Origin of the sequence: Candidatus Hepatobacter penaei (genome assembly GCF_000742475.1) — a bacterium.
Taxonomy (GTDB): Bacteria; Pseudomonadota; Alphaproteobacteria; order Holosporales; family Hepatobacteraceae; genus Hepatobacter; species Hepatobacter penaei.
Window position 1 is genome coordinate 307,622 of the sequence record NZ_JQAJ01000002.1, and the last position, 57,671, is coordinate 365,292.

General features: G+C 46.5%; 49 protein-coding genes, 3 tRNA genes, 2 rRNA genes and 2 pseudogenes (2 of these 56 running past the window's edge). 35 read left to right on the plus strand and 21 right to left on the minus strand.

Translation table 11 applies throughout. The annotated features are described in order from the left end of the window. Positions 1 to 475, plus strand: partial view of a DedA family protein gene (locus tag IG82_RS0103710; RefSeq protein ID WP_052545676.1) — the 3' portion only. Its footprint begins 80 nt before the window's first position; only the last 475 of its 555 coding nucleotides appear in the window; the start codon falls outside the window, past its left edge; the stop codon is at positions 473 to 475. Next, positions 475 to 789 carry a HesB/IscA family protein gene (locus IG82_RS0103715; RefSeq protein WP_031934256.1) on the plus strand — a complete coding sequence of 105 codons (315 nt, stop codon included), beginning with the start codon at positions 475 to 477 and terminating at the stop codon, positions 787 to 789. The genes IG82_RS0103710 and IG82_RS0103715 overlap by 1 nt, the downstream gene beginning before the upstream one ends. Here the strand turns inward: IG82_RS0103715 and IG82_RS0103720 are convergent. Genes IG82_RS0103720 through hemE form a run of 3 tightly spaced genes read right to left on the minus strand, consistent with a single transcriptional unit; the run spans position 786 to position 3,236 of the window. Further along, complete coding sequence (locus IG82_RS0103720; RefSeq protein WP_031934257.1) at positions 786 to 1,232, minus strand: CopD family protein; 447 nt, start codon at positions 1,230 to 1,232, stop codon at positions 786 to 788. The genes IG82_RS0103715 and IG82_RS0103720 overlap by 4 nt on opposite strands. Next, on the minus strand, positions 1,229 to 2,233 hold the full coding sequence (gene hemH / locus IG82_RS0103725) for a ferrochelatase (protein WP_156095353.1): 1,005 nt from the start codon (positions 2,231 to 2,233) through the stop codon (positions 1,229 to 1,231). Before hemH ends, IG82_RS0103720 begins: the two co-directional genes overlap by 4 nt. A 7-nt stretch (positions 2,234 to 2,240) precedes the next feature. Beyond that, complete coding sequence (hemE, locus tag IG82_RS0103730) at positions 2,241 to 3,236, minus strand: uroporphyrinogen decarboxylase (protein WP_031934259.1); 996 nt, start codon at positions 3,234 to 3,236, stop codon at positions 2,241 to 2,243. Between the two features lie 197 nt (positions 3,237 to 3,433). Between hemE and IG82_RS06945 the strand changes: the two genes are divergently transcribed. The 10 genes from IG82_RS06945 (at position 3,434) to IG82_RS0103780 (ending at position 12,669) form a co-directional block, all read left to right on the plus strand. Continuing rightward, positions 3,434 to 4,132 (plus strand): sugar transferase, encoded by a 699-nt coding sequence (locus IG82_RS06945; RefSeq protein ID WP_052545678.1) that lies wholly within the window; start codon positions 3,434 to 3,436, stop codon positions 4,130 to 4,132. Between the two features lies 1 nt (position 4,133). Further along, the gene (locus IG82_RS0103740; RefSeq protein WP_052545679.1) at positions 4,134 to 4,943 is read left to right on the plus strand and encodes an ABC transporter permease; all 810 of its coding nucleotides are present in this window, start codon (positions 4,134 to 4,136) and stop codon (positions 4,941 to 4,943) included. A gap of 45 nt (positions 4,944 to 4,988) precedes the next feature. Then, positions 4,989 to 5,822, plus strand: coding sequence for a division plane positioning ATPase MipZ (locus tag IG82_RS0103745; RefSeq protein WP_031934262.1), 834 nt, complete (start codon positions 4,989 to 4,991; stop codon positions 5,820 to 5,822). 49 nt (positions 5,823 to 5,871) lie between these two features. Continuing rightward, positions 5,872 to 5,947: transfer RNA gene (locus IG82_RS0103750), tRNA-Phe, on the plus strand. Between the two features lie 16 nt (positions 5,948 to 5,963). After that, positions 5,964 to 6,845 (plus strand): OmpA family protein, encoded by an 882-nt coding sequence (locus IG82_RS0103755; protein ID WP_052545680.1) that lies wholly within the window; start codon positions 5,964 to 5,966, stop codon positions 6,843 to 6,845. A gap of 29 nt (positions 6,846 to 6,874) precedes the next feature. After that, positions 6,875 to 7,375: a DUF3576 domain-containing protein gene (locus IG82_RS0103760; RefSeq protein ID WP_031934264.1), complete on the plus strand. Its 501-nt coding sequence runs from the start codon at positions 6,875 to 6,877 to the stop codon at positions 7,373 to 7,375. After that, on the plus strand, positions 7,366 to 9,948 hold the full coding sequence (gene leuS, locus IG82_RS0103765; protein ID WP_408605316.1) for a leucine--tRNA ligase: 2,583 nt from the start codon (positions 7,366 to 7,368) through the stop codon (positions 9,946 to 9,948). Before IG82_RS0103760 ends, leuS begins: the two co-directional genes overlap by 10 nt. 67 nt (positions 9,949 to 10,015) lie before the next feature. Continuing rightward, entirely contained in the window at positions 10,016 to 10,423 is a 408-nt protein-coding gene (gene lptE, locus IG82_RS0103770; protein ID WP_172642880.1) for an LPS assembly lipoprotein LptE, read from the plus strand. Beyond that, complete coding sequence (locus IG82_RS0103775) at positions 10,420 to 11,379, plus strand: DNA polymerase III subunit delta (protein ID WP_031934267.1); 960 nt, start codon at positions 10,420 to 10,422, stop codon at positions 11,377 to 11,379. Before lptE ends, IG82_RS0103775 begins: the two co-directional genes overlap by 4 nt. A gap of 72 nt (positions 11,380 to 11,451) precedes the next feature. Then, complete coding sequence (locus IG82_RS0103780; RefSeq protein ID WP_031934268.1) at positions 11,452 to 12,669, plus strand: hypothetical protein; 1,218 nt, start codon at positions 11,452 to 11,454, stop codon at positions 12,667 to 12,669. A 97-nt stretch (positions 12,670 to 12,766) separates the two neighbouring features. Here IG82_RS0103780 and IG82_RS0103785 read toward each other — a convergent pair whose 3' ends face one another. Together IG82_RS0103785 and IG82_RS0103790 are read right to left on the minus strand one after the other, a co-directional pair. Next, positions 12,767 to 14,176, minus strand: a complete 1,410-nt coding sequence (locus tag IG82_RS0103785; RefSeq protein WP_052545681.1) for a TldD/PmbA family protein — start codon at positions 14,174 to 14,176, stop codon at positions 12,767 to 12,769. Beyond that, a complete protein-coding gene (locus tag IG82_RS0103790; RefSeq protein ID WP_172642881.1) occupies positions 14,173 to 16,809 on the minus strand; it encodes a valine--tRNA ligase in 2,637 nt (878 codons plus the stop codon). Before IG82_RS0103790 ends, IG82_RS0103785 begins: the two co-directional genes overlap by 4 nt. Before the next feature lie 162 nt (positions 16,810 to 16,971). On the opposite strand from IG82_RS0103790, the gene IG82_RS0103795 reads away from it, so the two are divergent. The 6 genes from IG82_RS0103795 to IG82_RS0103815 all read left to right on the plus strand — a co-directional run bounded on the left by IG82_RS0103795 (position 16,972) and on the right by IG82_RS0103815 (position 23,729). Then, entirely contained in the window at positions 16,972 to 17,157 is a 186-nt protein-coding gene (locus IG82_RS0103795) for a hypothetical protein (protein WP_031934271.1), read from the plus strand. Between the two features lie 65 nt (positions 17,158 to 17,222). Then, on the plus strand, positions 17,223 to 18,734 hold the full coding sequence (gene fliD / locus IG82_RS0103800) for a flagellar filament capping protein FliD (protein WP_156095354.1): 1,512 nt from the start codon (positions 17,223 to 17,225) through the stop codon (positions 18,732 to 18,734). 161 nt (positions 18,735 to 18,895) lie between these two features. Next, positions 18,896 to 20,511, plus strand: a 16S ribosomal RNA gene (locus IG82_RS07245). 127 nt (positions 20,512 to 20,638) lie between these two features. After that, positions 20,639 to 20,715: transfer RNA gene (locus tag IG82_RS0103805), tRNA-Ile, on the plus strand. Positions 20,716 to 20,747: 32 nt separating this feature from the next. Next, positions 20,748 to 20,823 (plus strand) — tRNA-Ala (locus IG82_RS0103810). Positions 20,824 to 20,977: 154 nt separating this feature from the next. Further along, a 23S ribosomal RNA gene (locus IG82_RS0103815) occupies positions 20,978 to 23,729 on the plus strand. The 16S and 23S rRNA genes sit together here with 2 tRNA genes alongside, the layout of an rRNA operon. Positions 23,730 to 24,295: 566 nt before the next feature. Here IG82_RS0103815 and IG82_RS0103830 read toward each other — a convergent pair. Together IG82_RS0103830 and IG82_RS0103835 are read right to left on the minus strand one after the other, a co-directional pair. Beyond that, entirely contained in the window at positions 24,296 to 24,523 is a 228-nt protein-coding gene (locus tag IG82_RS0103830; protein WP_135958139.1) for a hypothetical protein, read from the minus strand. Between the two features lie 155 nt (positions 24,524 to 24,678). Continuing rightward, on the minus strand, positions 24,679 to 26,268 hold the full coding sequence (locus IG82_RS0103835) for a hypothetical protein (protein ID WP_135958138.1): 1,590 nt from the start codon (positions 26,266 to 26,268) through the stop codon (positions 24,679 to 24,681). Between the two features lie 134 nt (positions 26,269 to 26,402). Between IG82_RS0103835 and IG82_RS0103840 the strand changes: the two genes are divergently transcribed. Next, a complete protein-coding gene (locus IG82_RS0103840) occupies positions 26,403 to 26,552 on the plus strand; it encodes a hypothetical protein (RefSeq protein ID WP_156095355.1) in 150 nt (49 codons plus the stop codon). 23 nt (positions 26,553 to 26,575) lie between these two features. On the opposite strand, the pseudogene IG82_RS06645 reads toward IG82_RS0103840, so the two are convergent. Together IG82_RS06645 and IG82_RS0103850 are read right to left on the minus strand one after the other, a co-directional pair. Next, a pseudogene (locus IG82_RS06645) lies at positions 26,576 to 27,043 on the minus strand (DNA-3-methyladenine glycosylase I); the annotation flags it as partial. An 80-nt stretch (positions 27,044 to 27,123) separates the two neighbouring features. Continuing rightward, a complete protein-coding gene (locus IG82_RS0103850) occupies positions 27,124 to 28,479 on the minus strand; it encodes an MATE family efflux transporter (RefSeq protein WP_031934277.1) in 1,356 nt (451 codons plus the stop codon). A gap of 251 nt (positions 28,480 to 28,730) precedes the next feature. Between IG82_RS0103850 and IG82_RS0103860 the strand changes: the two genes are divergently transcribed. The 12 genes from IG82_RS0103860 to IG82_RS0103915 all read left to right on the plus strand — a co-directional run bounded on the left by IG82_RS0103860 (position 28,731) and on the right by IG82_RS0103915 (position 44,700). After that, positions 28,731 to 28,916, plus strand: coding sequence for a hypothetical protein (locus IG82_RS0103860; protein ID WP_031934278.1), 186 nt, complete (start codon positions 28,731 to 28,733; stop codon positions 28,914 to 28,916). Next, positions 28,913 to 30,271 carry a class I SAM-dependent methyltransferase gene (locus IG82_RS0103865; protein WP_031934279.1) on the plus strand — a complete coding sequence of 453 codons (1,359 nt, stop codon included), beginning with the start codon at positions 28,913 to 28,915 and terminating at the stop codon, positions 30,269 to 30,271. Before IG82_RS0103860 ends, IG82_RS0103865 begins: the two co-directional genes overlap by 4 nt. Further along, positions 30,268 to 31,857, plus strand: a complete 1,590-nt coding sequence (locus tag IG82_RS0103870) for a sulfatase-like hydrolase/transferase (protein ID WP_031934280.1) — start codon at positions 30,268 to 30,270, stop codon at positions 31,855 to 31,857. The genes IG82_RS0103865 and IG82_RS0103870 overlap by 4 nt, the downstream gene beginning before the upstream one ends. Positions 31,858 to 31,868: 11 nt before the next feature. Further along, complete coding sequence (locus IG82_RS06950) at positions 31,869 to 32,834, plus strand: glycosyltransferase family 2 protein (protein ID WP_156095356.1); 966 nt, start codon at positions 31,869 to 31,871, stop codon at positions 32,832 to 32,834. A gap of 28 nt (positions 32,835 to 32,862) precedes the next feature. After that, the gene (locus tag IG82_RS0103880) at positions 32,863 to 34,044 is read left to right on the plus strand and encodes a class I SAM-dependent methyltransferase (RefSeq protein ID WP_052545685.1); all 1,182 of its coding nucleotides are present in this window, start codon (positions 32,863 to 32,865) and stop codon (positions 34,042 to 34,044) included. Between the two features lie 136 nt (positions 34,045 to 34,180). Continuing rightward, entirely contained in the window at positions 34,181 to 35,143 is a 963-nt protein-coding gene (locus IG82_RS06650) for a DegT/DnrJ/EryC1/StrS family aminotransferase (RefSeq protein WP_082192053.1), read from the plus strand. A gap of 49 nt (positions 35,144 to 35,192) precedes the next feature. Beyond that, positions 35,193 to 35,984, plus strand: a complete 792-nt coding sequence (locus IG82_RS0103890; protein WP_031934283.1) for a methyltransferase, TIGR04325 family — start codon at positions 35,193 to 35,195, stop codon at positions 35,982 to 35,984. Positions 35,985 to 36,063: 79 nt separating this feature from the next. After that, a complete protein-coding gene (locus IG82_RS0103895) occupies positions 36,064 to 36,471 on the plus strand; it encodes a sugar 3,4-ketoisomerase (RefSeq protein ID WP_172642882.1) in 408 nt (135 codons plus the stop codon). 54 nt (positions 36,472 to 36,525) lie between these two features. Then, entirely contained in the window at positions 36,526 to 37,497 is a 972-nt protein-coding gene (locus tag IG82_RS0103900) for an NAD-dependent epimerase/dehydratase family protein (protein ID WP_216476141.1), read from the plus strand. A gap of 84 nt (positions 37,498 to 37,581) precedes the next feature. Then, complete coding sequence (locus IG82_RS07200) at positions 37,582 to 38,775, plus strand: hypothetical protein (RefSeq protein WP_031934286.1); 1,194 nt, start codon at positions 37,582 to 37,584, stop codon at positions 38,773 to 38,775. A gap of 76 nt (positions 38,776 to 38,851) precedes the next feature. Continuing rightward, on the plus strand, positions 38,852 to 40,126 hold the full coding sequence (locus tag IG82_RS0103910; protein ID WP_172642883.1) for a PD-(D/E)XK nuclease domain-containing protein: 1,275 nt from the start codon (positions 38,852 to 38,854) through the stop codon (positions 40,124 to 40,126). A gap of 32 nt (positions 40,127 to 40,158) precedes the next feature. Beyond that, complete coding sequence (locus IG82_RS0103915) at positions 40,159 to 44,700, plus strand: hypothetical protein (RefSeq protein WP_156095357.1); 4,542 nt, start codon at positions 40,159 to 40,161, stop codon at positions 44,698 to 44,700. Positions 44,701 to 44,726: 26 nt separating this feature from the next. Here IG82_RS0103915 and IG82_RS0103920 read toward each other — a convergent pair whose 3' ends face one another. The 3 genes from IG82_RS0103920 to IG82_RS0103930 form a co-directional block, all read right to left on the minus strand. Beyond that, positions 44,727 to 45,113 (minus strand): ASCH domain-containing protein, encoded by a 387-nt coding sequence (locus tag IG82_RS0103920; protein ID WP_052545687.1) that lies wholly within the window; start codon positions 45,111 to 45,113, stop codon positions 44,727 to 44,729. Continuing rightward, the gene (locus IG82_RS07205; RefSeq protein WP_172642884.1) at positions 45,113 to 45,475 is read right to left on the minus strand and encodes an ASCH domain-containing protein; all 363 of its coding nucleotides are present in this window, start codon (positions 45,473 to 45,475) and stop codon (positions 45,113 to 45,115) included. The genes IG82_RS0103920 and IG82_RS07205 overlap by 1 nt, the downstream gene beginning before the upstream one ends. Before the next feature lie 207 nt (positions 45,476 to 45,682). Next, positions 45,683 to 46,159: a GNAT family N-acetyltransferase gene (locus IG82_RS0103930; protein WP_172642885.1), complete on the minus strand. Its 477-nt coding sequence runs from the start codon at positions 46,157 to 46,159 to the stop codon at positions 45,683 to 45,685. Positions 46,160 to 46,538: 379 nt separating this feature from the next. Between IG82_RS0103930 and IG82_RS0103935 the strand changes: the two genes are divergently transcribed. Beyond that, on the plus strand, positions 46,539 to 47,456 hold the full coding sequence (locus IG82_RS0103935) for a TIGR01777 family oxidoreductase (RefSeq protein WP_082192056.1): 918 nt from the start codon (positions 46,539 to 46,541) through the stop codon (positions 47,454 to 47,456). A gap of 21 nt (positions 47,457 to 47,477) precedes the next feature. Here IG82_RS0103935 and IG82_RS0103940 read toward each other — a convergent pair whose 3' ends face one another. Then, positions 47,478 to 48,347 carry a hypothetical protein gene (locus IG82_RS0103940; RefSeq protein WP_156095361.1) on the minus strand — a complete coding sequence of 290 codons (870 nt, stop codon included), beginning with the start codon at positions 48,345 to 48,347 and terminating at the stop codon, positions 47,478 to 47,480. Positions 48,348 to 49,072: 725 nt separating this feature from the next. Beyond that, on the minus strand, positions 49,073 to 49,639 hold the full coding sequence (locus IG82_RS0103965; protein WP_172642886.1) for an EF-hand domain-containing protein: 567 nt from the start codon (positions 49,637 to 49,639) through the stop codon (positions 49,073 to 49,075). A 451-nt stretch (positions 49,640 to 50,090) separates the two neighbouring features. Here IG82_RS0103965 and IG82_RS07405 point away from each other — a divergent pair. Further along, positions 50,091 to 50,183, plus strand: a pseudogene (locus IG82_RS07405) (transposase); the annotation flags it as partial. On the opposite strand, the gene IG82_RS07175 reads toward IG82_RS07405, so the two are convergent. Continuing rightward, a complete protein-coding gene (locus tag IG82_RS07175; RefSeq protein WP_156095364.1) occupies positions 50,162 to 50,308 on the minus strand; it encodes a hypothetical protein in 147 nt (48 codons plus the stop codon). The pseudogene IG82_RS07405 and the gene IG82_RS07175 overlap by 22 nt on opposite strands. Positions 50,309 to 50,490: 182 nt before the next feature. On the opposite strand from IG82_RS07175, the gene IG82_RS0103980 reads away from it, so the two are divergent. Further along, positions 50,491 to 51,540, plus strand: coding sequence for a phosphotransferase enzyme family protein (locus IG82_RS0103980; RefSeq protein WP_168338467.1), 1,050 nt, complete (start codon positions 50,491 to 50,493; stop codon positions 51,538 to 51,540). On the opposite strand, the gene IG82_RS06955 is transcribed toward IG82_RS0103980, so the two are convergent. The 5 genes from IG82_RS06955 to IG82_RS0104005 are packed head-to-tail and all read right to left on the minus strand — an operon-like array spanning position 51,527 to position 56,103. Beyond that, positions 51,527 to 52,135, minus strand: coding sequence for a histidine phosphatase family protein (locus tag IG82_RS06955; protein ID WP_052545688.1), 609 nt, complete (start codon positions 52,133 to 52,135; stop codon positions 51,527 to 51,529). The two genes, IG82_RS0103980 and IG82_RS06955, sit on opposite strands and share 14 nt — an antisense overlap. Next, positions 52,123 to 53,130, minus strand: a complete 1,008-nt coding sequence (locus IG82_RS0103990; protein ID WP_031934297.1) for a hypothetical protein — start codon at positions 53,128 to 53,130, stop codon at positions 52,123 to 52,125. The genes IG82_RS06955 and IG82_RS0103990 overlap by 13 nt, the downstream gene beginning before the upstream one ends. Before the next feature lie 48 nt (positions 53,131 to 53,178). Further along, positions 53,179 to 53,805 carry an NUDIX domain-containing protein gene (locus IG82_RS0103995; protein WP_156095365.1) on the minus strand — a complete coding sequence of 209 codons (627 nt, stop codon included), beginning with the start codon at positions 53,803 to 53,805 and terminating at the stop codon, positions 53,179 to 53,181. Further along, entirely contained in the window at positions 53,799 to 55,067 is a 1,269-nt protein-coding gene (locus tag IG82_RS0104000; RefSeq protein WP_216476142.1) for a methionine adenosyltransferase, read from the minus strand. Before IG82_RS0104000 ends, IG82_RS0103995 begins: the two co-directional genes overlap by 7 nt. Further along, entirely contained in the window at positions 55,027 to 56,103 is a 1,077-nt protein-coding gene (locus IG82_RS0104005; RefSeq protein ID WP_082192059.1) for an inositol-3-phosphate synthase, read from the minus strand. The genes IG82_RS0104000 and IG82_RS0104005 overlap by 41 nt, the downstream gene beginning before the upstream one ends. Positions 56,104 to 56,276: 173 nt before the next feature. Here IG82_RS0104005 and IG82_RS0104010 point away from each other — a divergent pair, with 173 nt between their 5' ends. Continuing rightward, complete coding sequence (locus tag IG82_RS0104010) at positions 56,277 to 57,392, plus strand: hypothetical protein (protein ID WP_135957835.1); 1,116 nt, start codon at positions 56,277 to 56,279, stop codon at positions 57,390 to 57,392. Positions 57,393 to 57,407: 15 nt separating this feature from the next. Here the strand turns inward: IG82_RS0104010 and IG82_RS0104015 are convergent, their stop codons facing one another. Continuing rightward, positions 57,408 to 57,671, minus strand: the 3' portion of a protein-coding gene (locus IG82_RS0104015) for an SDR family NAD(P)-dependent oxidoreductase (protein ID WP_031934302.1). Its footprint extends 504 nt past the window's final position; 264 of the gene's 768 nt are visible here — the last part of the coding sequence; its start codon lies off the right edge, out of view; its stop codon occupies positions 57,408 to 57,410.

The window sequence follows — 57,671 nt, forward strand, 5'->3', positions numbered from 1 at the left end:
TGCCGGCTATTTTGCGTCTCAAGGTGTGCTTGATCTTTCCAAAGTCATGATCATTGCTTTTTTTGGCACACTCATCGCCGATCAAGGGTTATTCCTGATTGGCCATGTGTGGGGGAAACGCGTCCTCTCTTTTTTTCCCAAACTTGATCCGCCGGCCCAAAAGGCTTTTCTCTTTTTAAAGCAATATGGCATATTTTATATCCTCACCTTCCGATTTATTTATGGCGTGCGCATCATCAGCCCCCTTATTATCGGCACAGCCGGCTTTCCCTTTGGTCAGTTTGTTTTTCTCAACTTTGTGGCAGCGGCCTTGTGGTCGGTTTTAAGCTGTGGAGCAGGCTATGTGTTTGGTAGTTTCATCATGTATCATCTCTCTCCTTTACAAAGATTCTTTTTTCTAGGTGGTCTTGGTATTGCCTGCTTATGTTGGTTGCTGTGGAAAGCTTATTTGTTTTATAAAAAAGAGTTTGCCTAATGCGTTTTTCAATCAGCGATGCCGCGCAGAAAAAGCTTAAGGACTTGGGGCCTGAAAAGGGCCTGTTTCGTGTGCGCGTGGACCCAGGCGGCTGCTTTGGCTTTCAGTATGCCTTCTCTTTCGATCAGCCCCACGAAGACGATCTTGTGGTTGAAGGGCAAGGGGGCATTAAAGTGCTTGTGGATAAACTTTCTGCCTCTTTCCTTGATGAGGCTGAGCTGGATCACAAAGAAGAGATGATCGGAAGCACGTTTGTCATTAATAACCCCCATGCAAAAAATGCCTGCGGCTGTAAAAATTCATTCTCTTTCTAAAAGGGCTTCAACACCACAAGCAACACAATAACGATGGCCAACAAGAAAGGCACTTCATTGCTCGCTCTGAAAAAAACTTCACTTCGTTTGTTTTGATGGTGTCGAAAATCTTGCCAGCAGCGAAGAAAAAACAGTTGTGCCGCCAATAATAGCCCCACAAAAAAAAGTTTGACATAAGGGGTCCACACTGAAAAATTCACGGCTTGCGGAATCAAAAACAGCAATCCCCCTGTGATAAGGGTGCCAACCATGGAAGGAATAATGATGATGGCAATAAGGCGACGCTCCATCGTGAGAAACATGGCATAGATGTCTCGATTATCCTCATGCTTTTTATGATAGGCAAACAACCGAGGCAAATACATGATGCCAGCCATCCAAGCAATCACAAAAAGAATATGTATGGCCTTGATGATGAGATAATGTTCAGACAAAAATGTCATGCACGATAGCGCCAGCATTGGTTATTTTCCACAGGACAAGATCGAGGTAAATGATCGTGATGGCGCACAAGCTGAGCCAGGCCTTCGATAAAAGAAGGATGACTTTCAAGCGCCGGGGCACGAAAAAAGGCCAGGCCCAACGCCTCTGCCTTTTCCTTATATTCCACATCAAGCTCCACCAACGTCTCAAGATGCTCGCCCACAAATGAAATGGGCACCACAAAGACATCCTTCTTGTCTTTGGCGGCTCTGTCCAGCTCATCATCTAGGTAAGGCTCTGTCCACGCCAGGGGCCCTACACGGCTTTGATAACAGAGTTGCCAATCAGAAAAAGCCAGCCCTTTTTTGTTTATGTAAGCTAAAATAGCACGACAAGACTCTTTGATATGCGTGCAATAGGGATCACCTCGCGACACAAACTTCATGGGAATGCCGTGCGCCGAAAAAAGCAAACGCACCGGACGCTCAGGTTTCACTTTTTTCCATGCCCCAAGAATAATTTCCCCATGAGCTTTGATAAAATAATCATTTTTAGGATAGCAACAAATGCGTTTTGTCGGATAAGAGAAAGCCTGTCGCTTGACTTCCCGCTCCCATTCCTTAAAACACGAAAGCGTGGTGGTAAGAGAAAAATGAGGATACATAGGGAGCAACAGCACTTCTTGAGGTTTATAGTCCTTTAACTGACTTATCACGTCCTTGATGGAGGGAGAGCCATAGCGCATAGCACAAAACACATCATACGCATGGTTGAGTTTTTCACTCAAAGCTTGTGACTGCTTTTCTGTGCTCTCAAAAACAAGAGACCGGCCCCCCATCAGCGCATAGCTTTTGGCCACAGACTTGGCTCTTTTTTTAGCAATATAGTGAGCCAAAAGCCGACGAATCCAGGACGGATATTCAAAAACGCACGGATCTGAGAAGAGATCTTTTAAAAATGACGCCACATCCTCTAAAGAACGTGGGCCCCCAAAGTTCATCAGCACAAGAGCTTTTTTCACGATATTCTCACCCTTTCACCAAGCTCACCAGTTGCTCGACATGGGCCACCGGCGTTTGCGGCAAAATGCCATGACCTAAATTAAAGATAAAAGGCCTTTGATGCGCATGTTTTTTGATTTTTTCCACAGCTTCTTTAAGCACATCACCTCCCTCCACAAGAATCTCCGGATCCAGGTTCCCCTGAAGCACACAAGAAAAAGAGCTTGTGTCTTCAAGGCTATAGGTTGTATCAAGGGACAGGGCCGTGGTGTGCGATGTTTGAGCATAGGACGGTAAAAGCTGGCCCACCCCCTTAAGATATGAAATTACAGGCAAATCAGGCCATTGTGCGCGCAGGGCCGAAATGATTTTTGTGAGAGGCTTTACAATCCATTCGTGCTGATAAGGCCAAGGCACAAGACTGGCCCACGTTTCAAAAAGCTGAACAGCATTCACACCTGCCTCTATTTGTTTTTCAAGATAGAAAATAGTGGCCTCTGTCACGATGTCTAGCCACTGCTCAAAACGTTTTTTTTGAGAAAACGCAAAGGATCGCGCCTTGGGAAATCCGTGGTTGCTTCCCCCTTCTAGCATATAGCATAAAACTGTGAAGGGACCGCCGGAAAACCCAATAAGCGCTTTATCTTGAGAAAGATCTTGACGCGTGAGGCGAATGGTTTCCATCACAGGAGCCACTTTTTGATAAAAAGACTCTTTGTCGAATGGAATAGTGATATTATCAACACTATCCATATGAATGCCGTTAGAAAACACCACCTGTTGCCCCAGCCCATAGGGAACCACCAGAATATCTGCAAACAAAATAGCAGCGTCAAAATCAAACCGTTGAATGGGTTGCAGGGTTACATCTCTCGCCGCCTTAGGACAAAGAACAAGATCGAGAAAGTGTGGGAAGGCTTCCCTTCGCTTTCTGTATTCTGGTAGATACCGCCCGGCTTGTCTCATAAGCCAGATAGGGGGGGGAGATGTGGTTTTTCCTAAAAGCGTATCTATAAGAATCATAGAAGAGTAAGAGGATGTTGTTTTGTTTGTTGAGGTAACAAAAATGTGAAAAGATGGTGACAAATGAGGGTGTGTATCATGTGGACATCACGGTTAACTTGTGTATAACGTGGTTATTTATGTGTGCATAGAGTATAAGAAAACGTTTTCTAAAAAATGATTGATATCTTTTTGTGGAAAAGTGCCCTATTACGCCGATGTTTTCAACAGGAGATTGCGTGATGATGGATGTGATCTCGCGCCTGGTGGCTTTTTTATTGTTTGTAAGCCTCTCTCCCGTTTGGTTGCTCGCCCTCTTTTGGGTTTTTGTGTGGGATAGAAAAAATCCTATCTATACCAGCAAACGGGTGGGAAAACATAAAAAGATCTTTCTCATGGTCAAAATACGCACCATGTCTTTGTCAGTGCATGAAGATGCTTATACTCTTGATCATCACCCCCGAGTGACAATGCCAGGAAGGGTGCTGCGTTTGTTAAAGGTGGATGAGCTTTTACAATTGTGGAACATTGTGTGTGGCGATATGCACTTTTTTGGCCCACGTCCCGATATTGTCTCAGCGCTACCCCGTTATGAGGGAGGAGAAAAAATTTTTGACGTCCTGCCTGGCATGATGGACATCTCATCCCTGGTTTTTGCACGAGAAGGTAAGCTTTTATCCTTATCCAAGACGCCTGGTGACGCCTTTTCTTATGAAGCCATTTTTGCCGTTAAAAAAAAATTGATGTGCTTTTATGTGGACTATGCCTCGTGGAGGATGAATACGTTTCTCCTTTATTTGTTAGGCTTGCGTTTTCTTTCTTCGCGGTTGTTTGTGTGTGGCCTTGAAACCTTTTTTTCTGTGTTTTGTGTACCGGCCCCCCTGGCAAAAGCCAGTCTTGGTTATGTGAGGGTGTGATATGTCACAAAAGCGCATTTCTTTGAGTATCTCTTGGGTGATGGCTGTCGTGTATGCCTTTTTGTATGCCCCCATTGCGTTTGTGGTGTTGTTTTCCTTTAACGCCTCGGCTTCTTTGGGTCAGTGGTCTGGATTCTCTCTTGTTTGGTATAGAAAATTGTTGATGAACACCGAACTGTGGCAGTCTGTGGCGCGTTCGTTTCAGGTGGCTTTTTTTTCAGCCACATGCGCAGTGTTGATTGGCCTTTTGTGTGCGCTGCTTTTTGTGCGCTTCAGGCGGGCTCGCTTTCGTGGGTTGATAGAAAGTTTGTCCGTCACGCCGCTTGTGGTGCCTGAGGTGGCGATTGGCCTAGCGTTATTGGTTTTTTTTGTGGCCTCAGAGCGTTTGCTGGGGTGGCCTCATGGGCGCGGCTTGCTAACAGTGATTGTGGCGCATACCACTATTTTTTCAGCCTACACAACCCTGATGCTTCGGGTCAGGCTGCTTGACCTTGACCCTGTGCTTGAAGAAGCTGCATTAGATTTGGGTGCTCAGCCTTCCAAAGTCTTTTTTTCTATCACGCTGCCTCTTATTGTTCCTTCCCTTGTATCTGCGTGGATTTTAATCTTTGTTCTTTCTATGGATGATTTGGTGATTGCCAGCTTTACATCGGGACCTTCCTCGTCAACGTTGCCTATGGTGGTGTTTTCTCAACTCAAAACAGGGATCACGCCCGAGATGAATGCGCTTTCTTCATTGATTATTCTTTTTGTTTTAGCTATATCTCCGCTGATAGGCTTTTTTATGTATGTTTCTCTCAAGAAAAAGTAATGGCCCACTGTGTGTTGCTTAAAATAAACAAGAAAAGGGTTTTTTATGTCTGAAAAAAATGAAAATGGTCTTCCCTTTATCATTGTTTTGGGCAATGAAAAGGGGGGCACGGGCAAATCAACATTGGCTATGCACGTGATTGTGAGCCTTTTGTATGATGGGTACCGCGTGGGAAGTGTGGATTTAGATGGTCGTCAAGGGACGCTGTCGCGCTATATAGACAATAGAAAACGCTATAACGAAAAAAACCACCACAAAACGGTTCCGTGTTCTGAGCACGTGCGCATAGAAGAAAGCCACACGCATGATTCGCAAAAAATGCTATCCATCATGAATGATGTGGCCCTTAAGACCTGCGATGTGGTGGTCATCGACACACCAGGAAGCCATACAGAGCTGTCTAGCCAAGCACATGGCCTTGCTGACACACTTATCACACCCATCAACGACAGTTTTATTGATCTTGATCTTTTGGCCCATGTTGAAGACAAAGAGGGGACACCCAACCTTTCTCCCAGCATTTATGCGCAGACCGTATGGGAAGAAAGAAAAAGGAAAATCATGCAATCTCACAGTCCGATGGCGTGGATTGTGGTGCGCAATCGCTTAGGGCATTTGTTCACAAAAAACAAAGAGAAGGTAGATAGTGTGCTTGAGCCTTTATCTAAGCGCATTGGCTTTAAGTTGGCCTCTGGGTTTGGTGAGCGCGTTATTTTTCGAGAACTGTTTCTCAGTGGCCTTACGCTTCTTGATCTCGGTGCTTCTGAAGAAGCTCTCACATTTTCTCATGTGTCGGCCAGACAAGAGCTTAGGGCGCTCATGAATCTTTTGCCGCTAGACAAGCTTTCTCTCAAAAAAGCATCTCGAGTGAATAAGTGAAATTTCTTGCTAGACACTGGTTCACTTTTCCATTTAACCTTAGAACAAAGCCCGGGTAGCTCAGTTGGTAGAGCAGCGGACTGAAAATCCGCGTGTCGCTGGTTCGATTCCGGCCTCGGGCACCATGGTGTTTTTACTCTTATGATGCGTCAACGTTTTTCTCCCTCTCGTCCCTTATCGCTTTGGCCTGGTTTTGTGGATGCCCTTTCTGCGCTGCTGCTGGTTTTCTTGCTGTTCATCTTTTTTCTAATGATGGCAGGACTTGAAGTGAAGGGATCTCTTTATACAAAACAGACATTAATTGACCACCTTCAAAAGAAGTCAACGCGTCTTGATCAAGACCTCAAAACACATAAGGTGAAAACAAAAAACCTAGAGCACATCAGAAATGAAAAAGAAGCTTCCATACGCTCTTTGCAACAAGATGTTGAAGTGCTTAACGAACATGTGAGCGCTTTGGATGAAGAGATCGTCACCTCAAAAGCGATGTTGTCAGAAAAAGAAGCCACCATTGAGGCGCTTGAGAAGAAAAATCGAGTGTTGCTGGAAGCCTCTCAAAAAAGAGTGGATGCGCACCGATCGCAATTTATGGCAAAACTTAAGGGTTTGCTCGAAAAGGAAAAGGGCGTGCGCATTGTGGACGATCGTTTTGTGATTCAGTCTGAGGTGCTTTACCCGTCAGGATCAGAGGTACTCAGCCCTCTGGGTAAAGAAAATTTAGATATGCTGGCCCAGAGCTTGAGAGAGCTTTCTCAAAAAATTTCTCCAGCCATTCCGTGGGTGCTACGTATCGATGGTCATACAGATTGTGTGCCTATGCGTGTGGGCGCACGGTTTTCGTCGAACCTTGGTTTGTCTTTGGCACGCGCCAGAGCGGTGGCTGACTATTTAAAAAGCCAGGGTATTCCTGAAAAGCACCTTGTCCCTTCTGGGTTTGCAGAACATTATCCGCTTGATAAGGGTCACACCCAAGAAAGCTATGCGAAAAACAGGCGCATTGAGTTTAAGCTTGATCAACGATAGTGAGTATGGTGTGACATAGAGGGGGGTGCATGAAAAAGGCAACCTATTTTGTTGTGTTGGGTGTGTTGTGCGGGTGTTCGGGCATGGCTTATGAGAAACCGCTCTCTCGAGAGGACAAGCGCACCGCGGCCATGGGTAAACTTTTTCAAAAAGATATTGTCCTCGTTTCTGGTGGCAAGCGGTCGCCGTCTGCTTCCCCTGAACCTCAGGTATCTTCGCAACACACCTCTTTCTCATCTGTGGTGAACACCCTGGCGTTTATGGGGCTTCACAGGGTTGACTGGGATAAAGAATATGTGGAGACAGATTGGTATACAGAAGCAGCGCTGCCTCATACGAGGGTCAAAATGATTGTCACTAACCTTAATCCCGGCCAGGCGGTCAACCTTTCAGAAGGTGGCAATCTCCATTGTGTGGTGCTGACCCAAGAACGTTACCAAGGGGCATGGCGATTATCGGCCACGTCGGCGAAAACACGGGAGAAATGGGTTCACTACCTTCGCGATAACAATGGAAAAAGATCATTATGACCTCTAAATATAACTTTCATGACGTTGAAGCCCACTGGCAGAAAACATGGGCCGACAGGCATGCTTTTGCTGTGGCGGATGTGCCGGACTCAAAGGCCATGTATGTGCTCGAGATGTTCCCCTATCCATCGGGGAAAATTCATGTAGGTCATGCCAGAAATTATGTGCTCGGGGATGTTATGGCTCGTCATCAACGGGCGTTGGGGAAAAAAGTATTGCACCCCATTGGTTGGGATGCCTTTGGGTTGCCGGCTGAGAATGCAGCGTTCAAGCATGGGGTTCACCCGCAAGAATGGACCTATAAAAACGCAGCGGATATGGCTGAGAATTTAAAGAAACTGGGCCTGTCTTATGATTGGTCACGAGAAATTTTCTCATGTGACCCCTCTTATTATGTGCATGAACAAAAGATGTTTTTGCGCTTTTTGTCGGTGGGGCTTGTGGAGCGAAAAACATCCTACGTCAATTGGGACCCTGTGGAAAAAACGGTTCTGGCCAATGAACAAGTCATTGATGGTCGTGGGTGGCGGTCAGGCGCCTTGGTGGAAAAAAAGCCCCTTAAGCAGTGGTTTTTGAAGATTACGTCTTTTAAGGAAGACCTTCTTCAAGGATTGGACACGCTCACGCAATGGCCTGAAAAGGTCAAGACCATGCAAAGAAACTGGATCGGACGTTCTGAAGGGGCTAAAATCTTCTTTCCCTTCAAGAATATGCAAAAAAAGATTGAGGTGTTCACAACCCGTCCTGACACCCTTTTTGGGGCCAGTTTTCTGGGGTTGTCTCCCGATCATCCTCTGGCCAAAAAACTGGGGGAAGAACATGAGGATATTGCTTCCTTTTTAAGGTGGTGTCAGCAACATAATACCGCCGCCATGAGTCAAGAGATTGTGGAAAAGCGTGCCATCAAAACGCCGCTTGAGGTGCATCACCCATTGCTTCCTGACCAAACCTTGCCGGTGTATATTGTGAGTTATGTCATGATGGATTATGGCACAGGCGCTGTGTTTGGATGTCCGGCGCATGATGCGCGAGATTTTGATATTGCCAAACAAAAAGGGCTTCCCATTTTGCCTGTCATCAAGCCAAAGGCTCAGCCCCATGATTTTGAGACCTCTGCCTATGAGGGGGATGGTGAGTTGATGGCCTCTTCTTTCTTAGATGGCCTTGATGTGGCTTCTGCCAAAAAAGCGATGATTCAACAGTTGGAAGAGCGGGGCTGTGGACGTAAAGATGTATCGTGGCGCCTCAGAGATTGGGGGGTGTCGCGTCAACGCTATTGGGGGTGTCCTATTCCCATGATCCACTGTCAGTCGTGTGGCGCTGTGCCTGTGCCTGAAGAAGATTTACCTGTGAAGCTCCCAGAAGATGTTTCCTTTGATGTGCCCGGCAATCCCCTTGATCACCATCCCACGTGGAAGCATGTGGCGTGTCCGCAATGTGGCAAACACGCCGTGCGTGAGACAGACACCTTAGACACCTTTTTTGATTCGTCTTGGTATTTTTTGCGTTTTTGCTCCCCCTCTTTTCCTGAGGCGTTTAACCCTGACGCTGTGAAACAGTGGATGCCTGTGGCGCACTATATTGGCGGTGTGGAGCATGCCATTTTGCACCTTCTTTATGCGCGCTTTTTCATGCATGCGCTCAAAAAGGCGGGGTATCCTCTTTCTTTCACCGAGCCCTTTACCGGGCTATTCAATCAGGGCATGGTGGTGCACCGCACCTTTCAAGATGACCAAGGTGAATGGCACTATCCCACAGAAGCGCATCGTAACAGTGATGGCACATGGGTTCACAGCCAAAAGGGCGTGCCACTGACTGTGGGGCGTCTTGAGAAAATGAGTAAATCAAAATGTAATGTTGTAAGCATTGACGATATCGTGAAAGAAGTGGGCGCTGATGCCACACGCTTTTTCTTGCTCTCAGACACCCCTCCAGAAAAAGACATGGAGTGGACCAAAGAAGGTATTGAGGGAAGCTGGCGTCACATCGCGCGTGTGTGGCGTCTTTTTACACAACACGCTCCTGACATCCATAAGGGAAAAAACGCGCTTAAGGCGTCACCACAAGCTGTTTATGGCGAGTCTGCCAAACATCTTTTACGCACCTATCATCAAGGGATTGGCGCTATTGATGACACATTGACGCATCTCCATTTTAACAAATATGTGGCGAACCTTTACAAAATTGTGGGTGCGATGGCCTCCTTTTCCTGTGAAGAGGCTCAAGATGAACGGGTTTTATATAACGTGTGGGTGGGGTTTGTTAAGTTGATGGCGCCTGTGACGCCTCATTTGGCAGAAGCGCTTTGGACAAAGATGGGCGAACAAGGTTTTGTGCATGAATCACCCTGGCCTGAAGCAGAAGAAAAATGGTTGTCGCAAGAGACGTTATCCATGCCTGTTCAAATGAATGGGAAGACGAAAGGACAGATCGATGTGCCAATGGATGCTGAGCGTGAAGTTGTGGAAAAAATACTGACCCAGACACCATGGGTGGACAAAGCGCTTCATGAGCGTGAGGTGCGCAAGATCATTTTTGTGAAAAACCGGATCATCAATGTGGTTCTTGCATAGAGCCTGTGGCCTTCTCCTTCTATTTCTCCAGGGCTGTGCCCCGCTTCTGACCTCCTTTCCTGAGGGTGTGCAATCTAAGTTGCATCAACTGTATGTGCACTCTATTGATGACAGGCGAGGGCAGTATATGCGTCTTCAGTTGATGGAAAAAATACAGTCGCACAAAGCCACGTCTTATAACTATTTTCTAGACATCTCTCTTTCCACAGAAAAAAGTATTCTGGCTTTTTCTGAAGAAGGCGTGGCGATTCGTGATCGCATCACCACAAAAGTCACGTATAAACTTTTGGATAAAGACCACCAGGTGCTTACCACAGGAACCCTTAAGGCGCATGGGTCTTTCAATTTGATTGAAGATGAATTTTTTGCTGTGAGCTCAGCGCAAAAAACGGCTGAAGAGGCCAACATAGATCGCTTGATCAACAGCCTTGTCTTAGCCCTGGCCAACTATTTTAAGGAGTATCCCGTGTCGTGATCGTTTATGCCAACCATCTTCTCTCTTCTCTAGAAAAGCTCCAGGGGTTGTTTCTCTATGGCGCCTCTGAAGAGGTGCAGCATTTTCTTGTGTGGGCCTTGGAGAGCGGTATGCGATTGAAACACGGATCTGTGGCGTGTTCTTTTGTGGATGCAGCTTCTTTTGTTAACGATCCAGACACCTATCTCCAGCCTGATCTTTTTTCTCATGAGTCATCTTATCGTTTGTTTGTGATTGAGGGGCTGGAGAATGCTTATCATGCAAAAATGGCTGACATGCTGACGCTGGCGCACGATGCGTTTCTTGTGTTCACAGGCCTTAAGCTTAAAAAAACATCATCGGTGATCAAAAAGGCGATAGAAAGCCAAACCTATGGTGTCTTTGCTTGTTATGAAAACGTCGCGCCTGCGTTAAAAAAAGTGTTTTTCCCGCACAGCCTGGCATGGTTGGGCGTGCAGGTAGAAAAAAATCTGTTGTCCTATGTGTGTGAAGAAATCGCACTAGCAGATTGGCCATGTGTGCGAGAAAAGCTCTATCTTCTTTACCATGAAGCCCCACTTTCCTTTGAAGATATCAAGCTATTAGATCACGGGAATGCCCAAACGGTTTCGCTGAAAAAGGCTGTGCTTGGGCGTGAGAAAAAAGCGGCTATCCACGAACTATCCAGGCTTTCGGATATCCAAGAGATCCTCACCTCTTTGCGGTCTTTGGCCTCTTTTTTTACAAAAATGCTTTTTGTAAAAGCGGGTGTAGAAGCGCACCTTTCTTTTGAGAAAGCTGTGCAAGGGCTTGCTGCGCCCTTCTTTTTTGAGGATAAACAGCTCTGTCAAAACAAGATGTCTTCTTGGTCAATTGCGCAAATAGAAAAAACACTTATCACCCTGGCATCGATAGAGGTTCAGGCAAAAAAGAAGTCACCTTTTTGGTTTGCTGATTTGTCTAAAATTTTTGTGTAACATTGTCTATTTTTTAGCGTATCTTCATATTAGTATGAGACGACTGCTTTTTGTGAACGTGAGCCCGTGCAGATGTTTCGTCTTAACAAATTCATAGCTTGTTTGTTGGTGTGGGGATCGTTTTGGGGGCCATGCTTGGCCGTGGGTGGTGAGCGTACAGTCTCTTTAAGCTCAGGCTATTTTATCAACGCGCCTTTGGTGTGGTCTAACAGCAATATGGCCTTTTCTCACTTTTTTCAAGAGATCAACATGGCCCACGGCGCTTTGCTGGATACCTTGTCTGATACATGGATGATGGAAAGAAACCCTTTGTTGTTAACTTTGGGTGATTTGCCGCTAAATTTCTGGATCAGTTTGACAGAGTTGGTGTCTTACCATGAATATGGACGCTATTCGCGGCTTCGGGCTTTTGGTTATGACGTAGATTTTGAAATTGGCGTCAATGAAGGGAGAAAAATCTGCCACAATCCTTTTTCGTTTACAGGCAATTTGTTTTTGAATCCCTTTCGTATGGGGCGGGCCTTTCCGAAAGAAAGGTTGTGGCATCCTGAAGGAACACATGACCTTGAAAATCCAGAAGAAGATGAAGCGTTCATGGTCGCCGTGTCAGGCCTTAACAACATCATGCGATTTGCTGGTGATTTAGGGGACGGTGTGTATGCAGGGCGTGCCCATTCAAGCGAGTTTATTCCCTATCTTATGGGTAAACTGGGAGGGCTTTTCTATCCCCAAAAATTGATGAGCGGTCTTTATCATACAGATCACATGCCCATCAGCACAAGCACGCGACACAAGGCCAGCTTGATGTCATTCCTGTTAAGTGCCTCCACCTATAGCTATATTTTGTCTTTCACCCATGGAGATTTGCCCATTGAACAGCATGTGACGCCCCTGGAGTTTTATGGTATCAGAGCGCCTGATCTTGAGGTTTATTTTTTGACCCAAGGCACATCTTATCGCATCAAGAGTGGCTATAGGGCGTCGCACAGCTTGTCTTTTCCAGTGAGTGTGGAGTTTGTGCCTTCAGGTCATAAAGGATGTGAGCTAACCTTCGGTGTGCATAAACATTTTGAAACGCTGGCTGATTTGGGTGTGGGTGTCAATGTCATGGTGGGCCGGGGCCTCGATTGGGATCTTCATGTGCACATGCCCCTTGGTGATTTGATGTTTGTGGAGGGCAGCGTAGAAAAAATGGGTCTTAAAAGTTATTATGGGCAGCGTAATATTCCCACCCTCAAGCACAGCCACCATTCTTATGCCTTTTTGCTAAGAGCTGGGTTTCGTTACTGAGGCCTTTCTTATCTTGAGGTCTCTTCTTCTCAAAGGTTGAGATGCGTCTGCCTGTTCTGAAGGGGCATCGACGTGGGTCAAGGTTTTGGCTAAAGGCTTATGTTTGTGCGCCACCCACGGTCATTTCTGACACAAGGCAAGAAGGTTGGCCTAATCCCACCAAAACACTTTGCCCAGCCTTGCCGCAATAGCCCACACCGGGGTCAAGGGTGAGATCATTCCCTACCATGGTGATTTTTTGCATCACGTCAGGCCCGTTGCCAATAAGGGTGGCATTTTTAATGGGTGGCCCCTTTTTCCCTTTTTCGATAAGATAGGCTTCGCTGGTGGCGAACACAAAGTTACCTGACACAATATCCACCTGCCCCCCACCAAAGCCTACGGCATAAATACCTTTGTCGATAGAGGCGATCATGTCTTCTGGTGCAGAAGTTCCTGGCGCCATATAGGTGTTGGTCATGCGGGGCATAGGCATGTGGGCATAGCTCTGCCGGCGCCCATTGCCCGAAGACGATTGACCCATTAGATGAGCATTTAACACATCCGACATATACCCAGACACAACGCCCTGATCAATGAGGGTGTTTTTTTGTGTGGGTGTGCCCTCATCATCAATCGTAAGCGAGCCGTGGTGATGCGGCATGCCGATGTCAGGGCGGCCATCATCAATAATAGTGACAAGGGGACTGGCTGCCACCTGCCCCATTTTTTGAGAAAACACAGAATGACCCTTGCGATTGAAATCTGCTTCCAATCCGTGACCCACCGCCTCGTGAAGTAAAATGCCTGTAATGCCGTTGCCCAATACAACAGGCATGGCGCCTGCGGGAGCTGGGATTGATTCAAGAGAAACAAGGGCCTTACGCAAGGCCTCTTTGATCTGGCGTTGCCAGACAGCTTCGTCCGTAAAGTCTGTGTCCTTTTTGCGACCCAGACTGACATAGCCGTATTCACGGCGGCCTTTATCTTCTACGGTAATCATGCTGGTTAAGGTGGCATAAATGCGCTTATCCCCCACATCCGGATGATCGGGCCTTTGCACCAAGATATCTTGATCTCTTAGCCCCCAAGACAAAGACACTTGCACAACGCGAGAGTCTAAGGCCCGGGCAAAAGCATTCATGCGTTCCAGCTGGCTGACCTTATCTTTAAAGGTGACATTAGGCAATGGGGCATGAGCAGGACGTGGTGCGTGCGTGTGTTTAATTTCAATCACAGAACCCGCGGTGGGTGACAAGGTGCGCAATGCTGAGGTCGCCTCTTGAAGGGCATGGTGTGTGAGGTGAGGGCTGTGGGCATACAGACTGCAAGATCCTGAGAGCAGGCGCAGGCCAAAGCCCTGGGTTTGGTTATAGGTAGCACCTTTCAGCACATTGTCCTCAAAACGCAGGCTTTCCGCGATTTGAGATTCAAGAAAAAACTCGCCCCCGTCTCTCCCTACAAAAGCTTCTTTGAGCAGGTGATGGGTGTGAGGTGATAAAAAATCGTGAAATATAGGATGACTCACGTGGTAACCCTCATGTGTGAAAGGAGATGAGAAATCAGATCCTCTTCACGAGACAACGCTTCCAGTTTGTCTTGGGTTTCTGCCACAAGATGCGCGGGGGCTTTTTCTGTGAAGTGGGGTTGTTTCATTTTGTTGTGGAGTCTAAGACATTCAGATGAAATTTTTTCTTTCTTTTTGGCCAGATGTTGCCGAGCCTGGTGCATATCCACCACCCCAGCCAGTTTCATAAAGAAAGAGAGCCCATTGACCACACCATGCATGCCGCCCGTTTGGTGCTTGTGAGGATCATCGCTTTCAAAGGTAACATTCAAAAAACGTTCTACAAAAAAGCGATGCTTGCTGATAAACGTAGGCACTAAAGCCACCACAGGGAGTGATGTTTTGGGGGGAATCTGCAAAAGGGCCCGTATGCGACGAATTTCCTCCGCCCATAATAACACATCATGAATAGGAGAGGGCGTTTGTCCCGTGTTTTTATCAGGTCGAGGCCACAAACCATCTTTTGGCCAGCACGTGGCATAAAGAGGCGAGGCATGGGGCGCCAGATGAGACCACAGTTCTGTGGTCATAAAAGGGGAAAAGGGATAAAGCATGTGCAAACAACAGCCCAAAGCCCATCCCCCCATGTGTTGCACTTCTTCTGTAAGGGCAGGCATGTCTTCTTGCAACAGGGCTTTGCTCATTTCAATATATTGATCGCAATAGGTGCGCCAAACCAGATGGTAAATGGTGTGGGCGGCCTCGTAAAAACGCCCCTCTTTCATAGCCTGAAGATAAGTGGTGTGGGCTGCCGTTATTTCTTGCACCAACCATGCGTGCAAAGGGTGGATGTTTCCTAGCACAAGAGAAGACGGCCACGTCATGCCCTTACTAAGAGCAAACCGCGCCGCGTTCCACAGTTTGGTCAAGAAATTACGTGATAATTCCACATGGTGGGTGCCAAACGCAATATCATGACCGGGCGTAGAAAGTGTGGCCAAGGAAAGGCGCAAGGCATCAGCGCCATATTCATCCATGACGTCCAAGGGATTCACAACATTTCCCTTAGTTTTTGACATTTTTTGCCGTGATAAATCACGTACCAAACCATGAATATACACTTCACGAAACGGCGGCTTGCCTGTGAAATGGGTGCCCATCATGACCATGCGCGCCACCCAGAAAAAGATGATATCAAACCCCGTGATCAGCGTTTGGGTAGGGTAATAATCTGACAGAAGCGTTGTTTTTTCAGGCCAGCCCAGGGTGACAAAAGGCCACAGGGCTGAAGAGAACCATGTATCTAACACATCCTCATCAGGTGTGAGTGTGACGGGCTTGCCATAGTGTGCCTGCGCGTGGGCTTCGGCGTCGGCAGCAGAGGTCGCCACAAACACATGTCCGTCAGGTCCATACCATGCAGGGATCGCATGACCCCACCACAGCTGCCGGGAAAGACACCAAGGTTCAATATGGGTAAGCCAATGACGATACACGCCGGCATAATGTTCAGGTAAAAAGGCAAACGCTTGTGTGTCCAAAGCGTTGAGAGCTTTCTCAGCCAGTGGCTTGACGTTGAGAAACCATTGTTTGGTGATGCGTGGTTCAAGCACGGTGTCTGAGCGGTCACCATAGGGCACAGCATGGGTCACGGGGGTTTGTGCAATCAGACGCTCTTCTTGTTTGAGAGCTTCTAAAACGGCCTGCCGCGCTTGGGAGACAGTCAGACCTTGAAACGCTTCAGGCACCTGTGCATTCAGGTGCCCCCCTTCATCAAGAATGGAAAGAGCCGTAAGATTGTGCGTCTGGCCGATGTCAAAGTCCAAAAAATCGTGAGCAGGTGTGATTTTGAGAGCGCCTGTGCCTTTGTTTTGTTCCACACGGTCATCGGCAATAATGGGAATGGTGCGTGTGGTGAGCGGCACATAAACATGCTTGCCAACCCATCCTTGATAGCGGGCATCGTTTGGGTGCACTGCCACCGCTTGGTCACCAAACAAGGTCTCAGGTCTTGTGGTGGCAATGTCAATAAACTGCTGAGGATCATCAGCTCTTGTGTAGCGCAGGGTCCACAGATTCCCCGCGACGTCTTTGTTTTTTACCTCAAGGTTAGATAGTGCTGTTTGAAAATGGGTGTCCCAATAGACCAGCCGCTCACTTTGATAAATAAGACCCTCGTTAAACAGAGAAACAAAAACCTCTCGCACCGCGTCTTGCACCGGTTGATCCAAGGTGAACATCAGCCTGTCCCAATTGGCGGAGACGCCCAGGCGTTTAAGTTGGTTAATGATCACATCACCTGTGGCTTCTTTGAAGGTCATGGCCTCTTCAAAAAATTTTTGACGGCCTAAAGATTGGCGATACAGGTTTTTTTTGGCTAGGTGGCGCTCCACCATCATTTGTGTCGCAATGCCGGCATGGTCAAGGCCGGGTTGGGCTAACACCTCAAAACCTTGCATGCGCCAAAAGCGAATCCACACGTCTTGCAGGGTGTAGGTCAAGGCATGACCAATATGGAGCGTGCCCGTCACATTCGGTGGCGGAAGCGTCATGGCCAGCTTCCCTTTTACATGTGAAGGCGCTGGTGGAGGACAGCTCAGCACATCGCCCCACTTTTTTTCAAGCTCGGCGGGCTGGCTTAATTTCTCAAGCATGGTGTCGGTCATTTCTTCCCTATCGAGCCCATGGTGCCATAAGGTTTCTTGCGTGAAAAGGAAAGATCTTGCATGAAGAGTGCTTTTTAAAAAGGTTTCTTTACTTTTTGCGTATAAATGCCTATAAGGGAAGAGGTATGAAGCCTTCTGAGATAAGTGTTTATGGACCTTGAGCGCCTTGCCTCTTTGAGGACACGTTATGATCACCTGGTGCGTGAAATGGAAGCGCTGGATGCGGACAGTCGCCCTCCCAGCTTTGAGTATGCCCGCCTTAAGCTACAAAAGAAAAAGCTTGGGCTGCTCATTGCCCAGTTAGAGGATGTCTTGTTACCTGACGGGGTGGCTTAGGTCGTCTTGTTAATTGGCCCTCTTTTTGCACGTTTTTTTTCAATACTTTGAGTGGGTTAGCCACCTTGTTTTCGTCGAGTGCAGCCTCTTTTCACAGTGCGCAGGGCAGGTTCTCTTCAGGTGAGGGGATACGCGGGTCTTCCGCCTCTACGTTTGATCCTGAAAAAACACCGAAAGAATTGGAAGAACCCACGTGGTTGGTGCCAGCAGACATAGGTCTGAGTAAAGATTTTTTTCAACATCAGTCTGTCAAGCCAGAGCACATGTGCAAAAGGCTGAATCTTGGTTATGAAGCGCGCTTTGAAAAACTGAAGAAAGAGCATGCAAAAACCTATGAAACAGCAGCGGCTCTCCATGAGGTGAAGCAGGCGTTTACAGGGTTTCAGGTGTGCTTGGAAAAGTTGGTGTCACCAGATCTTTGGCAGCAATATAAAGTGGCCATGCCCGCAGAGGCGCAAGCGTTTATGGATGTGCGCAGCAACCAAGGCCCTCATGGCACGTTTGATCTTTTTGTGCACAAACTGGCCAGTGCAAACCAAGCTTTTATCCAGACGCAGCCTTTTGAGGCAACATCACTTACAGAACCTCTGGCGCTTCCCCAGGGTCACCTCATTCTTAATGGATCGCCACGTGTGAGCATCACAGAAAAAACATCCCTTCAGAACATCGTACGCGGCATAAATGACATGATGTCTGATACCTTGACGGCAAAATGTATTTGTGTTTCGCCAGGGCGCTATCAGCTGTCTTTCAAAAAACATGTGGAGGAACAACCATACCTTCGGGATGATCAAGGCAATGCTCTATTAACGCGTCTTGGGCTGAGCAACCGCCCATCATCGTCATCTCCAGATAGATATGCATCTGTCAGCATTGATGGCGTGCGACTCTCACGGGATAGCAATATTATTGATGATGCGTTGGAGGGGGTGACGATTACCCTCAAAAAACCCATGCCAGAGAGCATGTCTCCTGTGACGGTGTCAGTCACCTGTGATGATCAACCGATTGCCGGGCTTTTGTCTTTGCTTGCGCAAAATATAAACCAGTATCAATCATTGCTCGACAAGCATGTGCCTCTTAACATGTCAGCGCCAGGGCCGCTCAACAAATATGTGTATTTAAGGGAGGCACTCCATCAGTTTCGGTCCACCGTGATGCCTTATAAAGATGCTGAAAGCCAGTCTATTTTTGGTATGAAAGAGGTGGCAAAGGTGTGGACTTTCGATCAAGAGGCTTTTTTGATAACAGTGCAGCACCTAGAGGGCATGAAAAAAGCCTTTATTGGAAAAAAGAATGCTGAAGGGCCAGCATCTTTAGCTGATTTATATAAAAAAATATCTAAAACAGATAAAAAGTTTGATCAAGACCTTAAGAGCCTTGGGCAACGTTTGGGGCAGCATCAGAGTCAGGCTTCCGATATTCAGAAAAATGTAGAAAAAGCAAAAACCAGCACACAAAAACAAGGCGCGCAGCTGCAAAGACGCCATGATCAAAAACAGCTGCTGGAGACCTATACTCAAGACATGCAGCAACTTCTTTTGAATCCAAATGGCAGCCAGGGGAAAAAACGTTAATTGTTTGTTGACATAAGAAGAAGGTGTGTTAGGATTTGTCTTATGTGGCATCAGGTCCTTTGAGAAGTTTGAAAATAGAGAAGGGTAAAAGGGTAAGCGATTTTTCGCTGACCTTTTATCAAGGTCAGTCAATTTTCTTATGAGCAGATCATGTATCTGTTTTTCATGAGAGTTTGATCCTGGCTCAGAATGAACGCTGGCGGCATGCCTAACACATGCAAGTCGAACGCAATAGGTTCGCCTATTGAGTGGCAGACGGGTGAGTAATACACGGGAATCTACCTCTAGGTAAGGAATAGCTACGGGAAACTGTAGGTAATACCTTATAATATGTGCAAACATCAAAGATTTATCGCCTAGAGAGGAGCCCGTGCCAGATTAGGTCGTTGGTGGGGTAACAGCCTACCAAGCCTATGATCTGTAGTTGGTCTGAGAGGATGATCAGCCACACTGGGACTGAGAACGGCCCAGACTCCTACGGGGGGCAGCAGTGGGGAATATTGGACAATGGGCGAAAGCCTGATCCAGCCATGCCGCGTGTGTGAAGAAGGTCTTCGGATTGTAAAGCACTTTAAGTTGGGAGGAAGGGCAGTAAGTTAATACCTTGCTGTTTTGACGTTACCAACAGAATAAGCACCGGCTAACTTCGTGCCAGCAGCCGCGGTAATACGAAGGGTGCAAGCGTTAATCGGAATTACTGGGCGTAAAGCGCGCGTAGGTGGTTCAGCAAGTTGGATGTGAAATCCCCGGGCTCAACCTGGGAACTGCATCCAAAACTACTGAGCTAGAGTACGGTAGAGGGTGGTGGAATTTCCTGTGTAGCGGTGAAATGCGTAGATATAGGAAGGAACACCAGTGGCGAAGGCGACCACCTGGACTGATACTGACACTGAGGTGCGAAAGCGTGGGGAGCAAACAGGATTAGATACCCTGGTAGTCCACGCCGTAAACGATGTCGACTAGCCGTTGGGATCCTTGAGATCTTAGTGGCGCAGCTAACGCGATAAGTCGACCGCCTGGGGAGTACGGCCGCAAGGTTAAAACTCAAATGAATTGACGGGGGCCCGCACAAGCGGTGGAGCATGTGGTTTAATTCGAAGCAACGCGAAGAACCTTACCTGGCCTTGACATGCTGAGAACTTTCCAGAGATGGATTGGTGCCTTCGGGAACTCAGACACAGGTGCTGCATGGCTGTCGNNCGCGCAAAACCTTACCAGCTTTTGACATAGGGACAGAAGGCATCAGAGATGAAGCCTGCGGTTCGGCCGGGTCCCGTACAGGTGCTGCATGGCTGTCGTCAGCTCGTGTCGTGAGATGTTGGGTTAAGTCCCGCAACGAGCGCAACCCTCGTTCTTAGTTGCCAGCAGTTCGGCTGGGGACTCTAAGAAAACTGCCGGTGACAAGCCGGAGGAAGGTGGGGATGATGTCAGGTCCTCATGGCCCTTATGGGCTGGGCTACACACGTGCTACAATGGCGATCACAATGAGAAGCAAGGGGGTGACCCGGAGCCAATCTCTAAAAATCGTCTCAGTTCGGATTGTTCTCTGCAACTCGAGAGCATGAAGTTGGAATCGCTAGTAATCGCAGATCAGCATGCTGCGGTGAATACGTTCACGGGCCTTGTACACACCGCCCGTCAAGCCATGGAAGTTATCTTTTCTTTAAGGCGATGAGCTAACCAGCAATGGAGGCAGTCGACCACAGAAAAGGTGATGACTGGGGTTAAGTCGTAACAAGGTAGCCGTAGGGGAACCTGTGGCTGGATTACCTCCTTTCTAAGGAATATGAAGGCGTTTCGTCTTCGTGTTAACTTATGACAAATGTAAGAAAAACGCTTATCCCTTTACCTTTCTCTATTAGTCGTTTGGTGAGCTGTTGCCTTTTGGTTTTTTAACCTTCTGAGGGCTAGTAGCTCAGTTGGTTAGAGCGCGCGCTTGATAAGCGTGAGGTCGGAGGTTCGAGTCCTCCCTGGCCCACCAGTGAGCGCCTTTCCTGAGTCAAAAATCCCTATGGGGGTGTAGCTCAGTTGGGAGAGCGCATGCTTTGCAAGCATGAGGTCATCGGTTCGATCCCGTTCACCTCCACCAGTTCAGCACGACGTCATTCTTTCTTTTCTATGATTTCAGTAAAAAAATGTGTTTTAACATCAAAACAAATTTCTTAACAGAGTTTGTTTTGACTAGGAAACTCGATGTCACTTTTTAAGTGACGTTTTGTGAAAGCAAAACTTTATTGAGTGTAAATCAAGCGTAAAAGAGCATTTGATGGATGCCTTGGCATTGGAAGGCGACGAAGGACGTGGTAGGCTGCGATAAGCTGTGGGGAAGAGTCAACATCTTTTGATCCACAGATTTCCGAATGGGGAAACCCATCACTTTAGTGATATCTTTATCTGAATTCATAGGATAAAGAGGCAAACCTGGGGAACTGAACCATCTCATTACCCAGAGGAAAGGACATCAACCGAGACTCCGTTAGTAGTGGCGAGCGAACGCGGACCAGGCCAGTAATTTAGGAGAAACAACAAGAATGATTTGGAAAAATCAGCCAAAGAAGGTGATAGCCCTGTAATGGTAATGTTGTCTTAAATTCTTGAGTAGGACGGGACACGTGAAATCCTGTTTGAACGTGGGGGGACCACCCTCCAAGCCTAAGTACTCTCCAGTGACCGATAGTGAACAAGTACCGTGAGGGAAAGGTGAAAAGAACCCCAATGAGGGGAGTGAAATAGTATCTGAAATTGAATGCTTACAAGCAGTCGGAGCAGCCTTGAGCTGTGACGGCGTACCTCTTGTATAATGAGTCAGCGACTTTGTCTATAAAGCAAGCTTAAGCCGTTAGGTGTAGGCGCAGCGAAAGCGAGTCTGAATAGGGCGACTAAGTTTTATGGATAAGACCCGAAACCGAGTGATCTAGCCATGAGCAGGCTGAAGGTGCAGTAATATGTACTGGAGGGCCGAACCATATACTGTTGCAAAAGTTGTGGATGACTTGTGGCTAGGGGTGAAAGGCCAATCAAACTCGGAAATAGCTGGTTCTCCGCGAAAACTATTTAGGTAGTGCGTTGCGTGCTGACCTTTGGGGGTAGAGCACTGAATGGGCTAGGGGGGAGCGATCCTTACCAAACCCAATCAAACTCCGAATACCAAAGGGTGAAGCGCAGCAGACAGACAGTGGGTGCTAAGGTCCATTGTCGAAAGGGAAACAGCCCAGACCGCCGTCTAAGGTCCCCAAGTTATGTGCTAAGTGGGAAAGGATGTGGGGCGACCAAAACAGCCAGGAGGTTGGCTTAGAAGCAGCCATCCTTTAAAGAAAGCGTAATAGCTCACTGGTCTAATTAAGTTGCCCTGCGCCGAAAATGTAACGGGGCTTAAGCCATACACCGAAGACGCGGGCGTCAAGCTTGTTCTTGGCGCGGTAGCGGAGCGTTCCGTAGGCCGTTGAAGGAAGATCTGTGAGGACTTCTGGAGGTATCGGAAGTGAGGATGCTGATATGAGTAACGTAAAGGCATGTGAAAAACATGCCCGCCGAAAGTCCAAGGGTTCCTGCGCAAGGGTAATCCACGCAGGGTTAGCCGGCCCCTAAGGCGAGGACGAAAGTCGTAGTCGATGGGAATCAGGTCAATATTCCTGAGCCTCTTGGTGGTGACGAAGGTCGTAAGTTGTTCCTGCTTATTTGGATTGTAGGGGCAGCGAAGAACTTCCAGGAAATAGCCCCAAGAATAAGACCGTACCCCAAACCGACACTGGTGGACTGGTAGAGCATACTAAGGCGCTTGAGAAAATGATGTTGAAGGAACTCGGCAAATTGACCTCGTAACTTCGGGAGAAGAGGTACCTGCCAAAGGGCAACCTTTGACAGGTGGCACAAAAGAGGGGGGAGCGACTGTTTATCTCAAACACAGGACTCTGCAAAGGTGAAAACCGACGTATAGGGTCTGACGCCTGCCCGGTGCTGGAAGGTTAAGAGGAGGTGTGCAAGCATCGAATTGAAGCCCCAGTGAACGGCGGCCGTAACTATAACGGTCCTAAGGTAGCGAAATTCCTTGTCGGGTAAGTTCCGACCTGCACGAATGGCGTAACGATTTCCCCGCTGTCTCCAACATCAACTCAGTGAAATTGAATTCTCGGTGAAAATGCCGAGTTCCTGCGGTTAGACGGAAAGACCCTGTGCACCTTTACTATAGCTTTGCAGTGGTATAAGGAATGTGATGTGTAGGATAGGTGGGAGTCTATGAACCTTGGGCGCCAGCTTGAGGGGAGACACCCTTGAAATACCACCCTTTGCATTTTTTATGCCTAACTGAGTCCCGTGAAGCCGGGACCAGGACCCTGCATGGTGGGTAGTTTGACTGGGGCGGTCGCCTCCCAAAGAGTAACGGAGGCGCGCAAAGGTGGGCTCAAGCCGGTCGGAAATCGGCTGTTGAGTGCAATGGCATAAGCCTGCCTGACTGTGAGACTGACAAGTCAAGCAGAGACGAAAGTCGGTCATAGTGATCCGGTGGTCCCGCGTGGAAGGGCCATCGCTCAACGGATAAAAGGTACGCCAGGGATAACAGGCTGATCTCCCCCAAGAGTTCACATCGACGGGGAGGTTTGGCACCTCGATGTCGGCTCATCACATCCTGGGGCTGGAGCAGGTCCCAAGGGTTTGGCTGTTCGCCAATTAAAGTGGTACGTGAGCTGGGTTCAGAACGTCGTGAGACAGTTCGGTCCCTATCTGCCGTGGGTGTTGGAAAATTGAGAGGACCTGTCCCTAGTACGAGAGGACCGGGATGGACACACCTCTGGTGTACCAGTTGTGATGCCAATTGCAATGCTGGGTAGCTACGTGTGGAATAGATAACCGCTGAAAGCATCTAAGCGGGAAGCTAGCCTCGAAATAAGTTTTCCCTATGAGGATCGTGGGAGACCACCACGTTGATAGGCTGGGTGTGGAAGAAGTGTAAGCTTTGGAGCTAACCAGTACTAATCATCCCATTGGCTTGATTTACATTCAATCAAGTTTTGTTCATGACCCTAATTTTTATTAGACCTAAAACACATTTTTTACTGATCGATAGATCCTGTTGTTAGCTGGCTCAACCGCTTTTGAATCTCTTGCTCCTCGTTGTTTTTATTTATCTTTGCCTAACCACTCCTTTGTGCTTTGTTTTCATAATGGGCCACTTCTTCTTTTTCGTCTTAATAGCACATCTTGGCTACCATTTTTCCTCAAGAGAAGAGGGGTTGCGTTACTTCTTTTTTGTTTTTTTGTTTAAACAAGGGGATCGTTTGGGCCTTATAAGTTCATGATACTTATGTGCATAACGCTGGTCACAAGGGGCACCATCAAAAATTTCTTGCGAGGAAAGCGTCCGATGATAACGGTTCCGCTTTCCCCTCCAATGGCACTTGCCCCAGCATCACTGTCCGTGTACAGCAGAGCTATGGTCTTATGGCCTGTCATGAGCAGCGTAAACACACACAACAGAATGGACTTCAGCACGAAGGCTGTCTAGCTTTTTGGAAAGATACCACGTGCTACGGGATAGGTTTTGCCATGTGCAGGGCTTTTTTTTATATATGATCTTCATTCGCTTTAAGGTATGGTGAATCTCCGTGGCGGTGACGGTAAAACGGTGCCAACCAAGAAGGACAACCATTGCGTGCTATAGGCTTTCTATTTCTTTCACCTTTTAAACCTTGGCCTTCACACCCAATCCATACATCTAAACAAAAACCCATAGGCTGCAAAATAAAACAAAAACCAAATGATTTTTTATTTGTGAAAGATAAAAATAACACACATGTGCGGCTTCTCCCCATTTTGACTGGTGAACCAAGGCGTCTGTGAAATCACTTCCAATTTTCACCTAAGGGACTGTCACTCTTAAGGTCGTGAGTTTTTTTTGTATTGAATCGCTATGACAGTTTTGAGGGCAGAGCGGGCCGATATGATTTTATAAATCCTCAAATCCTCCTTGTTTTTTGACAAGGGTAATTAACCAATCATGGAGGTTGGCTACACCCTTTTTATCTACCCCATCCTTATGCTTACCGGGTTTGGCGATGGTGACCGATGGCATATCATCAGCGCTGAAGGTATAATGACTGCTTTTGTTGACCCTCACCCGTGGACGATTCTGCGGCTCTAAAGAGCGAACAAAGGCATTAATAAAAGACCAAAAGTCGCGCCACTTCATGGGGGTATGATCAGGCGTTGGCGCATCTATCTTGATCGATTCTGGGGTAGGTTCGTAGGTTTCTTTTTTTTCTAAACTTATATAAGGTCGTGGCTGAAAGGTGTGTCTTTTTTTCTTCGACCCTTTTTTAGATTGTGTTCCTTTTGTGGGTGAAGGGTGTATGTGAGCCTTTTTTTCTGGATCTTCAGGGGTGGTTGTAAGCGGTGTGTTCTTGTTTTGTTCACGTGGTTGCCTAGGTGTCTCTTCTGCTGGGTCGTCGCTCCTTTCAGGGCTCATGCGTTTTGATAGAGATTCTAACCCTGTTGACCGCTCTGATTCGGTTTCTTCGGACGATGAAGATGCTTTCTCTTCTCCACATTGCTCCATAAGCAAGGCAATAAAAGTATCAAAACCGTGTTCATCACCTAGGAAATCAGAAAAATTTTGATCAGAGGCATAAAAGGTATCTAAAGGGATGAAATGCTGCTGTACCCGCGTTTCTCGTTGTGTAAAAAAGGATTGCCAAATACTCTTCCCAAACGTGTCATTGTTGATCTGGGCGCGTTTGAGGGAGCTGCCAAAGAAAGGCTTTTGGGCTTTAGCGCCACAATGATAGCTTATTTTTGTATGGTTTTTTCCCTCATAAAAACGATAAGACACCAAAATGCCGGATGCCTCAATCAAATGTCCACGTTCATAAAGAAAGGTGATAAACTCTTGCTGAGACGGTGCCCACAGGGCCGTTTTTTGGTAGATACATTTTTTTTCTTCTTCAGGCACCACATAAAAGTGACCATGGTGATGAAACCAAAAAAGCTTCTGATTCTCTTTATGGCTGATAAGTGTGCCAAATCTGTCTCTAGCGTTGGTGACCAGGGGAAAATACGCATCTAAACAAGCTTGAAGATCTACAACAAGGTGAAAATAAGGAGATATGGTGATGCCTTTTTCGGGATGGCTATCATCAGATGTAGCAATTTTCAGGTTTTCTAGGGACGTTCTTACATGTAGCTGATTTGTGTCCATGCAAAAACGATATAACCCAGCAAAAATTTTGATGAAGGTGTCTTTGTTTTGTATGGCCACTCTTTTTTTGTTTCTGTTTTTATCGGAAGGCACCAGTTTTTGGAGTTCCTCTAAAAGCGTTTCAAGATGCCCACTGGGCGGCACAGGTATGCCAAAGCCACGCGAGCTAAAGCCCTGTGTTTCGGTGATCACAAGGGGCATTTCATCTGGAAACATGGTTTTAGCAACGTCTCCATTAAAGCGCTTTGTCACCTGCAGCGTGGATTCAAAGTCTTTTTCTGCACCATGCAAAAGACTGACACAACATACACCTAAAGCTAGGGCCCGTAAAAAACGCATCATACGCCTCCATGAATATTTTTTTATGTAAAATTTATTAAAAAAGAATAGATATTCTTTGCGCATGCGTGCTTTGTCAAAAGAACACCTTTTTATCTGTCTTTTTTTGTTGTGTTTTATTTTCAAAAAAACATTTTATGACAAAAATCTATGTAGACAGGGAAAGACAAGCAGGTGCTATCACCGCTAAGACAGCGCTGTGGAGTGACAGGCGCCGCAAAGATGGTATGTCTTTCTGTCATGCTCAAGAAGCTTTACACGAAAAAGGCAGGATGGCCTTGGCCTAAGATGGATGCAACGAGGGTGTTATTTATGAGCGTGGATACAAAAAGCAACCGGGTTCATGATCATTGCGCATCCCTACGGCTTGCATAAACGCATGCATTGTGATGGGGCCCACAAACGCCATTCCCCGTTTCTTAAGATGGTGCGCGAAAAGCGCACTTTCCGGTGTAGAGCTTACATGGGTCCCGCCACTGGATTTTTCTGGGGCAAAGCGCCATAGATAGGTGGCCAAAGTGCCTTCCTCTTTCTGAATGTTGCGTACAATACGGGCATTGTGACGTATTGATGCTATTTTCTCTGGGTGGCGAATGAGGTGAGGATTAAGAAGACACGTGTGAAGGGCGTCATCTGTCATGCAGGCTACTTTTTCAATATTAAAGTGGTAAAAGGCGTGGCGATAAGCCTCTCTCTTTTTTAAAACAGTCAGCCAGGAAAGGCCAGCTTGCATGCCTTCGAGCACAAGCATTTCAAAAAGATAGGTATCACAGTGGCTGGGTCTTCCCCATTATGTGTCATGATAATGCACATCAAGAGGAGTGTTTGTGACCCAAGCACACCGATGTCTCTGGGGCGTTATACTAATTTCTTCTTCCATGATCCTGAATAATAGCGAAGAAAGAGCCCGGTCAGATTCACAAGACCATAAAGCGGTGATAAATAAAACCACACAGAAGAAGGTGTGCTGGGAAAGTAGGTCAGCCAAATCATGCCCGGTATCGCAACACACACCCATGAAGCTGTGGCGTTCATGATCATGACAAAACGGGTGTCACCTCCTGAGGTTAAGACACCTGTGGTGCACCATGCCATGCTGTCGAGCAAAAAGAAAAAACCAATGCCATAAGTGGCCCACGCAATAGAGACCATTAGCTCTGAAGGAAGGTTGTGGCCAAAAAACAGGGGTGTTAACATGTGTATAAAGGCGCCCACAGCCACAACCATAGGTCCTCCTATAGATGTGATCAGAATAGCGCATGAGCGGAGCGTCTTATGCAAAAGAGCAAGGTTGCCTTTGGACCCCAGCAAATTACTGGCAATGGCAATGACGCCACGCTCGAGCCCCTGCGTGAAGGCGCCAAAAAACACAAATAAAAAGCTGATCCAACTGCGGACAGTGAGGTAATCTTTCCCCTTTTGCGAAAGGAAGAAAATAAGAATAGACCATCCCCCCATTTCCACAAGATAATTGATGGCGTTGGGGGTGCCTATAGAGAAACATTTTTTCATATGCACAAAATCCCACGTAGGTTTGTGGGTGTGAAAGGTCGCGCGGTTTTGAGGGGAAAGAAAAGCAGCAAACAGAAAGAGGAATTGAAATACACCCGCAAGCACCGTGGCTATGGCTGCACCTTGCGCGCCAAAAGAGGGAATCCACCCCGCAAGGCCAAAGACCAAGGTATAAGAGAACAGGCAGTTCAAAACACTGGCAAAAAAGGAGGCCAAAAACACCGCCCGTGTTTTTCCTTGAGCCACGAAGAAAGAAGAAACAGCCGTGATGATGGGCAGCAGAAACGCAAAAGACATCATCCAACGAAAATAGGGCAATCCTTCTTTGAGGAGATCTTGAGGAATCAGCGTTTCTCCTAATGTGAACCCTAGAATAACAAACACAATGCCCGCAAAAAGGGAGAGCCAAATCATTTGCCAAATGGCAATAGGCATTTTTTTATAGTCACGGGCGCCAAAATATTGCCCCGCAAACACTTCAGCGATGGTAGTCAGACCCACAAGGGAAAACTGAAAGGTGAAGCAAAAAATGTCCACAGAAGAGGCTGCGTTGAGGGCATCGAGAGAATAGTGCGCAAGAACAAGTCGATTAAACCCAAAGATCAGTTCAAAAGAAAAAGCACTCATCATGAGTGGAAAGACCAGCGCCGCTGTTTCTAGAAAGCTTCCCGGAGAAAAACGTGTCAGTCGTTTAGGCTGCATAAAAAGAGCTTAGTATGGGGATCCAGCTAACACTGATTAAATACTTATATGCCCCGCATGTAAACACGTGCGTTTTTTTGTTCGTGATCAACACGTTGATTTATAAAAGTATTCTGAGATTTAGGTTCATTTTTTGAAAAAATAAAGAAAAGGGATAAGCGCTCAAAGAAATAGACTACCAAAAAAAGCGGTTTGCCGTATATTTTTTTTTTGGTAGGATAGCAGACTTAACTGTTAGGTGACCTTCCTTTATGATTGCGCTGCTTTGTCTTTTTTTTCCCATGACGTTAGAAGCTTATCTCGACCCTGGATCAGGAGGGGCGTTGCTTCAGATCCTTTTTGGTGGGATTGTGGGGACATTGGCTGTGGTGAAGATTTATTGGCACAGTCTCAAAAGTTTTTTCTGTCGCTTGGTGGGTAAAAAACCTAAAGTATGAGTGTGGCCCTTTCTTTTCATCCCTCGTCTTTTAGAGACCCTGAGGGTCGCTTGTTTATAGATGGCCAGAACGTTAAAAGAAAGGTCTTTTCTGCGCATGCGGCTGAACGGATGCAGCGCTTAGTGGGTAGTCCGTTTTTTCAAAAGGCTTGTGAGGGTCTGGTGATTCCTACGCACATGCACGAGGATGTTCTTGTGCACGAAAAAGTGCCTGTGGCCTCCTATCCTTATGAGTGGTCTTTCTCTATGCTTAAAGAGGCAGCGTTAGGCCAGCTTCGTTTTCTTCGCCTATGTTTGGAAAATGGATTTATTCTCAAAGATGGCTCAGCCTTTAACACGTTGTACCACAAAGGGCAGATGTGCTTTGTGGACATTCTGTCTGTGGATGACTATCGAGAAGGTCAGATTTATGAGGGATATGGTCAGTTTTGTCGTCATTTTCTTTTTCCTCTTTTTCTTGAAGCCAAGGTGGGTGTTTCTTTTCAATCTTTTTGGCGTGGCACACTGGATGGGGTGTCTCTTGACGATATCTCTGCATGTATTGGTTCTAGACAGCCTCTCTCATTAGATCTGTTGAAGCATGTGCGTTTACAAAAGTGGCTATCGGGCATGGCAAGTAAAGCGTCAAACAAGAAGCGTTCTTATGCGATGCCCCTACCTTCCCTGTGTCGTTTTGTAGATGGCCTCATGAAAACAGTGATGTCTCTACACCCTCAAAAGAGGAGCTCTATGTGGTCTGATTATGCCACATGCAACACGTATGAAGAAGCTGACCAAAAGGTCAAAGAAGGTTTTCTTATCAAGCACGCTCCCCCTATCCAAAACAAATGTGTGGTGGACCTTGGTTGCAACACGGGCCATTATACATGTCTTCTGGCACCTTTTGCCAAACGCATCATTGCTGTGGATTATGATGCGTGTTCCATTGATCGTCTGTATAGGCGCGTGCAACAAGATGAAAGGCTGAGCAGTAACGTTTTGCCTATGGTCGGGCATTTAATGAACCCCTCACCGATGATGGGTTGGACATTGCGCGAACGGGAAAATCAACTTGACAGGCTCACATCCGATGCTTTTTTAGCCTTAGCCCTTGTACATCACCTGGCCATTACAGAAAATGTGCCTCTTGAGATGTTTGTGGCATTTCTGCGTAGCGTGGCGCCTATGGGGTGTGTGGAGTGGGTGTCTAAAGAAGATCCGATGGTGAAAACACTGCTTCGTAATCGCCGTGATATTTTTGATCATTACACATGGGATCATTTTCGAGCTTGCTTGCAGACACACTTTGTGATCAAGGATGAAGCGACCCTCAACCAAGGGACGCGACGCCTTGTGTGGGTTGAAGCCAAACCATGACGCCTTCTTATCAAAATCTGTGGCACAGGGTGACGTCAAGGGTGTCTTGGCAACATTTCTGGATGGGGCTTTGGCTGGCTTCATGGCCGGTGGCCGTTTTTTTGTCAGCCAATGTGGGACGGTTATTTTCTTTTGGTGATCTCTTTTTATTTTATAGTCTCATCGCCGCTTTATGTTGCTTAGGCCTCTTTGTTGTAGGGGCGCGCGAGCGCATAGCTCTTTGGGGGATGGTGGGGTTTGTCTTGTTTTTTTCTTTTAGAGATATATGTGACTTTCCGGATCATCACTGGCCTTCTCTTATGCTTTATCTGGAAACAGTCCATCTCAAAATGGTCTATGTCTATCTCTTCTTTTGTGCGGTGATTTTGGCGTTTGTGTGGCACTTTTTAAGGTATACGGGCTTTCAGCGCTTTTTGCGCTATAGCTTGGTGTCCCTTCCTTTTTTACCTTGGGCTGAAACCCTTTGGCATGCGTGGCCGTCACGAGAGGGGCGGCCGCTGCTAGACTCCATGCCCGATATTGTTTTCAAGAAAAAACCAAATGTCTATTTTTTGATGATTGACGGCTATCCACGGGAAGACACGCTTCGCCACGTGCTTGGCGGCGCTCAGGGCCTGGGGACAACACTGAAACGCTATGGGTTTTTTGTGGCGTCTCAATCAACGTCTAACTATCACTTCACAGCAGCCTCTTTGAGCTCAGAGCTTATGATGTCGTATCATCACTCAGAAAAGAAGTTTTTTGATGATCATCTTTTTTTCTTGTATCCCATCGTTGGTGACAATCGGGTTGTTCACGTGTTTAAAAACCATGGCTATGACTTTGTGTTTGCACCTTCAGGTGTTCTTGGGGAGATGGCGTGCTGGGGAAAGGAAGATGTCTGCCTCACCAAAAATAGTGCAAGTGAAATGAAGCATTGTTTGATAGGGCTCACACCTTTGGCCTGTGTGCCCATGAAACACGTGTATTCAGAGCCATCCCGTGTTGAGGTTTTTTTGAAAAAACGTCTTCGCGCGTCTGGGCCACAAAAACCCTTTTTTATACTGGCTCATTTTATGCAAGTGCATGATAATACTGTGACCCAAGACGGCGTCTCTCTCGTGAAACCTGATCATGTTGTGGTGGACAAGCCCTCCATAGATCGTGCGCACCGTGCGTGTCAACAGTTTGATCAAAAGATTGAACAGCTTGTGAGAACCATTCAGAAGGATGATCCTGAAGCGTTAATTGTGATCAATAGCGATCATGGGCTGCTCATGAAACTTGATGCCGCTATGTCAAGGAAAGAGCGTAGGCATTTCTGGATGATGTCGCGTACACAGTATGGAGCGGATGACCTAAGACAGCGTATGAATAATTTGATTGCCGTTTACATTCCAGCCTTCAGGTCGGCGCCTGGGCGATATCACCGGTATTTTTATGATGATATGACGCCGGTTAACATATGGCGATGCATTTTTTCCTATCTTTCAGGTGGTAAGGTGCCTCTTTTGAAGGATCGGAACTTTCTGGCGCTTTTTGACGAAAGCAGGAGAAAGTATTATATTAGGGAGGAAGTCACGCACGTTGTAAAGCCTCAGCCTTAAGGGTTGTTGGCTTGTTAGCGCCTATGAAAGACCAGGAAAACCCATCTCTCGTCACCATCGGGTTATTGACCTATAATAATGAAGATACGCTGGTGCGCGCCCTGGAAAGCTTGGTGCATCAAGATTATACCGCTAAAGAGCTTGTGATCATAGATGATGTCTCCACAGATCGCACCTATGACATCTGTCAATCCTATGCTCAGCAGTATGGGTTTATCCGCCTTTTTCGTAACGAAAAAAATGTGGGGTGCTTTCAAAATCTTGAGCACTTATTGCAGAAAGTTAAGGGCGACTTTTTTCTGTGGGCCTGCCCCGATGATGCGTATGATCTAGACTTCTTGAGTGCGTGCGTGGGCGCTATGCATAAGGACGTGATCATGGCCACATCAGCTGTGAAGGTTCTTTACGATGATGACCGTGTGATAACCTGTTCCTATCATGAACTTACAAAAAGCAATTCCTTTTGGCGTATGGCTAAGATGATTGTGAAAACACAAGATAGTAATGGTGAGCGTGTTTATTATAACTCTATCTTACACACTCTTATGCGCACGGAGTTTCTTGACAAGATCTATAATGTCCATCAGCTTTTTTGCTGTGAAGAGCTTTGGGTTATTAACGCCTTAATATGGGGGCGTGTTGCGTATGTGGATCATGTTTTAGTTAAGAAATACGAATCTACGGTTTCTTATGAGATTCGTAATCCTCATTATCACAAAGCTGTGAGCAACCCTTTTGCGAGGTTGTTTCATGCCACGGCCTATCTGTTTGTTTTTCTTTGGAAATCCATGCCGCTCCAAAAAAAGTGGCGTTATGTGCAGGCGTTTTATCTGGTGATTGCATACAGATTGCCTCATCTTGCGCTTTTGGCTATCAAAGGAAGACTCCTTCATTTGGATGCATTACTTTTTTCTTCTTGGGGTCATAAAATGTATCAGAAAATGGGTTGGTCGCGTCATGCTAAGAAAAACGTGTAGGGTGTGTGCTAAGGCGTTGTCGCCTTTTATGTCTTTTGGCAAGATGCCGTTGGCCAATGCTTTTACCAAGCCTGAGCATCTGAAGGATGAGTATTTTTTTGAACTCGCGCCTGGTTTTTGCACATCTTGTTTCACGTTTCAGTTGATGGAGCAACCGGATCCTTCTCACATGTTTCATGACCACTATGCGTTTTTCTCAGGCACCTCTCAGCATATGGCGCGGCATTTTGAGGCCATGGCCAATGATTTGCGCACGTTTTTAACGGATCAACAAGATCCCCTTGTGGTGGAGTTGGGCAGTAATGATGGCATTATGTTGCAGCATTTTGCACGCCTCGGGGTTCGTCACGTGGGCGTAGAGCCTTCTGAGAATGTGGTGCAGGTGGCCCGAGATAAAGGCATTCAGACGGTGTGTGCTTTTTTTAACCCTCAAACAGCTGAAGACATCCGGAAACAACATGGACCTGCGCAAGTTATTTCTGCAGCTAACGTGATGTGTCATATTCCTAATATGCAAGGTGTAGCCAAGGCGGTGGATCATCTGCTGGCAAAAGAAGGGGTGTTTGTGTTTGAAGATCCCTACCTAGGTTCTATGATTGAAAAAACATCTTATGACCAGTTGTATGATGCGCACGTATATATCTTTAGTGTCCATGCTGTGCATCACATTTTTGCATCTGTGGGGCTCACGCTTTTTCATGTGGAGCCGCAACCCACCCATGGTGGCAGTATGCGTTACTATCTATGCAGAACCGGTCAGCACCCACGTCGCGAAACGGTAGATCACTATCTTCATCGTGAAAAAGAGCAGGGACTTACATCCCTAGCAACCTTTCGTCAGTTTCGTCAAGCGTGTGAACAGAACCGTGCCGATTTCCGAGCGATGCTCCAGGCGTTTCAATCTCAAGGCAAGCGGGTGGTTGGCTATGCAGCTGCAGCCAAGAGCACGACAGTTCTTAATTATTGCGATATTGGCCCTGACTTGATTGAATACATTGCCGACACAACACCCATCAAACAGGGAACTGTGACACCAGGCATGCATATTCCTGTGCGCAGTTTTGAGGGTTTTTATGACAATCCACCTGATGTGGCTGTGCTTTTTGCCTGGAATCATGCAAAAGAAATTTTTGCAAAAGAAAAACATTTTTTAGAAAGGGGAGGGCAATGGTTGCTATTCAGACCCCATGTGCACAAACTGACGGCGTAGAGGCCGATCCTATTTATTGTGCCTACCCCTTGGGCACCTATCAAAAGTATGAAAAGGCCATAGAGAAAGCCATAAAAGATGTATGCGCATCGGGAACGTATGTCTTGGGGCAACAGGTATTGGCCTTTGAAAAGCGTTGGCCTCTTATCATAGGGTGCGGCATGCTGTGGGTGTGGCCAGTGGTACGGATGCCTTGATTTTAGCCCTCAACGCCTTGGGGATTGGTGAAGGAGATGAGGTGATTACCGTGAGTCACACGGCTCTTGCGACCGTGGCCGCCGTGTTGGCTGTGGGAGCTGTGCCTGTGTGTGTGGACATTGAACCAGATTTTTATACACTGGACCCCCATCATATTGAAGCGGTCCTGTCCTCTAAGACAAAGGCGATCATGCCCGTTCATCTTTATGGGCAGCCCTGTGATATGGAGGCCATTTGCTTTCTGGCCAAAAAGCATGGCCTTAAGGTTATTGAAGATTGTGCACAAGCTGTGGGCGCCACCTATGAAGGCAAGAAAATAGGTACATGGGGAGACGTGGCTTGTATGAGCTTTTATCCCACCAAGAATTTGGGGGCCTTGGGTGATGGGGGGGCTGTGCTCACGCAAGATGATGTGATCGCGGATAGAATAAAACGGGCACGCCAATATGGATGGAACCAAGAACGTATGGGCCAGGAGCCGGGTCGTGTATCTCGTTTAGATGAAATGCAAGCTGCTATTTTAAGTGTGAAGCTTCATCATTTTGAGGAAGATCAGGCTGAACGTCGGGCGTTAGCCTCGTCTTACCATGAAGCATTGCAAGCGTCTTGTTTAAGATTGCCTGTTGTAAGGGAAGGCGGGTTACATGCGTGGCACCTTTATGTGGTGCAAGCCTCGAATCGTGATGCGTTGCGTCAGACATGGTCTCAACAAGGGGTCCATGCTGGTGTTCATTACGCATTGCCCGCGCATCACCATCCCGGATACAAGCAAAAGATTCGTCTTGCTCAAGAGGCACTTGTGCATACGGATAAGGCGGCTTCACGTGTACTTAGCCTGCCCCTCTATACAGGGTTATCAGATAAAGATCTGGCGCGTGTGTTGACGGTTGTTTCACAGTGAATCTTGCGTATGATGAATATAGAAAATCTCTAATGCCCCCTGTTTTCCTATGTTTATAAAAAAAGAAAGCCAAGGGTGTCCCCTCACAAGCGTGTGGGAAGGCGTGTTTGCTTCGTTTGAAGAGGCTGGTGGCGATAAAGATGCGTTTGAGTCAGAGATATGGCTTACCAAACAGAAGAAAAAAATCCTTGATGCTTATGCTGCTTACAAAAATGGCACGGGTTTTTTCCCTACAACCATTTCTAAAGAAAGCCCTCTGGCTCTCTTAATATCGTGCTTGCTTACCAAAAGATCTGACGCCAAAAAAGTGTTGATTTTCGATGTGGGGGGCAGCATGGGTGGACATTATCTTGAGCTTTTGGCCAAGGTGCCCTGTGCGGAAAAAGAGGTTCTTTACCATATTGTGGAGGGCGCTGCCACACTTAGGCATGTGCCTCATGACGTTCGGGCTATGCCCTCTCTTTCTTTTTCAGAAAAGGTGGGTGATGTGGCGAGCTGTGACGTTTTACATATAGGAAGCACACTACAGTATATCGAAGATTGGTCTTCCTTTTTGAAGCGTCTTTTGCAAACATCTCCTACCTATTGCGTGTTTTCTGACCTTATGGTGGGAGAGGGGCCGTCTTTTGTGAGTCATCAGCTTTTTTATGACAAAAAAATTCCAGTTCAGTTTTTATGTTTTCAGGATGTTCATTCTTTCATGAATGATGCGGGTTATGAGCTAACGTATCAGTCGTTTTTTCAGGCTGATGTCTTTGGGTCTTCTATACTGCCTATGAAACACCTCCCTCAAGACAAACAAATTCCTTTTGCAAAGAATCTTATTTTTGCCAAAAAGTAATGGATTGCGATTTTTTTGCGCCTATGGTCTTTAGTAACTTAAGACAGTGCGAGTCTGTGGGAAGCATGCTTTGTTGAGCGTGCGTGATGTTTCTTGGATTACTTTTTCACAGAAAACAAGAGACGGTGCATCTCTTGGTGTGTATGCATCGCCTGATGTACCGTTTTCTATAGCCAGGGTTTTTGTTATTTCAGCTGACAAAGCGTGTGAAAGAGGATGCCATGCTCATAAAGTGTGCACGCAGCTTCTTGTGTGTCTTAAAGGTCGTTGTTGTGTGGCTGTTGATGATGGGCACGTGCGTCAGAAATATATTCTTGATTCTTTAGGACGGGGGCTTTTATTACCGCCTACAATATGGGCTGAACAATCTTATGAAAAAGACAGCGTTCTTATGGTGCTGGCTGACTATCCTTATGATGAGTCAGACTATATAAGAGAATATAGGGACTACCTCTCTTTTCGTCAGGGTGTATCATCACATGGATAAGATAGCGGCCTCTCATTTTTTGTTGATGGCCTTGTGTGTACTACGTAATCCTCTATGGATACAAAGCGAGGCGTGTGGTTTTTGATGGCCTTTCGTTTTCTTGTGACCGGTGCTTTGGGCCACATTGGTTCATCATTGATCCGGTATCTCCCCGAATGCTTTCCCTCTTCTGAGATTGTTATGTTAGATGACCTTTCTACACAGCGTTATGCCAGCCTTTTTCACCTTCCTCAAAAGGGCTGTTACCGCTTCATAGAAGCGCGTGTCCAAGATGCGTCGCTAAAAGATATCATCAAAAATGTGGATGTTGTGTTTCATCTAGCCGCTCTCACAGATGCTGCTGGAACAGCAGGTGAACCAGATCGCGTGTGGCATAACAACATGGGGGCCACAAAAGCGTTGATCAATGCATGTCTTGCGTGGGACAAGGTGATGATTTTTCCCTCATCTACAAGTGTTTATGGATCACAAAGTCAGAAGGTGGATGAAACATGTAATGATCTTGTGCCGCAAAGCCCCTATGCGCAGTGTAAAATTGAAGAAGAAGGCATGATGCACAAGGCTTTTGCGCAAGGGTTAAAAGGCACCATTTGCCGCCTGGGAACCATTTATGGGTTTTCCCCGGGTATGAGATTTCATACAGCTGTCAATAAGTTTTGCTGGCAAGCCGTGATGGGACAAGAGATCACAGTGTGGAAAACAGCTTTCGATCAAAGACGCCCTTATTTAGATGTCCAAGATGCGGTAAAAGGCTTGTGCCATATTGTGCAGCACACCTTGTTTGATGGGATGATTTACAACCTTGTAACCCATAATCACACAGTACGCGATGTGTTTGAAACGATCAGGCAGCACGTACCTTCTTTGAAGGTTGCGTTCGTCACTAATCGTATTATGAATCAATTATCTTACGATGTATCTCATGCCCGTTTTCAAGAAACGGGATTTACCTTTTCAGGTAACCTTAATCAGGGCATTCAAGACACCATTCACGCGCTTATCAACGCCAATCGTTTCATTGCTTAGGGTTTTTCATTTTTGGAAGCATGGGCTTCCTTTTTATGTTAACCTTTGCAGCGCTTATAATGATAATATGGTGGGGGTGTTTGGGTGTGTTGGCTTTCGCGTGTGCGTGTTGAGTGTGGTGTTGTTTTTGCCATCACACTTGTTACCTTTTCGCTGGGGGTTAGTCTACCGCCTTCCCAAGAATTACAAGATCCTCAGCTTTCATTTTTACAAAGAGCCCAGTGTGCGTTACGGACGCATAATGAGACGATTGCCCAAACGGCAGGGGTGGCTGGCCGTTCTTTGATCAGCCGCGTTGCTTTTCCCTCCTTATCTCACGCTGATTGGGTTCACAGCTGTGCGACAAGCGTGATGCATACGATGTTGGCATCGACAACTGAAACGTCAGATCTGTTACGTTGGGGGTCTTATGGTGCCTATCTATCCATGGCCGCACATCCCATGGCAGCATCATGTTCTGAAGGGTATGCAGCCTTTGCGTCCACATCTTGTGTGGTGGGGTTATCTTATGGCATGCCGCTTGTGCTCAAAACCTTAGCCACCAAGATCGTTTCACAGTGGACCTTTTCTGGGGTGTCTTCTCATCTTGCAAGGCCTTGGATACAAGCCACGCTTCATGCCGCCACAGGGCTAAGCCCCACGTGCGCTATCGACCCAGAGGGCATACGTGTGCACTTTCCTTTCACCCGCGATCATGCTTTTTTGTCGGCTGATTTTTATGCGTGGCAGGCCGCAGATGGGCTCACGTTTTTTGTACGCCATGGGTCTGCGTGTTCCCTTTTGGATCACCCAGCAGGGTCAAGTGAGTTACGCTTTCCCACACAACATCCATGGGGTTCTTGTCAGCTAGATGGTGCACGCACGATTGTTTTTGTGTCTAATGCCCGCGGAACACATGTGGCGTGGGGCGCCTCACATAATGCTACCCATGACGCTGATCGCAACACCTTCACGGTTTATTGGGAAGGGGCGCCTCAGGTACACACATTTGCGAATGCCAGAGAGGTTCGCGGGGTCAAGAACATGCTTCAGTTTTCTGATATATACAGCGTTTCTTCTGGCGCAGACAATGATGTGAATGTCGCCCTTCACGATTTGGCTTCACATCAAGGATTTGCCCTGGAAACACTTAATGAGGTTAATCGTTATGCCATGCATGTTATGGATCATCTGTCACCTCGCCTCTTTGTGGGTGCCACGGACACGGTGCGTCCTGTGCCTGATTGCCCCCCCCCACGACACATCCGAATTATCAGCCCTTTTGCCCTCCTCCCCTGATGCGTGGGTGGCCTATTTAAACTCGCATGTTCAAAAATATGTGCACGAAACGGCCTATAGCACAGCGCCTGGGACTGTGTCTGTTTTGTTTTATGATCTGGCGCTTCAAACGGGAGGGCATGCCTATGTATATGTGCATCGCGATGAATCTTTGGGTTTTGAGGCGCCCATTTTTGTGTATATTCCGCCACCAGGAAGCACGGATGCCATCGTTATGCTCAAGCTCGACAATATGAAACAAAAAGGGAAAAAGCCCGTTACCAAATCTGCCCTCAAAGAAGCGTTTATTGAAAGGTGGGGCCAGCGCGGCTCCCGTGAAAGGGCTTTTGTGGACGAAAAAATGAAAGAGCGTCCTCACCCTATACGCGCCTTTAACATACGGTCATGGACAACCAATGCTGTGATTGAAGAATTTCAAGAATGGTGTGCCCACCATGAAAACCGTCACTATGCCTTTGATGAAATGGCTTTTGGCCAGGCATGGGATGATATCGGAAGGCAGATGAGCGCTCGCCCAGATTTGAGAGAAAAAAACATTGTGCGCATTTCTATGGACGCGGCATTCGCGGAAAAAAAGCCCTTTTCTCTTCGCTATCGTGAGAATGACAGTATGTTTGGACGAGGACGCATCAAAAGGCCAGCCAGAACAAGGGAAGGGTTGGCCGAACCCGAGATTTCTCGGGTCAAGAAAGTGCTTTATGCGCCATCAGCGCAATGGGATAATGGGCTTTTTCATAGAGAAGCGCGAGACATCGCCGGCCTTTTTGGGGAAGATTTTGTTCCTGCATTAGACAGCGTGAAGACAATGGTGCAACAGGTGACGCAGGATGTGCTTTCTGTTTATGGGTCACGTCTTGTGGACGAATATTTCTACAAAAGCATCATGACCACCAAAATGTTAGATCACAAACGCGAAAATCATTTTTTTCCTGTTGTGGAAATGCAATCAGGTTCAGGGCGTATTGATCTGACGCTCATTCCTCAAAGAGGGGAGGAAAGGGCCGTGCTTTTTGAGCTAAAGGAAGAGCGAGGATCCCTTGCCCATGGTGTGAGACATGCCATGGATCAGATTAAATCTATAGATTACGGCGTGGCCTTTGATCGGTTTTCAGGGGTGAAGGAAATCAAGCGTGTGGGGATCGCTTTTCAAGGGCACCAACTAGCGGCTGATTTTGATGATTATGTTGTGCCGCGTTTGCACTTAGAAAACACGCCCAGCCTAGCGCACAGCCTTCTTTATGATGACACATCTTTTAACTATAACCTCGACCTTCTTAGCCAAAAGTACATAAGCTATCACGATGGCAATAACCGTAACCATGATTTTTCCCATCCCTTATCTCAGGCCTGATTTTTGAGGCACAAAAGGTGGGTGTTCATTCTGTGTGGGCACCTTCTGCCAACACGAGAAAAGACGGTTTTGTGGCGATCCTCAAAAACAATCCTGGTGAAGTCAACAGGCCTCATGAAGCTGTTGTGCTTAGGTGGTCAAAAGAAGAGGGGCTACCCCATTTTCATGAAAAATATCAAGACGCCATTCGCTTTATTAAGCAAACCCATCCGTCCTTGAAGGATGTAAAACAACTAAACATGAACATTCGAGAAGGAAAAATTCACACACAACCTGCTATGTATGAGCGCGTGGATGATGTTTTGCGTTTGGCGGGTGATCGGCCTATGTCTCATCCTGTGCACACATGCACGTTGACCTCTCATGATCCAGGTGCACCGTCTTTTGGTCATATGATCACGCATTTGGATGACGAGACGCAACAGTCTCACATGAGAGCCTATTTAGAGGCCCTGTCTTCCTTTGCACACGAAATCTTCCCTTCAGGTTGGCAGCACAATGAAGATGAGTTGCAAGGCTATTTGGTGGGATCTTTGTTTAATTATGCCCGTGATATTGAAATTTTAGCTGTCAACGAAAGTGGCGGAACGGGGAGGGGAAGGCCTGACCTCGTGATCAGAAAAGATAAGAAACTGACGGTTATTGAGAACAAGCGCACACATGAAAATGCAGAGCAAGCCCAAGCAGCTCTCAACGGTGCTGTGGATCAGATCGTAGAAAATGAATATGCCAACAGTTTTTATGACTTTGATGATCTTGTGTCTGTGGGGATGGTGATGGATGTGAACAACAATGGTCTTTCTTTTTTTCTTTTGCATGATGAAAGGTCGTATATGATCACGAACTCTCCTGCCCATGAGGTGAGAGATAGTTTGGCTTATGCCGGTCAAAGCACACCCGATCGAAGGGGTCATTCAAATAAACTTGCCTCTCACATTGCCACACCTCCGCCAGCAAGCAGTCGCAAACGTCCCCACGAAAGAACGGGGGCTTCTTTTCTTGATTCACCGCCGCACCGCTTAGGTCAAGAAGAGGATGAGAGAGCCAATGTTATGGGGGTATGCACGAAAAGAAGGCGGCGTGTGAGAAACGTTGAAGGGGCATGCTATGCCATGCATGACGAGGAAAAGCAGTCTATGCTGCATGAGCTTGAAGAATATCACAGGCTTCACATGCATGAATCACGCACACCGATGGGGGAAGCGATTCATCAGGCAGACACACTGACAATGGTGGTGTGGCCGTTGGTGAAGGATATGGTGCATGGAAACTGGCAAGGGGTGACGCAAACATCGGCGCTTTTTATATCGATGCCTTTGCTGAGCCATGGCCTCGAAAAAACGGTGTTACGTGTGGCTGAAGGTGTAGAGCGTCAAAACCTCAAAAACACACTGAAAACACTAGCGCATGTGGTGGGGCGATCGGTGGGCAGTTTTTTTGATATCTTCAGCTTGTCTCAAAGTGTGCAAGCACTGGGTATCGCTCACACCCCTTATGAAAAAAAGGAAGCGATCTTAGGCATCACCACAGATGCAGGGTTTGTGGCCCTTGATGGCGTAGAAATGGCCTCACTTATTCTTGGTTGTGCTGCAGAGCTTGAGGGGCCCTTTATCGTTGCTAATCTGGCGATTGCCTTGGCATCGCAGTTGGCCGAGGCGGGACTTCAATTGAATGATCTGAAATCAAAAATAGATATGACGGGTCTTGAGAAGGTGAATAATTTTTTCCGCTTCTTTGCAGGTTACGATGCCTCATCTTATCTTTTGGATGATATTGACGTTAAAAATGTGTATAAAAAACGTCTTGAGGCCTTGGCAAAAGCCTTTTTGACCTCAGGTGAGTATGACATTTTGGTCACCACCCTTGATGATGTGAAACGTATCACCCAAAAAACAGTCCCTGAAGAAACCTATGCTGATAGGCGGGCAGATGATTATGTGAGAGGGCAGTCGTGGTGTATATTTTGCCCAGAGCATCACGATGAACCGCGCGTGCATCCTCATTGTTATGAAGAAGAACATACGGTCAATATCACAGATCTTTTGCGCCCTGAATATCCCGCGCAGATTGTCTTAGAAAACAATTTTGCGGCGATCTCTTCCTTCACGCCACCGTCCAGGGTGATGGCCGCGCCTCAAGGCACACAGGTTTTGTGCATGCCCAGCGCACAAGATGTGCACACATCTGCGCCCCATGAAATAACGCATGCTTATCATGCGTGTCATGTGTCTCATGCCCATTGTGTGTGTACGCCCGGGGATTATGAAATGTATGCACAAAGAATGCATTGGCCTTCTTCCCAGATCCATGGCAAAAACTTTTGCGAAAATGCTGTGGCATTGCGTAATTCAACTCATCTTTCTGATGACATGATCTATAACCTTGAGCATGACGTGTTCCCGGAAAATCATAGCGCGACGATTTTTTTAGCGCCATCACATCATGCGCCCACGCCTCGGTATACGTTGACGTTAGGAGCCAAAAATAATGTTGTCGTGGCGTCACAGCCGTTGGAGCATATGGATTTTCACATTGAAGGACGGGGTATGCATAATACGCTTAAATTTGTAGGCAACCTGCCGCCCCACACCTTGGATCGTGGATCCCATGTGTTTACCAACGTATCTGCTCTTGTGGGGTCTGAGGCGGCGCAAAATGTGACCATGCCTGACGGTGTTTATATGGTGGACGGCCAAGGCGGGCAGGATGTGGTGCGGACCCCTCAAACACATGCCAGCTTTGTGGTTGTCTATCCCAACACAACGGTTCATGCCTTGCATGATGTCACGTTTATCCCTACGCCTGGCACTGAAGGTAAGGTGCACATTCACCTTTCTTCCCCAGAGAGCGGTCAGCACCATCATTGTGTGCAGCTTCATCATCTGAACATGCTGTCAAAGATTGACAAAGATTCGTCCGGGAATGTGCATCTTCACCTAGGGGATATGGCGCAAAAGTTGGCGCTTGTATTTTATGGTTTTGATCGTCACAAGCATACCCTCAATTTTGTATTTGAGCCTCCGCTAGAAGGACATATCACCCATGGGCATGTCAGTTTTTATGAGCATATAGACGCAAAAAAGCCCTCGCCCCAAACGCACATTCAATTGTGGGGTGGGCTCAATACGTTTATAGATTTATCTTCTGATGTGCAACATCGCCTCGCATCGCTGTCTGTGAATGGCTCTTATGTCACAACGCGCCTCACCAGCCAGGATGGTGCACACATAGGGGTGGTGGACGCAAAAGGGGACAGTTTTCATATCACACAGAACAACCATGCCTCTGTAAGAGCTTTTTCTCTTGTTGCAGGCCCTGGGCATCATCATTTTTTCTTTCAGGAATGGATACCTATGGTTGACATTAGCCACGCACTGACCACTCCCTTAGAAGAAGGCCTTTTTGATGTGATCGATGTTTCGGATCACCTTGAGTTGATGGAGGGAGGCGTGATTGCAAACAAGACCTACATCATCACGCGAGATCAAAAGACGCAAGAGCAAGGATTTATAGGGCTGAATGTACACCCCGCCATGCTGAAGATTCATCAGCATCATAAAGACTATGGGTTGTTTGGTCCTCCTTCTAATATGACGCTTTTGCCATGCCATGATCTGGTTTTTCACACACATAAAGTGGTGGTGAAGCCCACAGACAGGTGGCATCATCATGACCGCATCCGTATCAACAGTGATGATTTTGCGGTGGTGGGTGCACAAGATGATGTGATTTTACATGCGCCACAACGCCAAAGTGCCTTTATCCTCAAAGGCTTTCATAGAAAGTTGGCGCGCCATCACCAGATCATGATCGATACACCTTCTGGTCAAAAAAATCTTATGGCCGCTATGCACACATCTGCCAGTATCGATGATTATATGGACGAAGCGCGTGATGCGATCTTGGCTCCTTACCCTTTTTACCGTGTGTTACAAAAGCGTCATACGCTTGTAGATCTAAGATCGATGTCGCCGCACAACACGTTGGTGTTGGATCGTGATACACAGGTCTCTCATCTTTTTGCTAAGCAAGGCGGACTGGTTCTTGGGGTGAAGGGTCGAGACAATGACCTTTTTTATGTGGGGTTACGTGCGTGGGATCAGGTGATGCCAGAAGTGCGTCCTCGGATCATGAGCGGCTCGGGTGTGTGGGACCTGCAAAACCACAGTGCCTCAGCGCTGGAAGCCATGACGTCCTTGCCTTCCCCATCATGTTCACGCACGCACAATCGTGTGGCGGGCGATCAACAAAGCCTCGTCTTTTCTGAGCAAGATCAGCTTTCTGTGAACACAGAAGTCACGTCTTCAGGGTTCGATGTGGTCAAGCAATCGTGGACCTTTGCCAACCAAACTCTTCAGCGGTGTGAAGAGCGCCACCATTTTTTCAACCCAGATGAGGTGCTTATTTTGTTTTATCAGCGTCAGCTTAGGCATGTGAGCGCATATCCTCATGGTGAGCGTTTTCTTTATGTACCGTCTCATCAAACATCTCCTTTACGGGTTCAGCGGGTGGGGAACCGTGTGGTGGTGACACCGATTCTTGTGTCCGAAGCGAGGCTTTTTATGAGTGAATAAGAGCAGGGACGATATCAGGGGCGTTTTTATTGCAAAACGTCTTCTAACGAACGCCCAGAGCCCAAGTATACCATGTTAATAGCCAAAACGCCATCGCGTTTTTCGCGTTGTTGATAATCAGCAAAACGATGATAGGTGGCGACCCCCTCTTCAAGCGTTTCTGCTGTGGGCAGGCATGACCTCAGTCCTTCAGCCTCAAGCATGGTGCGGAAGGTTGCATAAAGTCGCAACCCTAACACCTTGCAAAACGTTGTGTCTGAACGGTCTTTTTTCACACAAAAAGCCAGGATATCCCCTGGCCTCATGGTTTGGTACTTTTCTTTATTCAACCGCCCTTCGACTGTTTTTTGCTTATTTCGTATAAGTTCAACATAGGCCCTCTCAAGATGAAGGGTGTGTATCCTGCTTTGCATCAAGGGTTAATAAGGGAGATCTGCCATGCAAGGACCCCATATTTTTTTTGGTCTTCTAAGGAGTAAATCTTGCAATAAGCGTCCCAAGCTTCTTTTGCTGTCTTGCTTTCAGGAACACATTGTTGAAAGCTGTGTTTGCGTAGCATGTCCCCAAAATCTTTATAGGAAAAAACGTTTTCTACACGACATAAAACACCTTGAGATGGATTTTGTGGGTGAAACAAGAGTGTTTCCCCTTTTTGAACATTGAGTTTTTGAAAATGGGGTTTATTAAGACGCCCTTCAATGGTTTTTTTGCCGGATCGGATGGCATTAATATAAATTTTTTTCAGCGTACATTCTTTATCCCAAGTTTTTTTCACATGTTGAGAAACACGCCTTTGAAATGGTTTTCTATTTCTATATTTTTTATACACGCCGTGCTCATTGTGCCACGGCTTTGTGTGACGTGGGTAAGAAAAGGTGGTATCGTCACACCGGTTACGAGAAGGCATTGCCCACGCTCCACATACATGACCCACCATCAATAACATTCCCAAACAACGCATCAACATAACATACATAATTTATCAATCCTCTCTATCTGAATATAATTTTTTAAAAACAAGTAGGTGCTCGGTGCCGAGAGGAAACGCATCCCCTTGCGGCCAAGAACAACCCGGGTTTTCAAAGCCCTTGTGTTCAAAAAAACGAATGACGTCTCCTTTTCTGTCGCCTGCAGCCTCAGAGGCAGTCAGGTGCATGCTGGAAGCATTCGCTTTGATGGCTTGCTTTTTGGCTTCTTGAATTAATGCTGTGCCAACCCCCTTTCCTTTATTTTGTTCGGGATTGATAACAAAAAGGGCTTTAATTTCCAAGCTATTTTTTACTGAAAATTTCTCATATTCATTGTTGGGTTCTTTTTTGAATACTAAAATGCCCATGGGGTCATCTTGAGCATTCATCAAAAGTTTGCAGCTCCTATCTTCACTTGATGCAATTTTTTTAAGCGCTTGGGTTTGATCCTTATAAAGGGGTTGAATTGTATCGCGAAAGGCTTGATTCACTGTCTGGAAGTGGGGGCTGTGGCCTGTGATCTCTAAAAATCTGTAACATGGATGAGGTAATGCGCGAAGAGCAGGGACACCCGATGATGTGAGGCATGCAGCAACATGCATGAAAAACAATACAAACCATAACGATCCTTTATTCATAAAAAAACTCAAAAAAAACAAAATAATCAAAAAAAATAAAGTTATATATAAATCAAAATTAAGTCAATTTTTATTTAACAAAGAAGATCGTATTTTTTGTATTTATTGATTTTTCTTGTGGGCCCTGATATCCAAAGGCATCTATCGAACAGATCATAAAAGGAACCCGAAGGGTCAAGGCAATGTTTGCGTGATATACAATCTTACAAGACATAGAAGCTAAAAAGGGTCTATGATGACCGTGCTGATCACAGGGGGGACAGGGTTTATTGGCAGGGCTGTGTGCCATGCACTGAAAGCCCATAAAAAAAATGTCGTGATTCTGACGCGCACACCAAAAGCTGTGCAATCAGGCGAGCGCGCTGTGGCTTCTCTTGATGAGATTGCCGACACCGAAACGTTAGAGGGCATCATCAATCTTGCGGGTGCACCCATTAACCAACGATGGACCAAGGCCTACAAAAAAACGCTGTTGCACAGCCGTGTGGGCACCACAGCCAATGTGATTTCTCTCATCACGCGGCTCAAGACAAAACCTGCCTTTTTGATTAGCGCTTCGGCTGTGGGGTATTATGGCCCTCAACCTGCCACACACAAAACCACCGAAGACACCCCCCCACAAGAAAGTTTCACCCACACTCTCTGTCACGCGTGGGAAACAAAAGCGCGCGAAGCTGAAGCATTGGGCGTGCGGACGTGCCTTGTGCGATTGGGCGTTGTGCTTGAAAAAGGCGGGGGTATTTTTAAAGAGTTGCACGGCCTTTACCAATGGTGTTTAGGGGGCCGCATCGGGTCAGGCACGCAAGGGCTGCCCTGGATTCACCGTGATGATGTGGTGCGCGCCCTTTTTTTTCTTATGGAAAATGCCAAGATGCAAGGGGCCTATAACCTCACAGCGCCAGAGGTGACGTCGCAACAAACCTTTTCTCAAACTTTGGGCCGCGTGCTCGGACGGCCCACCTTGATGCCTTTGCCGGCATGCGTGGTGCGCTTGTTGTTTGGGGAGATGGGGCAAGAGCTTTTATTACATGGCGCTTATGTTTACCCTGAAAAATTGCTGAAAGCAGGTTTCACGTTTACCCATCCACGCCTTCACGATGCCCTCAAAGCGATTGTGGACAAACAAGATGAGCCGCGTCTTGGTTCCTGACCTTACCGAAAGCCAGATCGCTTAGGAACCATGAAAAAAGCCCCCTTTCTTATGTTGTTGTGGAGGGAGAGTGACGTGCACACGGTATGTCCCTTCTTTTTCCTGGGGCGCCTTATGGAAAATCATTTCTATGCGACCTTGTGGAAAAAGATAGGTCACGTCATGTGTGAGTATGCGACGCAGGCGCACCGGGGTATCTAGGGTGACAGATAAGCTGAACATGTTATCATTCAGGCGCTGATAGCCATAATTTTGGTAATATCTCAGCATATACTCATTGAGATTGTTATTGTAAATTCTCACAATCACTTGGGCGTCGCTGATGCGCGAAGAGATCTCATCGAAATCCTTACCAGTTTTGAGAACATCCAAGGGTGGGTAAGCTGCCCATAAAAACCCTATCAGCGTCAAGGTAATTCCGCCGCTCACGAGGGATACAATGAAGATGGATCTCATATTTGCTGTGCCCAATGTTTTTTGATGATTCTTGAAAAGGACAAAAAACAAGATGGCTATTCCCCAGAGGGTAACCATGGCTGCCTCTGATGCAACAAACCCCATTACAAACCCGATCCAAAGGCCTGCCAAGAGAAAAAGGATCCTTAAAAGAATCCAAACATACGTTTGCCGCTTAATGATTTTTGGATGCACTTGCAGGGCATAGTGTTCAAACATAAGTGCAGCCATGAGCGCCACATATCCTAAAAGAGGACCCGTTAACAGATAAAAGGGGGAAAGAATTGCTCTTTGTGTGATCAAAAGCACGACAATTGCAAACGTCTGTTCTAAAAACATCCCCAGCGTCACCAGCAGCGTGGTCGTCAAAAGCAGCAAGGTCAGCCAAGCGGTGATCGGGGAGATTGTTGTGGCGCCGGGCAGCTCTTTGTTCATGGCTTTTCTTGACTCAAGTTTTTTTTGTCTATTTTAGAATTTTATTTTTAATTTTTAGCAAATATATATCTTTTTAAGATTAAAAAAGTTATGTCAAAGCGTCCGAAATACCCTTACCTACTCTTTCTCGGCACATGCTTTCTTCTGGCTTCTTATACGCATCTTGTGTACGCTTGCACGTGTATCCAATGAGGTCAGGACAGACCTTAAGGGCTTGTACGATCTTATCTCAGTGCTGCTGTCTTCAGGCATGGTTCAACCTCTTGATTTTTTTTGCCGGTATGTCAATAATTTTTATGTTCATTTTGAGAGGGGTGTGTGTAATGAAAAAGATAGGGATGGTACTGATCGTTTTAGGAGGTTGGGCCTCTTTTTGCGGCGCTTCAAAACCTGATGGGATGGAGGGAGAAGCTTCCATCACACCGGCAGGTGCCAGAAGGGCATCATCTGGCGAAACCTCCTCTGCACAATCATTACCTGCACGCCCTTCAGGCGGTGGGCCTTGTGCGGCAGAATCTCCTCGATATATTTAGACCTCAGCAAGACTTCATGCTAACTCTAGAAGTTTTTTATGAAACAGAAAACTACCGCAAAAGGCAGGTTATCGAAAGGCATTTTGAAGGGGTGCTTCGAAAACGAACCACCCCCCATTTCAGATTTGTTAGGCCAAAATTGCCAACAATAGAAGGGATAGCACAAATATTGCTACGCTCTTTTGTATTAGCTTACGAGATAATATCCTTTAGCCGTGTTGCAGTATACCTTGTAAAGTAATCGTGCGACCTCGAAAAAAAGTCAAGGAAGGGAACCTTACCTTTTTCATTCACATCATATTCAGGCAATGTGATGAGGCTTTTGCACGCATTCTCATCCAAATTAAGGTTCTTAAACATCATACTCACGGCACTGGGCAATTCCTTTGCATCTAAACTATCTGATTTATCTTTATCCTCTCTGTAATAGGCCTGATACACGCCTTCATCGATAATAAAATCAGTCAGGGAGCTTAAATGTTCAATTTCTTCCCTAATTTCGGGAGCTATTGATAGCCTCAGCTCTTCAGCAATCTCTACCGCTTTAGAAGAAAACTCTTTCTGAGTGACTAACCCATCACCATTGACATCAAATTTTGTGATCAACTCTTCCGGCGAGAATTTATTGGGCAGACTCATGTCTTGACGCACCTTGTCAAAGGCAGTCCCAATTTCATTTGTATCCAAGGTACCATTACCATCTTTATCTGCTTCCAAAAAATAACGAAGAGAGCGTATACCTACATTGACGAATGTCATAGGCGCTGTTAGATGCATCAAGGTCTCAGGTGCAGGGGCTGGTCCTGGAGGTGGGGGGGGGGAGGTACACATAATCCGTTTTGCTGTGCACTGGCTAAGCTCATGAGAAAAGACAGAGCTAATAGTGTTTGTTTTTTCATTTTTGACTCCTTGGTTTTTTGAAATTTAAAAGACAAAAACACTCCTAAAAATAAAATTTAATAAATATAATTTGTCAAATTTAATTTTCAATGAGGCAATATTTCTTTTTTTACAGAAAATGTGTAGATGTGCCAATGTTAACAAAGCCACCTATCTATGATAATTTCTTAACTATCTTGTATTTTGGAGGTTTTTAAGATGGATCAGCTTTTGTACCCCTTATCACACACGTTTTTAACAGCCACATTGTCCTTGTGATTGAAAAGTTCAAGAAGAGGGGTGCCCGTCTAAAGGTGCCATTTACCCCCTTTTTGGCGGGGTACTTTACGTGATGCGCACAGGGATTTCGTGGCAAGATCTTTCCCCCTGTTTTGGGAACTGTCACACGGTGTATAAACGGTTCAAGCGCTGAAGTGAGAATGGCTTTTCCTGGATACCATGATTTTGCAGCAGCTGCGCCAGCTCTTTCAGGATCATAAGCGGCGTCTTGAGCAAGAAAAAAGGGGACGCTAAAGAAAAGAAAGCCACACCCTAGCGCCTTATCATCTGGGTTTATTTATCGATTTATAAGTTGTTTTTTTGACGATAAAAAGGCTTATTCTTACGCAAAACAACCAGGGGAGAAAAGGTACCGTATTTTGTTTGTGAGACTATGTTTTGTTTTATGTATGTGTTTGTTTGATGATATTCCTGTAGTGAAAGGGCACCCTGTGGTGCGTGACACAGATGTTGAATCCTCTCTTTCCACACATATCCAAGAGGTTTTGACGCACAGATCTTCTGACTTGGCGGTTGTGAAGAAAAATCGCTTTGCAGAAAAAGACACCTTTATTTACAAATATGCGTGGGAGGGCCAGGCGTATATCCTCAAAGAAACACCTCCCTACTGTTCGGATGAAAAAGGGCTCGCAGCGATTGCCCGTCTACGGACACATGTGCGTCAAGGGGGGATCCCCATCCCTGAGCTTGTGTTATCTCAAGGTGTGAAAGTCCGCGGCAACCGTTATCTTGTGGAAACCTTTATTCAAGGAGATCCATGGTCTGCGTGCGAGGAAAAAACAAAACAGATGGCGCATGTGCTCGGGCGTTTTCATACTTTTTTACACATGGCGGGGAAGTCGGCGCAAGACGAGTTTGAAAAGGGCCTCAAAAAACAAAGCCTTTTTGACCTTGCGCGCCTTATGGTGACCATTGTGCCTGACCGCATAGACCAAACAGTCTGGTCTTGCAACCAAAAAACGTTAGCGCCTTTGTTAGCCACATGGAAGGAGCGCCTGGATACCTTAGAGAGCACCGCCCTAAAAAATGGATATAACGACATACGCATAGCCATTCATGGAGATTATAACCCCACAAATGTGTTGTTTGATGCGCAAAAAAACGTGGTGGGCGTGATTGATTTTGATGATTGTTGTCTGGATAATCCTATACACGATGTTGGCACCGCTCTGCTGCACATGCATTGCTTTACCTTCAACCCATCTGCGCCTTTCTTGGCAGAGGATTCTGATGCAGAGCAGCAAGCCAAAAGGCATGCGCAGCTGTTCTTAGAAAATTATGTGAGCACTTCTTTTGTAAAGCGTGAAGAGATCAGGCCTTATGTAAAAGAGGTGGTTGAGACTGTGGCAATACAGCTTGCCGCCTTGTATCTCATCAAGGGGGTTTACACAGATTTTTCAAACCTTACGTCTCTGGTTGATCATGTGGGTCGGGCGACAGCTATTGTGAATGAAGTGTGTGATTCCTTTACAAAGATTTGAGGGGGGTATAAAGCGTGACAGGCTTTTCCCCTTTGGCTGAGCATGCACGTACTGACCAAGGCATGCCGGGTTTTTCCGGTGCGGGGGTGAACGCATAAAGGGCCGCATTGTGGATGGGGCAACCCATGTGCTGATAAATCATGCCGAGTGCGTGAAATGTGCCTCCGTGTGCCACGATCAAAGGCTCGGTATCATGGGTATGTTTTGTAAGAATAGAGTGAAGGGCCGCATAGGTTCTTTGAATGAATTGCTGGTTAGATTCTCCTCCCGGAGGCACTTGATTTTTATCAAGCGCAGCTTTCACGCGATCCCACTTTTGCCCTTCCCAAGCACCAAAATGAAACTCGTTTAATGCGGGACGCTCGATGGTGTGACAGTTTTGTGCAGATGCGAGCATGTGCGCTGTGTGAAGTGTGCGTGTTAAGGCGCTATGATAGATCATCTTGATGTTCTGGGGTAGAATCTTGGCAACATCATGGGCTTGTGTCATACCTTTGGCTGTGAGGGGGCTATCTAAAAAACCGCATGCTAATTGTTGCGTATTGGCCTCTGTTTCGGGATGGCGCATAAGATAAAAAGGCGTCAGGGGCAACATAGGTTCCCCTCTTGCTTGAGCGTTTCTAAGAGGCTTAGCACATCTGTGGCATTCTGATTTTCTGTGTGCTCGAAAAGAGCAGACGTTTCCTGATCGTGGTTTTTGCGCAAACAGGGGTTCGTCAGAAGAAAGGTGATGTCTTTGGCTGAGAACCCTTTCTTGGCAAGGCAATGCCCGAAAGAAGTTTGGCTCGTTTTGATAGCATCAAAGAAGATATTGATATGACGCAGGGCTTCCAGTGGCCCGGGAGAAATGTGGATCATGTTGTGTGCGACATTCACCTCCAACAAACTAAGGGGTTTTCTATACTCAAAAAGCTTGCGCCGTAAAGATCCCAGGGTAGCCTGTTTGGGGTCAATACCTCCGACGAAATGGTTGCGTAAGGTATCCCATGGGTGATTCGATGAACAAAGAAAAGCAATGAGTGTGCCGCCTAAGGGGGTGAGAGAAGAAAGTAAAAAAGGATAAAAAGCGTTTAAACAAAGAAGGGGTTTGTCTTCAAAAAGTGTTTGAAACCCATAGACTCCGGAGCCCAGTTTGTGAGTGGTGTGGTGATCTGTCATCTTCCTTAAGAGGGAAGGCGTCAGATCTGAGAAGTGTTCAAGCAGTTGATGTCCGCCAAGCACATGATCTATATCTTGTGTAAATTGTTGCGCTATGGCGTTTTTTACTTTCTCCGAACAGGCGCACAGCCCTTCACGAGAGACGTTGTCCAACGTTTCATAATTGCGTTCAATCAAGCCTCTTTGTTGAAGAAACGCTCCCGAAAAAACGCGCGCTGCCTGAATGTGTATATCCCAATCCCGATAATGCTCATGGATTGCCTCAAGAATTTCACAAAGAGAACCCGAGGTGTGCAAAAGGTCTGGCTTGAGAAAGGTGACAAACTGGTGCGCCTTATCACTGAGGCCCTCATACGGTTTAACAGATGTTGCCACCAAACGTTTTGGAAAGGCATGCACATGGTGAATAAGTTTTAAAAAACGCTGAATCATAAGTTCATAGATGGCTGAAAACCAAAGGGCACGCGTGCTTTTTTGAACTTATGGGGTGCCTTGCGAAGGTGGCAATATAATACCTGCACTTTGGATCTGCTCTTTTTCACGCTCTGTGTAATGCGCAGGAATGAGGCATGGCTCAGTCGGCAAAGGCTGACGGGTTATTTTACGCAAACGTTCTACAAACTCCGGGGGCGAAATCTTTGCGGCGTCGATTTTGGAAAGCTCCTCAAATGACATCCATTGGACTGTGCACCTATCTTTTTTTTCTTGCATATCAAAGCCTTGTGTTCCTACTGTGAATGGCTTCTTTTCCTGAATATAATAAAAAAAATTTTTATTCAGGCACCAATAAGCGCTCCCATCTTTTTTTCGTTGAACAACTTTCTCATAATACCAAACAGGCCTTTCTGGCGTCTCGGAGAGGTGATGCCCTGTTTCCTCCTTGACTTCCCGAATCAAGGTTTCGCTATCTTGCTCTCTATCCTGAACGGTTCCTCCTATTGTGAAATACAAATCCACTTCAGGGTTATGCATCATGAGAATAGATTCATCTTTTGGACAATAAAAAACGGCGCGCGCAGCTCGACACTCAGGCAGCACATCATCTGCCACACATATCTCCATAAGACCAAGTACCGAAAAGAGACACTGTATCGCTTTTTCTACCACTGTGTGACCCCCTTAATAATTATTTTTTCCGTGAGATCACCAATGTTTTGAAGGCCTCTTTGAATCATACTTTTGACGGCGGCTTCATACTGTTTTTGATGGCGTGCCCAATCTTGGATGAGAATGCATACCTGGTCTGCATCTTGAATGGGCTTACCTTTGCGCGTACTCAAAATAACCGTATTTGAAAGACCTGTTGCGGCATGAATATCTTGCGCCAATTGAATAGCCAAAATGCCATATAGCTTGCCTGTATGATCCACAGGATTTTTTCCACAAGATGCTTCAATGCTCATGGGGCAACAGGGGGTAATCAAACCATTGGCTCGATTTCCACGACCCACAACGCCTACATCACCTGTGTCCGCAACCGAACCTGTGACCGTTAGATAAAGCCGTCTTTCTGTGGGGCTTTTGGTTGTATTGACTTCTACGTTGACCGAAATCTGAAAGCGCTCTTTGACAAAATTTTTAATAGCAACCTCAGCAGCTTCAACACGTTTTACATAGGTTGAATAATTTGGAATCAGCTCGGCAATAAAGGGTAAATTCACCTGGAGATGGATGGTGTCTAATCGATGGGTGCCTACAATTTTGATGTCATACCCTGTATCGGGAAAGAGCTTTTTAAAGGCACCGCGTGTCATTTCCCATTCTGTTTTCAACACAATGTTTTCTAACAAACTTAACGGCGCATACCCTACACATACATTACAGTCATTAGAAACACGGCCTTCGGCATCTAAAGAGATGAGGTCATCCTCTGATGCTGGGCGGTAACGGCCACTTGTCCGGCCGGGGTCGACGTAATCTACAATGCGCACTTCTGTGCGTAGATGTTTGCTTGGATCAAAACCTCTCAGCACAGAGGAGAGAACCTTCGCTGCCGCTGTATGCAAAATGTCTTCTAACGGAATTTCTTGCTTGCCGACCCTGTGTGCACCCTTTCCCGCAAATAAAACGGTGTAGGGATGCATTAAGATTCCTTTTCCAAAATCAATGTCTGACTGACCACCCAAAAGCATCACTTTATCAAACCAATGATGGGCTATTTTACCAAATTGTTCTAAGCAATAGGCAGCATAATCTCGAGAAGCTTGTTCAGCAATAGCATCACAAAGGGTGTCGGGGTGCCCAATGCCCTTACGTTCGACAATTTCAAAGGGAAGTTTTTGTTCAGGACGTGTTTCTATGGTGAGTGCATACATATATTTATTTCCCTTAAGCAGCTTGTTGTTGTGGGTGTGTGGCAAAAAGATCAAAGGATCGAAACGTATCCTCTTCATTCATAAGGACGGGAGGATTTTTAAACAGGTACGCACAAGCTTCTTGAATGATGCCTCCGCGTTGCTGATCCAAGGCATACTTTGCGGCTCTGATGGCATTCAACCCAACATCAGCAGAGTTAGGGCTATCTTCCACCTTGAGCTTACACTCTAAAGAAAAAGGCATGCCCAAGAGGCCTTCTCCTTCCATATAAATGTGGCCAATCTTAAAATCGTTTAAGAAGGGAATATGATCACTTGGTCCCACGCCAAGCGCAACGTCATTTTCCAAGAGGTGTCTCAGTGCATTCTCTTTTGTAAACTTTTTTCCCTTGGCGCGATCGGGATTGCGCATGTTTTTGAAATCTGTATTGCCCCCGATGTTCAATTGATAGGAGCGATCAATCTGAACGCCTTTGCGCTGCAAAAGGTCAATCAACGCACGATGAATGGCTGTTGAGCCAATCTGGCTTTTCATATCATCACCCAACAAAGGTAAGCCAGCTTCTTCAAAGCGTTTTTGAAATGCGGGGCATGTTCCAATGCGGGCAGGCATACAATTTACAAATGCGCACCCTGCACGTAGCGCGGCTTCCGCATAAAAAGCAGCAGCCTTTTGAGCTCCCACAGGAAGATAGCAAACGACCACCTCTGCTTTGGCGCTTTTCAATACATGAACAACCTGATCAAAATCCACATCCTGGGTTGCGGGGCTCATATGCACCACATCTCGCATATGGTCACTCACACCATCTAAAAGAGGTCCTGCGTGAACAGTGACATGCTGGGGGGGCACATCGACATAGCGTGTTGTGCAATTGGGCTCTGCAAAAATCGCCGTTCCTAAGTCTTGACCAACCTTGCGTTCATCCACATCAAAAGCAGCAACGAAAGAAATATCCTGCGCTTTATACGGGCCGATCATTTCATGGGAAATACCCAAAAGATCTCCACGCGTGCGGGCATTTTCTACGACCTGAAGAAGACTTGAGCAACAATTTCCAATGCCTAAAACAGCTAATCTAATTGACATCAATCTATAACCAAATTTAACTAATAATGACTAGATAGTGACTTTATTTTCATTAAAAAGCAATCACTTAAAAAGAAAAATACTTTATAATGCATTTTTAGATATTTTATATCGGTATTGTTGTTTGTAATTTTTTTGTGAGTGTTTTGATGGTAAAAGGTTTTGGTTTTTTCTTGATGTTTGTTTTTGCATTAGACTCAGGTTTTGCAACAGAAGATGTGGATATTCATGATCTTGCGGTGCACCAAATGAGCTGGTTAAGCGGTATGAATGACTATTTAGAGGTGTGCTCACCTTTGCCGGAGTATCTTAAAACACTCCAGTCTAACCATGGCACGTACTTTTCCTTTGATGATGACGAAGAGGGACTTTGTTCTTGTGACTCTGGCTATTCAAGTCCAACTTCAGATGATATGTTGGGTGAGGGTGTCTCTACCCCAGGGTATATTCCTTGGCTTGAAAACGCAGACAAACCACAAGCTAAGATTTACAAAGATATTGAAAAGCGAGCTTCAACTGTGGCCAAGGAGGGGCTTTGTCACATAGAGGATCAAGAGATACGTTATAATGGGGCGGCGGTTCATGCCTACCCTGCGAAGGCATTAGAGGGTTCTTCTTCAAGGACTACTCTTAAGGCAAGCATGTATGTGATGACGGCAAAGAAAGGACTGATCCTTGTGCCAGAAAGCCTTAAAGATAAACCGTCTCCTGATAATATCCTTAACACTCACTCTGCCTTTCTTTTGGATCAACCTGTCACATGTGCGGGGTATATCCGCATACAGGCGGGCAAAATAGTTTCTATTGATAACAAAAGTGGACATTACGCGCCAACAATAAAGCACTTGCATCAAGCTATTCAGTACCTTGCTAAAGAGGGTGTGTTAGCAGGAGATTGTTGTGTCAGGTATAAAAACGCAGAAGGTGTTGAGCAGAAAGATGAGGTGAAAACTTTTCTCGATGCAGGTGTTCAAGATGTGAGCGCGTCAGATCCAGATGCATACCAACGCTATCACGCTGTTCATACGTTACTCAAAGATGGAGCAGTGATCGATGTAGATAAGATTGATGATGACTTCATTCTTTGTGTGAAAGAAAAGATCAAGAAAGTGTCAAGAGGATTCCGTATGTCAACGTCCCTTTCTTTCACGGAGGATGAGGATCTTTTCTTGTGGGATATGTTTAGCGGCTATCCCGTTTCTCCTGGCACGGAGGTCTTTTCAAATGCACAACAAGCTGGTTGGCAGTTGGATAAAGACCTCGCCTCTTTGGTGGTGGGTGTTGGATAAAAAGGTGCTGCGACGTTATTGAGCCGTATATCCACCATCAACACACACATTATCTCCGGTGATAAAACGTGCTTTATTTGATGCCAGAAAGAGGATAGCTTCTGCCACTTCATGGGGATCGCCCGTGCGTTTCAGCATGTGCTTTCCCCCGATGTCGGGATCATGATCAGCTTGGGCACGATTCATCTTCAAGGTCTCACGATGGAACCGCTCATTAGATTCAGTCCAAATGGTGCCCGGGCTTACAGCATTCACACGAATATTATCCTTAGCAAGATC

What these genes read in the sequence shown, in the direction of transcription:
- IG82_RS0103715 (WP_031934256.1), top strand. Translation starts at nt 475, where the DNA reads ATGCGTTTTTCAATCAGCGATGCCGCGCAGAAAAAGCTTAAGGACTTG.
- IG82_RS0103720 (WP_031934257.1), bottom strand. Translation starts at nt 1,232, where the DNA reads ATGACATTTTTGTCTGAACATTATCTCATCATCAAGGCCATACATATT.
- hemE (WP_031934259.1), bottom strand. Translation starts at nt 3,236, where the DNA reads ATGATTCTTATAGATACGCTTTTAGGAAAAACCACATCTCCCCCCCCT.
- IG82_RS06945 (WP_052545678.1), top strand. Translation starts at nt 3,434, where the DNA reads ATGTTTTCAACAGGAGATTGCGTGATGATGGATGTGATCTCGCGCCTG.
- IG82_RS0103740 (WP_052545679.1), top strand. Translation starts at nt 4,134, where the DNA reads ATGTCACAAAAGCGCATTTCTTTGAGTATCTCTTGGGTGATGGCTGTC.
- IG82_RS0103745 (WP_031934262.1), top strand. Translation starts at nt 4,989, where the DNA reads ATGTCTGAAAAAAATGAAAATGGTCTTCCCTTTATCATTGTTTTGGGC.
- IG82_RS0103755 (WP_052545680.1), top strand. Translation starts at nt 5,964, where the DNA reads ATGATGCGTCAACGTTTTTCTCCCTCTCGTCCCTTATCGCTTTGGCCT.
- IG82_RS0103760 (WP_031934264.1), top strand. Translation starts at nt 6,875, where the DNA reads ATGAAAAAGGCAACCTATTTTGTTGTGTTGGGTGTGTTGTGCGGGTGT.
- IG82_RS0103780 (WP_031934268.1), top strand. Translation starts at nt 11,452, where the DNA reads ATGTTTCGTCTTAACAAATTCATAGCTTGTTTGTTGGTGTGGGGATCG.
- IG82_RS0103790 (WP_172642881.1), bottom strand. Translation starts at nt 16,809, where the DNA reads ATGCTTGAGAAATTAAGCCAGCCCGCCGAGCTTGAAAAAAAGTGGGGC.
- IG82_RS0103795 (WP_031934271.1), top strand. Translation starts at nt 16,972, where the DNA reads ATGGACCTTGAGCGCCTTGCCTCTTTGAGGACACGTTATGATCACCTG.
- IG82_RS0103835 (WP_135958138.1), bottom strand. Translation starts at nt 26,268, where the DNA reads ATGATGCGTTTTTTACGGGCCCTAGCTTTAGGTGTATGTTGTGTCAGT.
- IG82_RS0103840 (WP_156095355.1), top strand. Translation starts at nt 26,403, where the DNA reads ATGACAAAAATCTATGTAGACAGGGAAAGACAAGCAGGTGCTATCACC.
- IG82_RS0103850 (WP_031934277.1), bottom strand. Translation starts at nt 28,479, where the DNA reads ATGCAGCCTAAACGACTGACACGTTTTTCTCCGGGAAGCTTTCTAGAA.
- IG82_RS0103860 (WP_031934278.1), top strand. Translation starts at nt 28,731, where the DNA reads ATGATTGCGCTGCTTTGTCTTTTTTTTCCCATGACGTTAGAAGCTTAT.
- IG82_RS0103865 (WP_031934279.1), top strand. Translation starts at nt 28,913, where the DNA reads ATGAGTGTGGCCCTTTCTTTTCATCCCTCGTCTTTTAGAGACCCTGAG.
- IG82_RS0103870 (WP_031934280.1), top strand. Translation starts at nt 30,268, where the DNA reads ATGACGCCTTCTTATCAAAATCTGTGGCACAGGGTGACGTCAAGGGTG.
- IG82_RS0103880 (WP_052545685.1), top strand. Translation starts at nt 32,863, where the DNA reads ATGTCTTTTGGCAAGATGCCGTTGGCCAATGCTTTTACCAAGCCTGAG.
- IG82_RS0103890 (WP_031934283.1), top strand. Translation starts at nt 35,193, where the DNA reads ATGTTTATAAAAAAAGAAAGCCAAGGGTGTCCCCTCACAAGCGTGTGG.
- IG82_RS0103900 (WP_216476141.1), top strand. Translation starts at nt 36,526, where the DNA reads ATGGATACAAAGCGAGGCGTGTGGTTTTTGATGGCCTTTCGTTTTCTT.
- IG82_RS0103920 (WP_052545687.1), bottom strand. Translation starts at nt 45,113, where the DNA reads ATGCAAAGCAGGATACACACCCTTCATCTTGAGAGGGCCTATGTTGAA.
- IG82_RS0103935 (WP_082192056.1), top strand. Translation starts at nt 46,539, where the DNA reads ATGATGACCGTGCTGATCACAGGGGGGACAGGGTTTATTGGCAGGGCT.
- IG82_RS0103940 (WP_156095361.1), bottom strand. Translation starts at nt 48,347, where the DNA reads ATGAACAAAGAGCTGCCCGGCGCCACAACAATCTCCCCGATCACCGCT.
- IG82_RS0103965 (WP_172642886.1), bottom strand. Translation starts at nt 49,639, where the DNA reads ATGACATTCGTCAATGTAGGTATACGCTCTCTTCGTTATTTTTTGGAA.
- IG82_RS06955 (WP_052545688.1), bottom strand. Translation starts at nt 52,135, where the DNA reads ATGTTGCCCCTGACGCCTTTTTATCTTATGCGCCATCCCGAAACAGAG.
- IG82_RS0103990 (WP_031934297.1), bottom strand. Translation starts at nt 53,130, where the DNA reads ATGATTCAGCGTTTTTTAAAACTTATTCACCATGTGCATGCCTTTCCA.
- IG82_RS0104005 (WP_082192059.1), bottom strand. Translation starts at nt 56,103, where the DNA reads ATGTCAATTAGATTAGCTGTTTTAGGCATTGGAAATTGTTGCTCAAGT.